This is a genomic window from Mesorhizobium sp. B2-8-3 (assembly GCF_006440815.1).
GTDB lineage: Bacteria > Pseudomonadota > Alphaproteobacteria > Rhizobiales > Rhizobiaceae > Mesorhizobium.
This window is the reverse complement of the sequence record NZ_VFTW01000014.1, coordinates 56895-114565: the sequence shown is the minus strand read 5'-3', so window position 1 is coordinate 114565 and position 57671 is coordinate 56895. Positions and strand designations below refer to the sequence as shown.

Here is a 57671-nt window from a genome sequence, read left to right as displayed (position 1 = left end):
CCCACGGCATCGAGACGATCTACCAGGACTCGGCCCTCGTCACGCAGTTGTCGATCGCGCGCAACCTGTTCCTCGGGCGCGAGCCGATCAGGGCGCCGCGCTTCCTGAACCGCATGGACCAGGACGCAATGAACGCGGTGGCGCGCGACCTGCTCAGGCAGGTCGGCATCACCAAGAATATCCCGCCGACGACACCGATCGGCTCACTGTCGGGCGGCGAGCGGCAGGCCGTGGCGATCGCGCGCGCCATGCATTTCGACAGCGATCTCATCATCCTCGACGAACCGACCAACAATCTCGGCGTCGCCGAGACGCAAGGCGTGCTGAGCTTCGTGCGCAGCGCCCGTGATTCCGGGCACTCCTGCATCTTCATCGCGCACAACATCCATCACGTCTTCCAGGTGGTCGACCGCATCGTGGTGATGCGCCGGGGCAAGGTGGTGGCCGACGACATCGATCCGAAAAAGACTACGGTCGCCGAGGTCGAGCGCGTCATCACCGGCATGTCGGACAAGGAGATCCGGGACGCGATTTCCGACGGCCCGCAGCGGCATGGCTGACGGTCTGGCATCGATTTGGCTCGGCGTCGGTTTGGCCTGACGTTGAATTGTCCTGACAGGGGCTCGCTTCCCATCCTATGACTGGACTCATGAAAGCCACGGTAGCCGACATCGCCAGAAGCTGCGGCCTGTCGACCGCGACCGTCGACAGGGTGCTCAACAACCGGCCAGGGGCAAGCGCTGCCAACCGGCAGCGGGTGATGGAGGCGGCCAAGCAGCTCGGCTATCTGCCGACGCTCGATCAGGTCGTGCTGCCGTCGAAGCCGGCGCACCTGGAATTCTTCCTGCCGATCGGGTCCAATGGCTTCATGGCCGATCTTGCGCATCACATCGAGGATTATGCGGCACGCCTGCCGCTGGTCGCCTCCTGCCGCATCCACAACCTTGCCGGCATTTCGCCTGGCGCGCTGCAAGGCGCGGTGGAGAACCTGTCGCTCAAAGCCAACGGTGTCGGCGTCATCGCCGTCGACCACCCGCGCACGCGCAACATCCTGCGCGAGCTGGTCGATGCCGGGATCAGGCTGGTCACGCTGATCTCGGATGTCCCGGCGGCACCCCGCTCGGCCTATGTCGGCATCGACAATCGGGTGGCGGGCCGCACCGCGGCGCTGCTGATGGGCCGCTTCCTCGGCGGCCGTACAGGACATCTGGCGATGGTGGTCGGCTCGCGCTCCTATCGCGGCCACGAGGAGCGCGAGATGGGTTTTCGTTCGGTGCTGAGCGAAGAGTTTCCCAACCTCACGGTCTCAAGCGCCGCCGAGAGCAATGACGACCCGGACGCCAGCTACCGCGCGACCATCAAGGCGCTGCACAACGAACCGGACCTGCTCGGCATCTATTGCGTCGGCGCCGGACGGTCGGGCGTGGCCAAGGCCTTGCTCGAGGTCAAGCCGCGCAAGAAGCCGGTCTTCATCTGCCACGACCTGACCAAGGAAACGCGCCGCTATCTCGTCGACGATCTCGCCGACGTCGTGATCGACCAGAATGCGCGGCTGATCGCCGAGCAGTCGGTGATCCGCCTGCTCGGATCCATCGCCTCGTCGGCGCCCTATCTGACGAAAAAGTTCATCGAGCCGCGGCTGATCTTCAAGGAAAACGTGCCGGTGCAATAAACCAGCGGGTGGGCGCACGAAGGCGGCCTTAGTGCATGTCGCGCAAAAGTGTGCAGCGGTTTTGCGATAACGACACGCATGAAAACACAGGCTTAAAGCGCGTCGCCTGAATCCGCTTCAGCGCGACGCGCTTTAGCATTTGTCCGACGATTGATCCCGCAATTCTGCACACCAGCTATGCAGGTTTCGCAATTGCCGAATCGTTAGGCAACCCGTATTTACCTGGGTGTCGGCCGTCTCCTCCTCCCAGATGTGATGCCGACGCTGAGTACGGTGCACCTCCTCCCGTGCCGCATTCGAAATCAAGCCCGCTGCCACCTCCTCCCGGCAGCGGGCTTTTTCTTTGCCCGCACGGCGATGATGCGGAGGCGGCGCCAGCCCCGTGGAGCGAGCGTCCATCTGACGTTACGGCGAAGGCGCCGAGCCCAACCGCTCACACTTTTCCTTGAATTGCTCTAGGCTTTGGCTGTCGCTAGGTTGGCGCTGAGTTCGAAAGCGACTCCCGATCCATCGGAGTGGGACTGCAGCACGGCAGCGCTCCCGCTTACGATGTCCTCCACAACGCGCTTGCGTTCCTGATCGGTCATTGCCTTGCAGGCAGCACTCATGCCGACCAGCGCCATCGTATTCAATCGCAGGAGGGGCGCGCCGTCCTCAAAGCGTATGATACGCGATATTGTCCTTGATCGAACGTCGTGGAAGCCGACGTCCCGGAGCAGCGCCTCGAGCGGCGCCGAGTTCCCAAAGCTGTGGCGCAGGTCTGCGATTGGGCCGAGGAGTCGCTCGGCGACGCGGCGGAGTTCTCGAAAGAAGGGGATTTCCTCATCGGACCGCCAAGTAGCAACCGCCAACATGCCGCCCTGCGCCAGCGCTCGCCGCATCTCCGCCGCCGCAGCGGGCTTGTCGGGAACGAACTGCAGCCCCTGCTGACAGACAACCACGTCGAACTGCTCTCCGTCACGGAGCGGCAGCGCACTGGCATTGCCGGCGCGCCAGTCGATGTCCGGCGCCACGGTGCGCGCGACGGCGAGCATATCCGGGCTGATGTCGATGCCGACAACATAGCCGGCGGCACCAAGCCGTTCCTTGGCAACGCGCGCAACTATCCCTGTACCACAAGCGATGTCCAAGACACGATGGCCTGGGGACAGCCTTACCTCTTCGAAGGTCACTTCGGCCCAAGGGCGAAAGAGAGGACCCACGAGCCAGCGCTCATACATCTCCGGAAAACTTGCCTGACCCATTGCATGGCTGGGCGCCTGATTCTGAGACAGGATCACAGAGTCAGGATGAGGCGAAGACATCAGCGCGCGCGGAACGAGGCGATCAGGCTTTCGGCCATGCGCACGAATTGCGCGCTCGGGCCTTCGGCGCCGACGCTCTGCATCGAGACGCGCGCGCCTTCGAGCAGCAGCGACAGTGTGTCGGCGAGCAGCTCGGCCTGGCCGATGCCGGCATCGCGGCAAAGCGCAACCAGCTTCTCGCGCTGGGCCTCCTTCAGTTCCTTGATGACGCGCCTGGCCGGGTGATCGGTCTCGGTGAGCTCGACGGCGGCATTGGCCATATCGCAGCCGCGGCTGTCGGCGCTGAGCAGTTCGGAAGCCTTTTGGACCCAGGCATGCAGCTGGGCGAGCTTGTCGCCGGGATGCTTGGCCTCGAACTCGTCCCAGATCCTTGACGCCTTCGCCGCCGTGGCGCGCAGGCATTCGACGATCAATTCGTCCTTGGATTCGAAGTGACGGTAAAGCGTCATCTTGTTCGTGCCGGCAGCCTCGGTGATGGCGTCGACGCCAACACCCTTGATGCCGTGCTTGTGGAACATGTCCTGCGCCGTCTCCAGGATTCGATCCCGGGGGCGGGAACGCTCCGCGACGCCGTCAGTCATCATGATCTCCTTTCGTCGTTTCCAAAAAAACCGTCGCCACCTCTTGACTAGGGTGTTACCGGTCTGTAACTTCCAGCATGTTACTTACTGGTAACACCTATATCGCTCGCCGTCAAACGACAAGGCCTCCGATAGCCCTGCCAGAGTGAGATAGGACGCAAAACCTGCCTGTCATGCGGCTTCGGCCGGTGAAGAACGAGAAAAAGCGGCCCGTGATCAATCGATGCGGGCCGAGCAAGGAGCCGCTCCTATGCAAAAGCGCAAAGACCTGACGATCGACGAAGCCATCCGGGATCCGATGATCCGGCTGGTGATGAAGGCGGACGGGATCGACCCAAAAGCCTTCGAACGGATGCTGCGCTCGCGCGCTGCGGAACAGGCGCCGGGCGACGATGACCCGCCATCCTTCCTGGCGGATTCCGGCTCCGGCCGGGCCCGGCGCCTGCGCCATTTCGCAAAACCGTTCGGCGAGGCGTCCGCATCATGGTGAACTTCTTCATCCACCGCCCGATCTTCGCGTCGGCGATCGCCATCATCATGGTGCTCGCCGGTGCGATCGCCTATTTCCTGTTGCCGGTCTCGCAGTTCCCCGACATCACGCCCCCGCAAGTCGTGGTCAGCGCCCATTATCCGGGCGCCAGCGCGCAGGTCGTGGCCGATACGGTCACCACGCCGCTCGAGCAGCAGATCAACGGCGTGCAAGGCATGACCTACATGTCGTCGACGAGCTCGAATGACGGCTCCTCGACCATCACCATCACCTTCGACGTCGGCTATCCGCTGAGCACGGCGGCCGTCGACGTGCAGAATCGCGTCTCGCAAGCGGCATCCTCCCTGCCGGCCATCGTCAACCAGGGCGGCGTGACGATCAAGAAGCAAAACCCCAATTTCGTGCTGATCGTCGACCTCACCTCGCCGGACGGCTCGGTCGATCCGGTGGCGCTGAGCAACCTCGCCTATCTGCAGGTGGTCGATCCGCTGAAGCGCCTGCCCGGCGTCGGCGACGTGCAGATCTTCGGCGAGCGCCGCTATTCGATGCGCGTCTGGCTCGACCCGGACAAGCTTGCCAATCTCGGCATCACCGCCGTCGACGTGCAGAACGCGATCGCCGAGCAGAACGTGCAGGTGGCGGCCGGCAAGATCGGCCAGTCGCCGGCGCCCGCCGGCACCGCCTTCGAAATGCAGGTCAACGCCGTCGGCCGGCTCAGCGACCCGAAGGAATTCGGCGACATCGTCGTGCGCGCCAATTCGCAGAACGGCTCGCTGGTGCGCCTTCGCGACGTTGCCCGCATCGAGCTCGGCGCGCTGCAATATTCTTCCTCCGCCTTCTTCGGCAAGGACCCGACGGTGGTTTTGGCCGTCTACCAGATGCCCGGCTCCAACGCCCTCGACCTGCAGCAGCGGGTCAAGGACAAGATGCAGGAGCTGTCGCAGCGCTTCCCGAAGGGCGTCAACTACGCCATGCATTACGACACGACGCGCTTCGTGTCGGCCTCGATGCATGACGTGCTGATCACGCTCGGCGAAGCGCTGGTGCTGGTCGTGGCGGTGGTGTTCGTCTTCCTGCAGAGCTGGCGCACCACGATCATCCCGACCATCGCCATTCCCGTCTCGCTGATCGCGACATTGGCGATCATGTATATGCTGGGCTTCTCGCTCAACATGCTCTCGCTGCTCGGCATGGTGCTGGCGATCGGTCTTGTGGTCGACGACGCTATCGTCGTGGTCGAGAATGTCGAGCGACAACTGGAGGCCGGGCTCAAGCCGCTTGCCGCGACACGCGCGGCGATGGCCGAGGTGACCGGGCCGATCATCGCCACCACGGCGGTGCTGATGGCGGTGTTCGTTCCCGTCGCCTTCATCCCTGGCGTCTCCGGCCGGCTCTACAATCAGTTCGCGTTGACAGTCGCAATCTCTGTCGGCATTTCCGCCTTCAACTCGCTGACGCTGTCGCCTGCGCTGAGCGCCGCCTTCCTGCGCCATCGCGGCGAGACCCAGTTCGTGCTGTTCCGCTGGTTCAACGCTGGCTTCGACTGGCTGTCACATGCCTATGCGCATGGCGTGCGCATCCTGATCAAGCTGCGCTGGGCGATGCTCGGCCTGTTCGCGGCGGGTCTGGTCGCCACCTATTTTGTCTGGCAGAAACTGCCCTCGACCTTCCTGCCGGTCGAAGACCAGGGCTATTTCTTCGTCGTCATCCAGCTGCCGGACGGCGCTTCGCTCGAACGCACGGATGCGGTGGCGCAGAAGGCGCGCGACATCCTGCAGAACACGCCCGGCGTCGACATCGTCGGCTCGATCAGCGGCCTGAACTTCCTGACCAGCGCCGCCCAATCGAACTCGGCGGTGGAGTTCGCGATCCTCAAGCCATGGGACGAACGCGGCCCAGACCAGAGCGCGTCGAAACTGGTCGAGCAGGTGCGCGGCAAGCTCCTGCAGATGCCGGATGCGTTCGCGCTGTCCTTCGACCCACCCTCGATCCCCGGCATAGGCACCACCGGCGGCTTCGAGTTCCAGGTGGAGGATCTCTCCGGACGCGGCAGTGCGGCGCTGAACGATGTCACGCAGGCGCTGATCGCGGAAGCGCGCAAGCAGCCGGAGCTCAACCCGCAACAGCTGTTCTCGTCCTTCTCGACCTCGACGCCGCAGTTCAACTACGACCTCGACCGCAGCAAGGCGAAGCTTCTCGGCCTCAACCTGCCGGACGTGTTCAACACGCTGCAGATCTATCTCGGCTCGCTCTATGTCAATGACTTCAACCTGTTCGGCCGCACCTTCCGCGTGACCATCCAGGCCGACAAGGACGCGCGCGCCGACGCCACCGACATCTCGCGGCTCTATGTGCGCAATGCGTCGGGCGGCATGGTGCCGCTGAGCACGCTGGGCAGGCTGGTGCCGATTGTCGGTCCGGAGACCGTGCCGCACTACAACAACAATGCCTCGGCCCTGATCAATGGCGGCGCTGCCCCCGGCTTCTCGTCCGGGCAGGCGGTGGCGGCCATGGAACGGGCGGCGGCGAACGTGCTGCCGCGCGACTTCGGCTACGAGTGGACCGGCATCACCTATCAGGAGCTCAAGGCCGGATCTATCGCTTCGGTCGTGTTCGGGCTGGCGATCGTCTTCGTCTTCCTGATCCTGGCGGCGCAGTATGAAAGCTGGGCGATGCCCTTCATGGTGCTGCTCGCCGTGCCGCTCGCTTTGTTCGGCGCCTTCGTGGTGCTCCTGCTGCGCGGCATGCAGATCGACGTCTACTCGCAGATCGGCTTTGTCATGCTGATCGGCCTGGCGGCCAAGAACGCGATCCTGATCGTCGAGTTCGCCAGACGCCGGCGCGAGGAAGGGCTCACCATCGTCGAAGCGGCGATGGAAGCCGCGAGGCTTCGCCTGCGGCCGATCCTGATGACGGCCTTCGCCTTCATCCTCGGCGTGCTGCCGCTGATGTTCGCGACCGGCGCCGGTGCGGCCAGCCGTCAGTCGATCGGCACCACCGTCTTCGGCGGCATGGTGGCGGCGACGATCCTGTCGCTGGTCTTCGTGCCGGTCTTCTACGCGGTGATCGAGCAGCTGCGCGAACGCGGCGAAAAGGAATCGGCCAAGGGCCGCCACGACGCCCCTCGGCCAGAAGAAATTGAACCGACAGCCGAGCCGGCGCTTCAGCCGCTGGCCCAGGCGGCTGAATAGCTCGCCAAGCGGCTGAATAAGGATTGGAGATCAAAATGCGTAGATGGAAAATCGCTTTGGGGACGGCCGTCGCGCTGGGCGCGATCTCGGTGGCAAGTGTCCACCTGCTCGACATGGGCAATCTCGGCGGAGGCACGGCGGGCGCCGCGCCCGCGCCGGCAGCCTTCGTCATGCCGGTGCCGGTGGTGAATGTCGTGAAGAGGACGCTGCCGATCTATCTCGACTACGCCGCGCGGGTCGAGTCGATCCGCAGCATCACGCTGCAGGCGCGCGTGCCGGGCTATCTGCAGGAGCAGAACGCAGCCGACGGCAGCGACGTCAAGCAGGGCGATATGCTCTACCGCATCGCGCCCGATGACTATCAGGCCGCGCTGGACCAGGCGAAGGCCCAGGTGCAGCGCGATACCGCGACGCTCGACTATGCAAAATCCAATCTCGGCCGCGGCACCGATCTTGCCAAGGCCGGTTACCTCGACAAGGACAGTTTCGACCAGCGCACCAGCAATCTGCGCACGGCGCAAGCCGCCCTTGCCGTCGACCAGGCGGCGGTGCGGACGGCCGAGCTCAATCTCGGCTATGCCGAGATCAAGGCGCCGTTCCCGGGTCGTATCGGCCGCAACCAGGCCTCGGTCGGCACGCTGGTCAGCGTCGCCGGAACGGTGCTCAACACGCTGGTGCAGCTCGATCCGATCTATGTGACCTTCAATCCGAGCGAGACCGACCTCGTCCAGATCGAGCAGGCGAAGGCCAATGGTCCGATCGCCGTCGACGTGCTCCTGCCTGGCGAGACCCAGCCCAGCCAGAAGGGTGAGCTCACCTTCATCGACAACACGATCGACCACTCGACCGGCACGATCACGGCGCGCGCCACGATCGGCAACGCCAAGTTCACGCTGCTGCCGGGACAGTATGTGCGGGTGCGCCTGCATGTGAAGGAACAGCCCAACACGCTGATGGTGCCGCAGGTGGCGCTGGGTTCCAGCCAGCTCGGCAAGTACCTCTATGTCATCGGCAAGGGCAACACCGTCGACCAGAAGCTGGTGTCGCTTGGGCCCACCGATGGCGACCTGATTTCCGTGACCTCCGGAATCTCCGAGTCCGATCAGGTGATCACGGGCAATCTGCAGAAAATCGGACCCGGAATGCCGGTCTCTCCCTTGCCGCAACCGAAACCGGCCAGCTGATAACCCCCATCAGTTTCCGGTCCGACGGCGCCCTCGACACCCACGTCGAGGGCGCCGTTTTTGCTATGAGGGTTCAGGCGGCTCCCGACGCTGGCTCCGTGCGCGGCTTAGTGGAATTACTTGCCAAGCAGCGCGACCAATCCCGCAACATCCGCGCGTTCCGCCTTCGCCGGCAGCATGAAGGCGCAATAGGGCTGGCCGAGACGAACCGAGACGGACGACAGCGCGATCAATCGGCCGGCTTCGAGATCCGCGGTCGCCATTGCCTTCTGTCCCAAAGCTACCCCCAGCCCCAACCGCGCCGCGCCGATCGCCAGGCTGGACAGGCCGACGCGGCGGCCATGCGAGGGGTCCGGCGCGCGGCTGCCGCCGGCGGCGGCGAACCAGTCCGCCCAGCTCGGGTGCGAGGCATAGTTCGGCCCCCAATTGGTGTGGATGAAATGGCTCTCATGCACATCGGCAAGGCTGTCGGTTCCGTTGCCGTAGCGCTGCCAGAAATCGGGCGCGGCGACCGGCAGCACCTCGTCATGAACGAGCCGCACCATCTTCAGCGCCGGATAGTGGTAGTCGCCATAAGAGATGCGCAGGTCGATATTCTGGCGCACCACGTCGACGGGATCGTCCTCGACCCGGACATCGATCGCCATCCGCGGAAAATTGTCGAGCAGCGCCGCGAGCCTCGGCGCCAGCCACAGCTCGGCCAGCGAGAACGGCACGCTCACCACGAGGCGCGTGCGCAAGCCGCCTTCCAGCATGCGCCGGCCGACCGCCGCGATCTCGCCCAGTGCATGCGCCGTCTGCGGATAGATGGCGTGGCCGGCATCGGTCAGCGCGATGCGATTGCCGTTGCGCATGAAGAGCTGCTTGCCGAACCAGTCTTCCAGGTTGCGGATCTGCTGGCTGACCGCGGCCGACGACACACCGAGCTCGCTTGCGGCGAGCGTGAAGCTGCCGGCGCGCGCAGCGACCTCGAAAGTCCTCATCGCATTCAATGGTGGAAGCTTGTCCACGTTTTCCTCGAAAGTTTTTCTTGGGAGAGCCTAACAATTTTCCGCGTTGCGGCAAAGATTTCCTTGCCGTGTAGTGACCTCAGATTTCGGAGGACGCTATGATCGAAAATATTCTCGACCTGGACCGCTACCCGCTCGACCGCGAGGGCAGTGCCGAATGGCAGCGGCTGGTGGACGAGTCCAAGGCCGCGCTGGCGGCAAACGGCATGTTCAACCTGGAAGGGTTCCTGCGCCCGGGCATTGCCGAAAAGGCGGTCGCCGAGATCCGGCCGGTGATGGATACGCGCTCGCATGTCCACAAGCGCATGCACAACATCTATTTCAAGCCGTCGATCCCGGAGCTTTCGCCGGACCATCCGGCGCTGCGCAAGGTCGAGACGATCAGCCATACGGTCTGCGCCGACCAGATTCCCGGCAGCACCGTGCTTTCAATCTACGAATACGCGCCGCTGGCGCGGTTCCTGGCGGCGACGATGGACAAGCCGCAATTGCATGTCATGCAGGATCCGCTGGCCCGCGCCAATGTCATGGGCTACCGCGCCGGCGAAGCGCTAAACTGGCATTTCGACCGCTCGGAATTCACCACGACGTTGTTGCTGCAAGCCCCGGAGGTCGGCGGCGACTTCGAATACCGCACCGACCTGCGCTCGGACGACAACCCGAACTATGACGGCGTGGCCAAGCTGCTCGAGGGACGCGATCCTGAAGCCAAGATCCTGCGCATCAATGCCGGCACGCTCAACGTCTTCCGCGGCAAGAACACCGCGCACCGCGTGACCACCGTCGAAGGCAACCGCGAGCGCATGATCGCGGTGTTTTCCTACTACGAACGTCCTGGCGTCATGTTCACCGATGAGGAGCGGATCGGCTTCTACGGGCGAGCGGCTTGAGGCTGCCGGTTCAAAATCCGGAATTCACGGAAATCGGCTCTTGTTAGATTGTCGACAATCTGCTTGTCTTGCAGAAATTCCTCTCGGGAGTCGACACATGGCAAAGCTGGATTTCAGTCCGATCGCGGATACGACGCGCAGGGCGGAGATCGTCGCCCTGCTGAGGCGCGCCATCCTGACCGGACAGCTGGAACCGGGGCAAAAGCTCAATGAGCTCAGGATTTCCGAACAGATGCGGGTGAGCCGCGCGCCATTGCGCGAGGCGATGCGCGAGCTGGTGCAGGAAGGCATCCTGACCAGCATCCCCTATGCCGGAACCTTCGTCATCGAGGTCACCGCCAAGGATATCGTCGACGCCTATTCTCTGAACCAGGTGCTGGACGAGTTCGCCATCGAGAAGACCTGGCCGCAGCGCGACCAGCGCTTCTTCGACGAGCTCGACCGCCGCCATGAAGCGGTGAAGCAGGCGACGCGGGCGAAGGACACCACGCGCCAGATCGAGACGGCGCTGCAGCTGCACGGGCTGATCTACGAATGGGCCGACAATTCGGTGCTGCTGGAGACCTGGCAGCGCCTGACCAGCCGGCTGCAGATGTATTTCGCCCTGCACCAGCGCGCCCGCAACGAGCCGGTGCCGGCCGAGGATGTGCACGAAACCTATGCCGCCCTGCTCAAGGGCTCGGACATGCGCGCCGCCCAGCGCCATGCGCGCGAGCATATCGGCCTCGATTTCGAGGAACTTCTTGCCTATGCGCGCGGCCTCGAAAAGCGCGCATCAAAGAACTGACAGACGTACGGACAACGGACACGAACATGAAGATCAAGAGCATCAAGGCCTATCATGTCGTCCAGCCCTTCGTGGACGGGCCTTACCGCATGTCCAAGGGGCGCGTTGCCGACTGCTTCGACGCGGTGATCGTCGCCATCACGTCGGACAGCGGCGTGACCGGATGGGGCGAGATGGCGCCGCTCGGCAATTTCTATTCGGCCGCGTTTCCGGCGGGAACACGCGCGGGCGTGCCGGAGATCGCGCCGCATCTCATCGGCCAGGATCCGCGCGGGCTGGCCGGCATCGGCCGGCTGATGGACACGGTGTTCAAGGGCCATCCCTACATCAAGTCGGCGCTCGACATGGCGTGCTGGGATCTGGCCGCCCGCGCGGCCGACGTGCCTCTGGTGACGATGCTCGGCGGGCGCGAGAGCGACATGGCGGAGACCTACCGGGTCGTCACCCACGGCACGCTCGACCAGATGGCGGCGCTGGCCAAGCGGATCATCGCCGAAGGGTGCCGGCGCCTGCAGGTCAAGGTCGGCGGCAATGTGCATGACGACATCGAGCGGGTCGCGGCGGTGGCCGCCGCCGTGCCGAAGGGCACGGTGATCTTCTGCGACGCCAATGCCGGCTGGACGCCTTACCAGGCGCGGCAGTTCGCCGACGCCACGCGCGGCATCGACTACACGTTCGAGCAGCCCTGCACGACCATCGAGGAGAACATGTCGGTGCGCCGCATGCTCGACAAGCCGATGGTGCTGGACGAATCCGTCACTTCGCTGGGCGAGATGCTGGAGATCCACCGCAGGGGCGCCGCCGACGGTTTGACGCTGAAGATTTCGCGCTTGGGCGGGGTGACGCAGACAAGGCTGATCCGCGACGTTGCCGTCGATCTCGGCTTCATGATCACGGTCGAGGATACGGGCGGCGCCGAGATCGACACCGCGGCCATGGCGCATCTGTCGCTGTCGACACCGCAAGAGCGCCGGCTGCATGCGATCGCCTTTCACGAATGGGTGAAGGTGCGCACGGCCAGGAATGCACCGCCGGTGACCGGCAGCCATATGGGCATTCCCGACGGCCCCGGCCTCGGCATCGACGTAGACCCGGGCCTGCTCGGCGAACCCTTCTTCGAGATCGGCTGAAATGAAGATCAGGCGCGTCAAGGCAACACCGATCAATTACAGGCTGGAGGCCCCTTATGTCTGGGTCTTCGGCGAGCTCGACGGCTTCTCGCCGACCATCGTCGAGGTCGAGACCGAGGACGGACTTGTCGGCATCGGCGAGGCGCCGACGCCAGGCGCGGCCGCCGTCATCAATGACGTGCTGGCGCCGAGGCTTGCCGGGCGCGACGCCTTCGACATCGCCGGAGCGGAGGAAGTCTGCCTGCCCTTCTGGAGCGGCGTGCAATCGACCAACGACCGCACCCGCATCATGGCCTTCGGCGCCATCGAGATGGCGCTGTGGGACCTGCGCGGCAAGGCCTGGAAGCAGCCGCTCTATCAGTTGCTCGGCGGTGCGATGCGCAAGGACATTCCCTTCACCGACTATTTTTCGCTGCGCGGCGATGGAGCCAAGGTGAAAGGCGAGAAGACGCCGGAAGAAGTCGCCGACTACTGCGTCGAACTCAACGAGCGCCACGGCACGACCTTCTTCGAGGGCAAGTTCTCGACGCACGATCCGAAAGTTTCGCTGAAGATGGTCGAGCTCATCCGCAAGAAGCTTGGCGACGATGCGATGATCCGCATCGATTCCAACCAGGCCTATTCGCTGGCGACCGCCAGGCAGTTGACGCGGCCGCTGGAAGAGCTCGGCGTGCGCAACTGGGAGGATCCGGTGGCGACCAACGAGGAGATGCGCGAGCTTCGCCGCCACACCTCGATCCCGTTCTCGACCCATAACATCGACATTGCCCGCGCCATTGAGCTGAAGGTTCCGGACGCCTTCGTCGGCAACCCGACGGCGCATGGCGGCATAAACCGGATGCTGCGCTTCGTCGGCGCCTGCGAGCACGCCGGCATCGATTACTGGTGCTACAGCGGCGACACCGGCATCGGCAGCGCCTGCTACCTGCATCTGTGCGCCGCGCTCGGCTGGATCAGGGAGCCCAACCAGTCGCTGTTTCGCATGCAGCCGATGGACATCATCGAGGAAGGCCCGTTCGCGCCGAAAAACAACGTCGTACGGGTGCCTGAAGGCCACGGCCTCGGGGTCACACTGTCGCGGGAAGGGCTTGCCGCCTGCCATCGCGACTTCGTCGAAAACGGCCCCTGCAACAAATATCACGACCCGGAAAAGCCCGGGACCTACCGCAGATTGCCGCTGAATTAGGAGGATGTCGAAAAGTAAACAGGACTTATCGAAAAAAGGGCGGCCACGGGCCGCCTGGCCGACAGACAATCCATCAAGAAAATCTGACTTTTCCGTCCCAAGGAGCGGATGGACCGGTCGGAACCGCATGCTACTGTATATCAACCGATACCGAGTGCCTGGACCGGAGAACTCCACGGAACTCGTCTACTGGAATGCACCCGCCAACCATAACAACTGGGGAAAGGGCTTAGACCCATGAGCAAGAACTATCGCATTCTCGATCTGATCCGGCGCGGCCGGACGCCACTCGAAAACCACCTCATCGACGGCCTGATCGACGGCCGCATCAGCCGCCGCGAATTCGTGCGCCACGGCAGCCTGCTCGGCCTGTCGCTGCCGCTGCTCGGCCGCATCGGCATGGCCGCCGGCTTCGGCGCGGCACCCTCGCTCGCTCGCGCCGGCGCGCCCGGCGCCACCATCCGCGTCGGCAGCAGCGTGCCGGCAGCGGCGATCGACCCGGTCACCATCGCCGACGCCGGTGGCCTGCTCGTCATGCAACAGGTCGCGGAATTCCTCTGCGTCGACGGTCCGGACCTCGTTCTGAAGCCGGCACTGGCGGAAAGCTGGTCGCCGAACACCGACGGCACGGTGTGGACCTTCAAGCTGCGCAAGGGCGTGAAATTCCACTCGGGCGGCGAGATGAAGGCCGACGACGTGGTGGCCAGCATCGACCGGCTCGCCGATCCGGCAAACTCGTCCAACGCGCTGTCGGTATTCACAGGCATCCTGCAGAAGGGCGCCTCGAAGAAGGTCGATGACTACACCGTCGAATTCCACCTCGATGCGCCGAACGGCAACTTCCCCTACATGCTGTCGTCCGACAACTACAACGCCGTCATCATCCCGGCGAGCTACAAGGGCGGCTACGAGCAGAGCTTCGACGGCACCGGGCCGTTCAAGCTCGAAAAATACACGCCCAAGGTCGGCGCCTCCTTCGTGCGCAACGACGACTACTGGGGCGAAAAGGCTCTGCCGGACCGCACCGAATTCACCTTCTTCACCGACATCCAGCCGCAGATCCTGGCGCTGCAGGGCGGCCAGATCGACATTATCAACCAGATGCCGGTGCTAGCGGGCGTCGCGGTGCTGAACGATCCGAATGTCGACGTCATCAGCCTGAAGTCGTCCGCGCATCAGCAGCTGCATATGCATTGCGACGAGGGCCCGACCAAGGACGCTCGCGTGCGCCGCGCCATCGCGCTCTGCCTCGACCGTGAAAAGCTCGCCGCCGGCCTGATGAAAGGGCGTTCGGCACTCGGCAACGATAGCCCATTCGCCCCTGTCTACCCTTCGACGGACACCAGCGTGCCGCAACGCAAGCAGGACATCGCGCAGGCCAAGCAACTGATGGAAGCGGCGGGCGCCGGCCAGGGCTTCAAGATGACGCTCACCACCGAGCGCTATCTGGAAATCCCGGAATACGCCCAGCTCATCCAGAACTGGGTCAAGGAAATCGGCATCGAGCTTGAGCTCAACATCTTGGACCAGAGCGCCTATTATGGCGATGCCGTGTTCGGCAAGTCGAACTGGCTGGATTCGGCGATGGGCATCACCGATTACGGCCACCGCGGCGTGCCCAACGTCTATCTGGCGGCACCCTTGAAGAGCGACGGCACCTGGAATGCCGCCCACTTCAAGAACAAGGACTACGACCAGATGGCGGCGAGCTATATCGCGGCCCTCGACCTCGAGGCGCAGAAGGCCACGGCCGGCAAGATCCAGAAGCTGCTGCTCGAGGAAACGCCGGCCATCTTCGGCTATTTCTACGACTACCTGACGGCGACGGCGAAAGGCGTGGCGGGCGTGCAGCCCACCGCCATGTCGCAGTTGTTCCTCGAGAAGGCGTCGAAAGGCTGAGCATGAGGCAAGCATAGATCCCGCACCGCCAGTCTCGAAGGGGGCTGGCGGTTCGCGGCCGGTCGGAGCAGGGCGACAAGGCACCCTGCCCCGACCGTCGTGGCTGGATGATGCGTCCCATGGGAACCGCAACCCTGCTCACCACCATGCATTGGGGGACGTACGAGATCCGCGCCGAGAACGGCCGGCTCGTCGGCGTCGAGCCGTGGAGCGGCGATCCCGACCCGTCGCCGATTGGCCGATCGATGCTCGGCACGGTGCAAGGCGAGCTGCGCGTCGCCCGCCCGGCCATCAGGCGCGGCTGGCTGGAGGGAGACAGGTCCAGCCCGGCAAGCCGGCGAAGCGACGAGCCCTTCGTGGAAGTGTCCTGGGAAATCGCGCTGGACATCGTGGCGGCTGAGCTGGAGCGCGTTCGCTCGACGCATGGCAACAGCGCGATCTATGCGGGCTCGTATGGATGGGCGAGCGCCGGGCGCTTCCACCATGCGCAGGGCCAGGTCCACCGCTTCCTCAACACGATCGGCGGCTATACCGGCTCGGTGCTGAGTTATTCCTATGGCGCGGCCGAGATGATCCTGCCGCATGTGCTGGGCAGCACCGACGCGCTGACCGGCAACCACACCACCTGGGACGGAATCGAAGAACATGCCAAGCTGATCGTCGCCTTCGGCGGGCTGCCATGGCGCAACACGCAGGTGCAGGGCGGCGGCTCGGCGCGGCACGAGGCGTCGGCGGCCTTGCGCAACGCCGTCGCCAATGGCGCACGGTTGATCAATGTCTCGCCGGTGCGCGACGACGCGCCGCGCGGCATCGACACCGAATGGCTGCCGCTGCGGCCGAACAGCGACACCGCCGTGATGCTGGCGCTTTGCCATGCGCTGATCGGCAAGGGTCTGCACGACGAGGCGTTCATGGAGCGCTACTGCACCGGCTTCCAGACAGTGCGTGCCTATATACTTGGCGAAAGCGACGGCCAGCCGAAGGATCCGGCATGGGCGGCGAAACTCAGCGGCGTCGACGCGGCAACGATCGATGCACTGGCCCAGGAGATGGCCGCCAAGCGCACCATGCTGATGGTCAGCTGGTCGCTGCAGCGCGCCGATCATGGCGAGCAGCCCTATTGGGCGGCGATCACGCTCGCCGCGCTGCTCGGCCAGATCGGACTGCCGGGCGGCGGCATCGGCTTCGGCTATTCGTCGACCAACGGCGCCGGCAGGCCAGAGATGGGATTCCGCTGGCCTTCGGTGCCGCAGGGCAAGAATGCCGTGGCGCATTTCATCCCTGTCGCGCGCATGGCCGACATGCTGCTCAATCCAGGCGGATCGTTCGACTTCAACGGCGCTGCGCTGACCTATCCCGACATCAGGCTCGTCTACTGGGCCGGCGGCAATCCGTTCCACCACCACCAGGATCTCAACCGACTGGTCGAGGCCTGGCGGCGGCCCGAGACGGTGATCGTCAACGAGCAATTCTGGACGGCGACGGCGCGTCATGCCGACATCGTGCTGCCGGTGACGACAGCGCTGGAGCGCAACGACCTCGCCTTCTCGAACCGTGAAAACCTCATCGTCGCCATGAAGCAGGCGATCGAGCCCTTCGAAGAGGCGCGCGACGATTTTGCCATCTTCGCCGATCTGGCAGTGCGGCTCGGCACGAGCGATGCCTTCACCGAAGGGCGCGGCGCCGACGAATGGATCCGGCATCTCTACGGCCAGGCGGTGGAGAATGCCGGCGCGGCCGGTGTGAAGATGCCGCCCTTCGACCGGTTCTGGCAGGACGGTCACGCCGAGCTTGCGCGCTCGGTGACGTCGCAGACCTTCCTTGGCGCCTTCCGGGCCGATCCGGAGCGGCATCCCTTGGCGACGCCGTCCGGACGCATCGAGCTGTTCTCTGCAACGGTCGAGTCGTTCGGCTATGACGACTGCCCCGGCCACGCCGTATGGCGTGAGCCGCGGGAGTGGCTGGGCAATGCCGGCCTGGCGGAGAAATTTCCGCTGCATCTGTTGTCGCCGCAGCCGGCCGACAAGCTGCACAGCCAGTACGACCATGGGTCAGTCAGCCGGGCGAACAAGGTCGCGGGCCGCGCGCCGCTGCTGATCAATCGCGAGGACGCGACGGCACGCGGCATCGTGGACGGCGCGGTGGTCAAAGTTTTCAACGATCGCGGATCGTGCCTCGCCGGCGCCGTGCTCACCGACAATCTGATCCCCGGCGTCGTGCAGCTGCCGACCGGCGCCTGGTTCGATCCGGCCCGGCCGGGCGAGCCGGAGGGCCTCGAAAAGCACGGCAATCCGAATGTGCTGACGCCCGATCGCGGCACTTCGCGGCTTGCGCAATCGCCGACCTGCAATTCGACGCTGGTTCAGGTGTCGCGGTTTACGGGAGCCGTTCCGCCCGTGACAGCCTTCGATCCGCCTGCCACTATGAGCTTGTCCGATGCATCCGGCTCGGCTGGGCGCAAAGGTCTTTTGTAAGGAGACGCTGCCATTCTAGCTTTCCTCGTCCGGCGCCTGGCACTGTCGCTCGTCACGCTGTTCCTGCTCAGCGTCATGGTGTTCCTTGGCGGCCAGGTGCTGCCTGGCAATGTCGGGCGGGCCATTCTGGGGCCGTTCGCCGACCAGCGCGCGGTGGATGCGCTGAACCATTCGCTCGGCGTCGACCGGCCGCTGCTCGTCCAATATGGCAGCTGGATCTGGAATTTTCTTCACGGCGACATGGGAACCTCCTATGTCTTCCGCGCGCCGGTGGCGCCGTTCGTCGTCGATGCCTTGGGCAATTCGATGAAGCTGGCGCTGGTCGCCTTCGTGCTGGTGGTGCCGATCGGCATCCTGGGCGGGGTGATCGCCGCGCTCAATTTCAACCGGCCGCTCGACCGCATCATCAGCCTCGGCGGCCTGTCGGTCACGGTGCTGCCGGAATTCGTCACCGGCATCATCCTGATCCTGATCTTCGGGGTGTGGCTGCGCTGGCTGCCGATCGCCGCCGCCTGGCCGAAAGGCGCAGGCTTCCTCACCCAGCTCTACTACCTGATCCTGCCCTCGCTGCCGCTGTTTTTGGTGCTGTTCGGCTATATCGCGCGCATGGCGCGCTCCGGCATGATCGAGGCGCTCGATTCCGACTATACGCGCACCGCGGTGCTGAAGGGCCTGCCCTGGCGAACGGTGATCTGGCGCCATGTGCTGCGCAACGCGCTGTTGCCGACGATCACGGTGATCGCCACCCAGACCGGCTATCTCATCGGCGGCCTGGTCGTGATCGAGACGCTGTTCCGCTACCAAGGCATCGGCTCGCTGATCTTCACCGCCGCGCGCGGCAAGGACTTCCCGATGCTCGAAGCCGGCATCCTCACCATCGGCATCGTCTATGCGGTGGCGACCTTGATCGCCGACTTCCTCTATTCCGTGCTCAATCCGCGCATCCGGCTGGGAGCAGAGCAATGAGCGCGACAGATACACCTGTCAGCCTGCCGACGCCCGACACCGCACAGCGCAGCCCCTGGGGCGAAGTGCTGCATTCGCTCTCCAGGTCCGGCACCTTCCTGACCGGGCTTTTCATCCTTTTGTTCTGGGTCGTCTGCGCGCTGTTCGGCCAGCACTTCGTCCCCTACGACCCGCTGGCAAGCGACATCATCAACGCCCTTGCGCCGCCGGCGGCCGATCACTGGTTCGGCACCGACCAGCTCGGCCGCGACGTGTTCTCGCGCGTCATCGTCGGCTCGCGCGACATCCTGACGGTGGCGCCGCTGGCCACCATCCTTGCGACCATCGCCGGCACCGCGCTCGGCCTCGTCATCGGCTATTTCCGCGGCATCGTCGACGACATCGTCAGCCGCGTGCTCGAAGCCTTCATGGCGATCCCGGTGGTCATCATCGCGCTGCTCGCCATCGTCGCGCTCGGCACCTCGAAGATCACCGTCATCGTCGTCATCGGCCTGAGCTTCGCGCCGATCATCGCGCGCACCGTGCGCTCGGCGGTGCTGGCCGAACGCGAGCTCGACTATGTGGCCGCGGCGAAACTGCGCCACGAAGGCGCGCTGCACACCATGTTCGTCGAGATCCTGCCCAACGTCATCCCGCCGATCCTGGTCGAGACGACGGTGCGGCTGGGCTACGCCATCTTCGCGGTGGCCACGCTTTCCTTCATGGGCTTCGGCATCCAGCCGCCCTCGCCCGACTGGGGCCTGTCGATTTCCTCCAATTACGGCATGATCGGCGGCGGCTTCTGGTGGACGGTGCTGTTCGATGCCCTGGCCATCGCCTCGCTGGTGATCGGCGTCAACCTGGTGGCCGACGGCGTGCATGGAGCGTTCAATGACTGAGCCTAGCCAAGCCGCCAATGCGCTCGAGCTGAAGGACCTCTCGGTCGCCTATCGCGTCGGCCGCCGCAACCGGGCGGTGCTGCGCAACGTCAACCTGACCATCGGGGCGGGCGAAGCCTACGGGCTGGTCGGTGAATCCGGCTGCGGCAAATCCACCGTGGCACTTTCGGTGGTGCGCTATCTGCCGCGCAACGGCTCCATCACCGGCGGCTCGATCGCGCTCGACGGCAAGGATGTGATGAGGCTCGACGCGGAAGCGCTCAGGCGCGCCCGCGCCGACAGCGTGTCGATGGTCTACCAGGATCCCGGCAAGGCGCTGAACCCGTCGCTGCGCATCGGCCGCCAGCTGACCGAGATTTTCGAGCTTACCGGCGTCACCGGTCAGGCGGCGCAAGACAAGGCGCTCGCCATGCTGAACCGGGTGCGCATCTCCGATCCGGCCAGCGTCATGCAGCGCTATCCGCATCAGCTTTCCGGCGGCATGCAGCAGCGCGTGGCGATCGCCATGGCCTTGGCCAACGACCCCTCGATGCTGATCCTCGACGAGCCGACGACCGGCCTCGACGCCACGGTCGAAGCGGAAGTGCTCGACCTGATCGGGCAGTTGCGGCGCGAGCTGTCGGCCTCGATCCTGTTCATCAGCCACAACCTCGCCGTCGTCTCCAACATGTGCGACCGCGTCGGCGTGCTCTATGCCGGCATGCTGGTCGAGGAAGGCTCGACCAAGGACGTCTTCAACGATCCGCGCCATCCTTACACGGTGGCGCTGCTGCGCTGCCTGCCGCGCGGCGGCCAGCGCAAGGACCAGGGCCGGCTCGACACCATTCCGGGCTTCCTGCCCGGCATCGGCGCCACCATCACCGGCTGCGCCTTCGCCGACCGCTGCGCCTTGGCCACCGAACGCTGCCGCGCCGAGCCGCCGCCACTCTACGAGCTCGGCGATGGCCGCCTGTCGCGCTGCCACTATCACGACAAGGCGCAATCGCTGCCGCGCGCCACGCCCGCCGAGATCGCTGCCGTCCCGCCGAAGCAGGCGCCGCCGGTGCTGCAGGTCGAGGGGCTGAACAAGACCTATGCCAGCCACGGCCGCCCGCTGCGGGCGGTGAAGGACGTCTCGGTCAGCTTGAGGCCCGGCGAGACTCTTGGCCTGGTCGGCGAATCCGGCAGCGGCAAGACCACCTTCGCCAGGCTCCTGCTCGGCCTCGTCGCACCAGACGGCGGCGGCTCGATCGAGCTCGAGGGCAAGCAGTTGGCGCCGCGGCTTGCCAGCCGCTCGGAAGACCAGGTCAAGGCAGTGCAGATCGTCTTCCAAAATCCGGACTCGGCGCTCAACCGCTCGCATTCGATCCGGCATATATTGAGCCGAGCCCTGAAGCGGCTGGGCGGGCTCAGCGGCAAGACGCTGGATACACGCCTGGAAGAGCTCGTCCGCTCGGTGCGGCTCACCGACCGGCATCTCGCGGTCAAGCCGCGCCAGCTGTCGGGCGGGCTGAAGCAGCGCGTGGCGATCGCGCGCGCCTTCGCCGGCGATCCGCGCATCGTCGTGTGCGACGAACCGACCTCGGCGCTCGACGTCTCGGTGCAGGCGGCGATCCTCAACCTTCTGGCCGACCTGCAGTCGAGGCAGGATGTCAGCTATATCTTCATCTCGCACGACCTTGGCGTGGTGCGCTATCTCTCCGACAAGATCGCCGTGCTCTATCTTGGCCGCATCATGGAGTTCGGGCCGTCGGAGGCGGTCTTTTCCGGCCCGCACCATCCCTACACCGAAGCGCTGCTGTCGGCGGTTCCAAAACTCGACCGCACCGAGAGCTCGCGCATCCGTCTCGACGGCGAGATCCCGAGTGCGGCCAACCCGCCGACGGGCTGCGTCTTCCACACGCGCTGCCCACGCAAGATCGGCGCCATCTGCGAGACGCAGGAACCTGACCTCACCGAGGCCCAGCCAGGCCACACGATCCGCTGCCATATCCCCTTCGCGGAATTGGCACGGCTGCAGAGGTCAAAGACCGTGGAGACGGCCTGACGACAATCAGGGCACCGGCGCATCCGCCATGCTGAGGGCGCGGTCGCCCTCGGCGAAGCCGCTTGCGTCCGACCAGTCCCTTACCAGCATGCGGAGGCCTTTCAGCGCAATGTCGAGAGCATCGGACGATGCCGGATTGGCGGGATAGGCAAGATAGATCGGGCGCTGGAACACCGGCGTGCCCTCCACGCGCTTCAACTCGCCGCGCTCGATATGCGAGCTCACCGCGCTGAGCGGCAAGTAAGCGGCCGCCTTCTGCGACAAGACGTGCTGCAGGCCGATGAACACCAGCCCGGCCGAGATCGCCGGCTTCACCATGCCGGCAAAAGCACGGTCGTGCTCGATACGGAACTCCAGCCCCCAATCCATCAGGATGTAGTTGTCGGTCCACGATCCTGGCTGCTCGGCGTGCTGGACCAGCACCACCTGATCGACAGCAAAGGTCTCATAGACGATGCCGGGATGCGGCTTCGGCAGATAGAGGATGCAGATGTCGAGCAAGCCCTCGGCGATCTGGTCGACCGCCAGATCCGGGAAACTGCCTTCCAGCCTGAGCGCCACATTCGGCCGCTTCGCCCGCATCCATTCGATCCAGGGCGAAGTGATGCTGTCCCAGAGATAGGCGGGCGCGGTCAGTCTCAGCAGCGTTTCGTAACCATCGGGAACGGCGATGTCCTGGCGCGATTGCTCCCAGGTGCGGGTGATCGTCGAGGCATGCGGCAGGAACTGCCGGCCGGCCGGCGACAGCGTGATGCCGTCACTATCGCGAACGAACAGCTTGCGGCCCAACTGTTCCTCGAGGCCGCGAATGCGCGCGCTGACGGTGGACTGGGCGAGGTTCAGCCGATGAGCGGCGACGGTGAAGCTGCCATGCGCCGCGACCTCCAGGAAACTGCGCAGATTCTCGGTGTCCATGGTTCCTCGCCTTCAGTGTGCCGCCATCGAAAATTCCGATGGCTCCAATCAAAAAATATCGCTTTCCGGTCGCGGTCAACAGTGGCCTAAATGCCAAAGCCCCCCGCGACAAAAACAGGGAATGCCGCCATGCCGAAGCATTTCAGGACGATCGACGCCGCTCGCAAAACCCTCGGCGCAATCGAAAATTCCGCTATCGACGAATTGCTCGCCGGCAGGATCGGCCGGCGCGAATTCCTGCGCCATGGCAGCGTGCTCGGCCTGTCGCTGCCTTTCCTCGGCGGCATCGCTTCGGCGATCGGCCTCGGCGCTCCGCAAGCGCGCGCCGAAGGCAAGCCAGGCGGCACGGTGCGCGCCGGCGTCGCGGTGCCGGGCGGCGCCATCGATCCCGTCACCTACTATGACAGCGGCAGCTATCAGCTGGTTTTCCAGACGGCCGAGTTCCTGTGCGTGACGCAGCCCGACCTGACGCTGAAGCCGGTGCTGGCCGAAAGCTGGTCGCCCAACGCCGATGGCAGCGTGTGGACCTTCAAGCTGCGCAAGGGCGTGAAATTCCACAATGGCGAGGCTTTTAAAGCCGACGACGTCGTGGCGACCTTCGATCGCCTTGCCGACCCGAACGGCACGTCCAACGCGCTGTCGGTGTTCAAGGGCCTGCTGTCGAAGGGCGGCACGCGCAAGGTCGACGACCACACGGTCGAATTCCATCTCGACGCGCCGAACGGCAGCTTCCCCTATTCGGTGTCGATCGACAATTACAACGCCGTCATCCTGCCGGCGAGCTACAAGGGCGACTACGAGAAGACCTTCGAAGGCACCGGTCCGTTCCGGCTCGAAAGCTACACGCCGAAGGTCGGCGCCAGCTTCGTGCGCAATCCCGATTATTGGGGCGAGAAAGCGCTGCCCGACCGGCTCGAGTTCAAGTTCTATGCCGACGTGCAGCCGCGCATCCTGGCGCTGCAGGCGGGCGAGGTCGACGTTCTCGACGCGATCCCGCTCGACGTCAGCCAGGTGGTGCTGGGCAATCCCGACATCACCGTGCTGCGCGTCGCCTCGACCGCGCATCGCCAGCTCCATATGCGCTGCGACATGGCGCCATTCACCGACAAGCGCGTGCGCCAGGCGCTGGCCTTGTGCATCGACCGCTCCCAACTGGTCGACGGACTCTGCCGCGGCATGGCCGCGACCGGCAATGACAGCCCGTTCGCGCCGGCCTTCCCGGTCACCGACAAGTCGGTGCCGCAGCGTACGCAGGACATCGCCAAGGCCAAGCAACTGATGGAAGCGGCGGGGCTCGCCAACGGCTTCGACATGACGCTGACGACGCTGCGCTATTCCGACATTCCCGGCTACGCGCAACTGTTCCAGAACTTCGCCAAGGAGATCGGCGCCCGCATCTCGCTCAACATCGAGGACCAGGACAAATATTACGGCAAGGCGGTGTTCGGCCAGTCGGACTGGCTGGACAGCCCGCTCGGCATCACCGACTACGCGCACCGCAGCGTGCCGAACGTCTTCCTGAAGAGCCCGTTGGTCAGCGATGGTCCGTGGAACGCGGCGCATTTCAAGAACGCGACCTATGACGGCATGGTCGCCGGCTATTTGAAGGCGCTCGACCTCGACTCCCAGCGCAAGGCCGCTTCCGACATCCAGAAGCTGCTGCTGGACGAGACGCCTGTGATCTTCAGCTATTTCCCGGACCTTCTGGTGCCGGTGCGCAAGAATGTCAGCGGCCTGCCGCCGATCGCGGCCGGGCTGCTGCTCGATCGCGTATCGGTGGCGTCATGACCATGGTTGCGCGAAAGAACCCGGCGGCAAACGACGAGAAGAGGACGACGACCATTCGCAAGCCCCATCTGCGCGGCCGCGGGCCGCATTTCCCGGTGCTCGACACGATCGTGCAGTACGAGTTCGAACCGGGCTATGTCGCCTTCACCATGCCCTCGCCCAAACGGATCAGGGTGCAGATCGGGCCGATGATCGTCGCCGATACCACCAAGGCGCTGGTGTTCCAGGAGAGCGACCATCTGCCCGTATACTACTTCCCGATGAGCGACGTACGGGAAGAGTTCCTGCTGCCGAGCCGGACGACGACCGAAGATCCGTTCAAGGGTGTCGCCACGCATTACTCGCTGAACACCGGCATCACGCTGGTCGAGGACGGCGCCTGGCGCTACCTCGACCCCGTCAAGGGCTGTCCGCCGATCGGCGACCACATCTCTTTCTACTGGCCGAAGATGACCCACTGGTATGAAGAGGACGAAGAGATCTTCGTGCACGCCCGCGATCCGTTCCGCCGCGTCGACTGCCTGCCTTCATCGCGGCGCGTACAGGTGATCCTCGACGGCGAGCAGGTGGCCGATTCGCGGCGCGGCGTGTTCCTGTTCGAGACCGGCCATCCGGTGCGGCATTATCTGCCGATCTCGGACACGCGGCTCGATATGTTTTCGCCCAGCCGCTACATCTCGCGCTGCCCCTACAAGGGCATCTCCAACTATTACCATGTGACGACCCCGAAGAAGCGACACGAGAACCTGGTCTGGTACTATCCAGAGCCAGTGCACGAGGCCGAGCGGATCAAGGGGCTGGTCTGCTTCCACCATGAGCTGGTCGACAAGATCCTGGTCGACGGGGTGGAAATCCCGAAGGAAGCGACGGCGGCGTCGGACGGCTATTTCTGAGCTTCGAGGCGCGCCGGCGCAGCCATCTCAGGCCGCTTGATCGAGACCCAGTTCAGCGCATACCTTCCCGGCAGTCAGGGAGGGCGAGCAATGGATCTTTTCAAGCTGAATGGCGACGTGGCGCTGGTCACCGGGGCCGGCAGCGGCATCGGCCAGGCCATCGCGATCGGGCTGGCGGAAGCAGGCGCCGACGTCGCCTGTTTCGGCCATGCGTCCAAGGGCGGGCTTGAGGAGACTGCTCACCGGATCACGGCCCTTGGCCGCAAAGCGTTGGTGCTGACCGGCACGGTTACCTCCGAGAGCGACCTCGCCTCGGCGATCGACCGCGTCGAGGCAGAGCTTGGCGCGCTGACCGTCGCCGTCAACAATGCCGGCATCGCCGGCTCCGACCCTGCCGAGACATTGTCGCTGGAGACGTGGCGCAAGATTCACGATGTCAACGTGGCGGGCGTGTTCTTGTCCTGCCAAGCTGAAGCGCGCAAGATGCTGACGCGGCAAAGAGGCTCCATCATCAACATCGCCTCGATGTCGGGCACCATCGTCAACCGGGGGCTGACGCAGGCGCATTACAATTCCTCCAAGGCCGCCGTCATCCACATGTCGAAGAGCCTCGCCATGGAGTGGGCCGATCGCGGCCTGCGCGTCAATGTCATCAGCCCCGGCTACACGTTGACGCCGATGAACAAACGGCCCGAGGTGGCGGAAGAAGTGAAGGTTTTCAAACGCGACACGCCCATGGGTCGCATGGCGGCGCCGGAGGAAATGGTCGGACCGACCGTGTTCCTGGCCAGCCGCGCGTCCAGCTTCGTGACCGGCCTCGACCTGATCGTCGATGGCGGCTACGTCTGCTGGTAGATCGTGCGGGGTGTCCCGCGAGACACCCCGCACATTTTGATTTCACATCGGGAGCGTTGGCGTGAGCGCGCCGTCCTACTCGGCCGCGACCCCTTTCACCTCGAGATAGCTCTCCATGGAATCGTCCAGCGCCTGCAGCCAGGGCGTATGATGGACCGGCGCCATGGTGCCGGTCATCAGCGAGCGGTAGGCGTTGTCGCGGAAGGTCATGATGTTTTCCATCTTGTGGTGCTCCCACTCCATGAAGGTGCGGTTGACCGCCTCGACGTCGAAGCCCGGATAGTCGGTCTGGTCCATTAGTTCCTTGGTGTAGTCGCCCTGGAACCAGATCATCTGCTCGGCATCCTCGAGCGTCTCCTCGCGCGCGCGCCACCTGGCGCCGTGCTCGGCCATCGCCTGGGCCGACGGCAGCTTGATGCGGCCCATGATGACGTCGCGCGCGTACCAGGCCTGCGCGTCGAACATGTTGAAGGTGTAGAACTGGTCCTGCATGCCGATGTAGAAAAGCTTCGGGTTCTTCTCCCAGACGACGCCTTCGTAGAGATCGAGCGGCCACATGCGGTTGGCGGTCTTGAGCTTGAGGTCGTCGGTCAGGAACGGGAAGGAATGCAGGTAGCCGGTGCACAGGATGATGGCGTCGACATCCTTGGTGGTGCCGTCCTTGAAGTGCGCCGTCTTGCCGACGACCTTCTGCAGCAGCGGCACTTCCTTCCAGTTCTCCGGCCATTTGAAGCCCATCGGCTTGGAGCGGTAGCTGGAGGTGATCGATTTGGCGCCGTATTTGTAGCATTGCGAACCGATATCCTCGGCCGAGTAGGAACGCCCGATGATGAGGATGTCCTTGCCCTTGAACTCCATGGCGTCGCGGAAGTCGTGGCTGTGCAGGATGCGGCCGTTGAAGGTCAGGAAGCCTTCGAAGAACGGCACGTTGGGCACCGAGAAATGGCCTGAGGCGACGACGACGTTGTCGAACTCTTCAGAGTAGGTCACATCGTTGCTGCGGTCATGCGCGGTGACGGTGAATTTCTTGGTGTCGTCGGAATAAGTCACCATGCGCACCGGGCTGTTGAAGCGCACCCAGTCGCGCAGGCCCGATTTCTCGACGCGGCCCTTGATGTAATCCCACAGCACGGCGCGCGGCGGATAGGAGGCGATCGGCCGGCCGAAGTGCTCCTCGAACGTATAGTCGGCGAATTCGAGGCATTCCTTCGGGCCGTTCGACCACAGATAGCGATACATCGAGCCATGCACCGGATCGCCATGCTCGTCGAGGCCGGTGCGCCAGGTGTAGTTCCACAGGCCGCCCCAGTCGCTCTGCTTTTCGAAACAGACGATTTCCGGGATCTCGGCACCCTTGTCGGCAGCCGACTTGAAGGCCCTTAGTTGCGCCAGACCGGACGGTCCGGCGCCGATGACGGCAACACGAGATTTCATTGCGGGCCTCCTCTTTTTTGATTTCCCCAGCGAAACAAATTTCACTCACAGTGACAGTAATTGGGTCTTCGGTGCTGTCAACAAACATCTGCGGCAACGACGTTTGCGTGAAACGGTTTTTGTGCGCAAAAGCCGTGGCGTTCGCGTTCCAGCCATCGGTCCCCTGCGACACTCGTCGGCTTGCAGTCGCGGTTGCGCTCTTGTATCGCCACCGCATATGTTCACCTTGAGTGAAATAAATCCGCGAGAGTCGGGGGCGACATGGCGAACAAGAATTCCGGCACCAGGTCCACCGATGCGGCAGCGAAGGGCAAGGCGCCGTCGAAGCGCGTTTCGGCGGACGGGCGCACGATCCGCACGCCGCTGACGCAGAATCCGCACGCCATCCGCGACACGCGCGAAAAAGTGCTGGAAGTGGCGATCGGCCATGAGGTTCGCGCGTTCCGCAAGAAGCTCGGCATCACCGTCGCCGATCTCGCCACGGCAACAGACATTTCGCTCGGCATGCTGTCGAAGATCGAGAACGGCATCACTTCGCCATCGCTGACGACATTGCAGGCGCTGTCGCGGGCACTGGGCGTTCCGGTGACCGCGTTCTTCCGCCGTTTCGAGGAAGAGCACAGCGCCGTCTTCGTCAAGGCCGGCGAAGGCGTCGACGTCGAGCGGCGCGGCACGCGCGCCGGCCACCAGTATAATCTGCTCGGCCACATCGGCGCCAACACCAGCGGTGTCGTCGTCGAGCCCTATCTCATCACGCTCACCGAGAATTCGGACGTGTTCCCGACCTTCCAGCATGCAGGCATGGAGTTCCTCTACATGCTCGAGGGCGAAGTCGTTTACCGGCACGGCAATAATCTCTATCCGATGAAGCCGGGCGACAGCCTTTTCTTCGACGCCGACGCGCCGCACGGACCGGAAGAGCTGACGCAGCTTCCGATGCGATATCTGTCGATCATCTGCTATCCGCAGAACAGGGCCGGGTGATTGGCTGATCTCGCCCTTACCGCGCTCGTCATTCTAGGGCGAAGCAGGGAGCGAAGCGACGCGCGCAGACCCTAGAATCCATGCCGCGACGCTAAAGCGTTGCAACGGTTACGGAATTCCGCGCACTTGCGCCCTACACCCGAGGTCACGGCATGGATACTCGGGTCAAGCCCGAGTATGACGACATCATGGGGGTTTCGGCCAATCTCCGACGTCGGCGCCGGGGCGCCCAAGGCGGAGATCAGCGGTTCAATCCGGCCCGAATCCCGGTGACGTCGGGCTGCCGTCGTCGAGCTTCGAGAGCCACTCGACCAGCGTCGACCTGTACCGCGTCAGGCCCTTGTAGGTGGCGAGCTCTTCCGGCAGGTCGCGGATGACGCGGTGCAGGCGGCGCGCCCATTTCGGCTGCGTCACCAGCTCGTCCATCTTGATCAGGTAGCAGCGGATCGGGAAGACGATGCCGTTGGAGCGCGGCAGACGCCAGAAGCTCTGCAATTCGACGCGCAGATGCACCTTGTCGCCGACATTTTCGGGCGTGACGGTGGCGCGGTCCGGACCCCATTTGTGATAATTCTCAGGGCTGGTGTCGAGGCGCGGATTGATGGTCATCGTCCAGTTGAGGCGCCTGGCCGGCTTGCCCTGCTGGATGTTGGTGAGGAATTTCAGCGCGCGGGTGAAGATGCCCTTCTCATGCGCCAACGGCACGGGCGCGTGCCATTCGAAGAAATTCATGCCGATGTCGAAGTCGAGCGACCAGTCGGCCTGGGTGGTGACCATGCCGGCATCCATCCACAGATTGCCGTCGCGCTGGTCGAGGATGCAGAAATCGCCCTGGCTCTGGCGGGTGATATACTCCATCGGCCCGTAGGGCAGCGTCGAGGTGTCGCCGAAGGTGAAGGTGTCGTCGATGCCGAGGGGACGGTTGATCCAGCGCCAGCGGTCGCCGTTTCGCTCCAGTGTGAAATGCTCGGGATATCCCAGCGCCTGCTGCTCCATCAGAAGCTCGAGCAGGTCCCAGCCGGCCAGCGTCATGTGCGGCAGCGACTGGCAGCGCAGCGGATCCTCGGCCAGCACCAGCGCGCGGTCCTGCATCTCGGCGACATAGTGCTCGTCGACGTCGATCAGGTTTTCGAGCACGCTGCCCTTCGGCCCGACGACATGCGGCTCGATGTTGACCGCATACATGTAGGCATCTTCGTTGAACGGGAACGGAAAGCGCCTGATGTGCTCCGGGCTGTTCTTGAAGGTGAAGTCGTCGCGAAAAGTTTCCTTGCGAAAGGTGATGCCCATTGACGCCTCCTATCTTTCCAGGACCAGCGACTTGCCCTCGAAGCGCGAGACGCAAGGCATGATCTTGCAGCCTGAACGGTGATCTTCCTCGCTCAGCCAGTGATCGTTGTGGATGAACTTGCCGTCGGACGAGATCACATTGGTCTCGCATTGGCCGCAGACGCCGCCGCGGCACAGATAAGGCGGATCGACGCCGGCTGCCTCTATGGCTTCGAGCAGGCTCTGCTGCTCGCCGACACGGATCGTCTTGCCGCTGACGGCCAAGGTCACGTCGAACGGCGCACCGGGCTGCGGGGCCGCGAAATGCTCGAAATGCACGGTCTCCGGCGGCCAGCCGAGGCTTGCCGCGCGATCGCGCACCCAGTTGATCATGCCGGCTGGGCCGCAGATATAGAGATGCGTGCCGAGCGGCTGCGAGGACAAGAGCCGCTCGAGGTCGATGCGCTCCTCGCGGTCGTCGTGATAGAGCCTGACCCGGTTGCCGTAGCGCTCTCGGAGCACATCGGCATAGGTGCCGAGCGAAGCGGTGCGGCAGGTGTAGTGCAATTCGAAATTGCCGCCGTCCCCTGCCAGTTGCGCGGTCTGCGCCATGAAGGGCGTGATGCCGATGCCGCCAGCCAGCATCAGGTGTTTTTTTGCTCTCAGATCGAGCGAGAACAGGTTCACGGGATAGCTTATCACCATCTCCAGGCCAGGCTTGACGGACCTATGCATGAACAGCGAGCCGCCGCGGCCGACATCGTCGCGCCGGATGGAAATGGTGTATTCGCGCGTGTCGAGCGGCGAGCCCATCAGCGAATAGGGATTGAGCCTGGTGCGGTCGCCGTCGCGCATCTCGACCACGACATGGGCGCCGCCGGAAAAGGTCGGCAGCAGCTCGCCGTCGCGGCGGCGGAAATGGAAGCGGGTGACGAGATCGTTGACGGGAACGACGTCGCTGACGACGACGTCGAGCTTGGTGGTGCCGGTGCTCATGGGAAGGCCTCCTCCATCGGAGGAATCTCGGAGCGATCCTCGGCGTTGATGCACACGCCCTGGAAGGCGGCGAGGCGCCGCGAATAGTGATCGCGCACCAGAAGCAGCAGGCCGCAATGCGAACAAGTGGCCGGCTGCGTGGTCACATTCTCGGTGATGCCCTTGCAGTGCACGCACTGCATGCGCCGCGCCAGCGAGCCGCGATGCTCGGTCTCAATCGAGGTGTGGTCGATGCCGGCTTCGAGGGCGGCCTGCATGGCCTGGCCGATCAGGCCCTCGGTGCCGGCAAGATAGAGGCGCAACCCCATATGGGCGTTGGTCAGCGTCTGCCTGAGCCGCGGCAGGAGGCTGGCGAAGGACGGCGGCAGATGGAGCTGGGCCGGCCTCAGCGCCTCAAGCGCTGAGATGTGCTTGCCCTCGGAGTCGGGAATAAAGACGATCTCGGCTCCGTCGAAGAAGCCGGGCGGAGCCTTGCCGGCCATGTTCGTTATCGCGAGCGCGCCTTCTGCGTCGGCGATGAAAAGATGATGCTTGCCGGGCTGCGGAGAGAGCGTTCCGTAAATGGGCCGGCTGATGATCGTCTTGGCTGCCATTCTTTCCTTCGTGCCCCGAAATCCCTCCCCCTTGATGATGCCTCAGCCCTTGGCGGTCCGCTTGGTCTTTTTCGGATCGTCGAACGGCAAGGGCTGCGCCGTCGCCTTGATGGAGCCGCTCTTGTTGCGGATCTCGAGCTTGGTGTCCTTGACGGCGCAGTCGACATCGAGGCGCGCGATGCCCATCGATTTCTCGACCAGCGGCGAATACATGGCGCAAGTGACCACGCCGACCTTTTTGCCGTCGCGGTAGACAGGCGCGCCTTCGTCGGCCGGCTCCTTGCCGTCGAGCAGGACACCATAGATCTTGAAGCGCTCCTTGCCCTTCAGCCGATAGTGTTCCTCGGCACCGCGGAAGCCGGTCTTGCCGGGGCTGACGGTGAAGTCGAGGCCGAGTTCCCACAGCGTGTCGCCGGGGCCTTCGTTCTCGAACGGATACCTTTGGGAATTATCGTAGGGGTAGAAGAGCAGGTAGCTCTCGACGCGCAGCATGTCGAGCGTGGTGAAGCGGCACGGAATGATGCCGGCGCTCTTGCCCTCCTCGAGGATCCTGTCCCAGATCGTGCCGGCATCCTGGCCGCGGCAGAAGATCTCGTAGCCGCGCTCGCCGGTGTAGCCGGTGCGCGAGATCATCACCGGGAAACCGAAGAGCTGCGTGTGCATATGATGGAAGTAGTTGAGATCGCGGATGCCGGGCACGTGCTTGGCAAGGTAGTCGACGGCGGTCGGTCCCTGCAGCGACAGGTCATGCAGATTGTCGTCGAAGCGCAGCGAAACATCGCGGCCCATCGCCGCCCGCTGCAGTTCCTCGTGGCCGGTGCCGGAGCCGTGCACGACCATCCAGGAGTTCGGGCTGATGCGATAGAGGATGCAGTCGTCCGTGAATTTTCCGGCTTCGTTCAGCATGCAGGCATAGGCCGACTTGCCGGGATAGATCTTTTCGACGTCGCGCGTCGTGGCGAGGTCGATGAGATGCGAAGCGTGCGGCCCGGTGATGTGGACCTTCTTAAGGCCGGAGACGTCCATGAGCCCGGCCTTGGTGCGGATCGCGACATATTCCGCGTCGGCATCCTTGTCGTAAGTCCAGGCGGTGCCCATGCCGCTCCAGTCCTCGAGTTTCGAGCCGAGCGCGCGATGGCGATCCGCCAGGGTCGAGAATCTCCAGGATGCCGTCATCCGATCGTCCTCCGTGCGATTTAAGTCGTTGCCGTTCCCTGCTCCTGCTTGGTGGCGGAGCTTGGTCGAATATTGACCGCAAACGGCGAAGCCCTGCAATCCCCTTGAAGCAAATAATTTCATTGTCAGGCAAATTTCTTGACCTGAACAAACGGTTTACGATGCGTAAATCCGGCTTGACAATTTCGGGAATCGAGCGGAATTTATGAAAAAAATTTCACTCTGTTGAAAGAGTGGACGCCCGGTCGGTTGCGTGGCCGGACGTCGCCAGAAGGGGAAAACCGATGTCCGACATGCAGCAGCGCATCGAAGCGCTGTACCGTTCCGACGTGCGTGGGTCCGTGCTCCTGATCGTCTGCCTGTGGGCAACGATCCTCTTCGTCCTCCTGATGACATGGCCATACATTCCGCACAGCGGCATCAAGCTCGTGGTGGCGGTTGCAGCCGCCGCGGTGCTGATTTTCAACACCGCCGCGATCCTCGCCATGCTCAACCACTACAAGGAAGACAAGGACTTCATCTACGGGCTCGACATCAAGAACGCCGACGCCGCCCGCAACCGTCAATCCTGAAGGGAGAAACCATGGCCCGCTATACCCCGCCGGAGCAAAGCAAGGCCGGACAGGTCTTCGACATCGCGGTCGTGGTGGTCGCAATCTTCGTGGCGCTCTGGCTGCCGCTGAAACTCGGCTTTGCCGGGGCGGCGAAGTCGATCGACGCGCTTGACGCCAAGACCTGGGACGCGCTCGGCCAGAACGCGACCATGGCCTCGATCTGGGAGAAGCTGGGCTACACGCCGGAGACGGCGCACGACATCATCCAGAACCGCTTCCACTACATCATCGACTGGCCGACGCTGATCATCATGGCGATCGTGCTGATCGCCTATTTCGTCTTCCTGTTCCGCGCCTCCGATAAGGAATATCGCGAGGTCATCAACGAGAAGTTCGACGACAAGTAAACTTCGACGACAAAGAGACTTTCGACGACAAAGAGACTTCGACGACAAAGAGTCCGGGGAAAACATCATGTGGATGGGACTGTCTTACGTTTGCTGGGCCATCTCGGCCGTGCTTGCGCTGTGGATGCTCTACGACTGGTTCAAGGTCGATACGACCTATTCCGAGGAGACTCTGACGTCTTCCCGTGAAGGTGAACTTGAAGCCGTTTCCGAAAAACACCGGATCTGAGTGGGGACTGACATGACGGCTGCGGTTGAAACGGCACAAACGACGACAATCCACGGCGACAGGGTCTCGCTGCTTCGGGTGCTCGGCCCGGCGCATGTGTGGGCGCTGGGCGTCGGCATCGTGCTGGTCGGCGAGTTCACCGGCTGGAATTTCTCCGCCGACAAGGGCGGCGCGCTCGCCGCGCTGATCGTCTGCTGGGTGGTCGGACTGCTCTACACCTCGGTCGCCATGATCGATTCGGAGGTGACGTCCACCGTCGCAGCCGCCGGCGGCCAGTATGCGCAAGCCAAGCATATCGTCGGGCCGCTGATGGCCTTCAACGTCGCGCTGTTCCTGGTGTTCGCCTACACCATGCTGGAAGTGTCGGACGCGATCCTGCTCGGCGACACGATCGTCGCCAAGGCCGGCGTCGAGGGGCTGACGCACAACTCCTTCATCGCCGCCACCATCGTCGTGCTCGCCTGGCTCAACTATCGCGGCGTGCTGATGACGCTCAACGTCAATTTCGTCATCACCGCGATCGCCTATGTCTCGATCGTGATCCTGTTCTTCTCCGTCAGCCCGTGGACGCAAGGCGCGGTGCTGAAGCTCAACGAGCTGGTCACGCCCGGCAACGCCCTGCCCTATGGCTGGATCGGCGTCATTGCCGCCTTCCAGTTCGGCATCTGGTATTATCTCGGCATCGAGGGCACGACGCAGGCGGCCGAGGAAGTGCGCTCGCCGGCGCGCTCGCTGCCTTACGGCACTATGGCCGGCATGATCACGCTTCTGATCGCCGCCGCGATGACCTGGTATGTCTGCGCCTCGCTGATGCCCTGGGAATATCTCGGCATCACCTATTATCCGCTATGGGACGCCGGCAAACTGACGGGCAGCCCGCTGCTCGAAAACCTGCTCTTCATCGCGACGCTGCTGGCCGCGCTCGCGTCGGCCAATGGCTGCATCAACGACGCGGCGCGCGCCTGGTTCTCGCTCGGCCGCGACCGCTATCTGCCGAGCTGGTTCTCGGCGGTGCATCCGAAATACCGCACGCCCTATCGCTCGATCCTGTTCCTGCTGCCGATCGCGCTGGCCTTCGCCTTCATCGCCGATCTCAACCAGGCGATCACCTTCTCGATCCTGTCGGGCGTGCTGCAATACACCTTCATGAGCATCAACATCATGATGTTCCGCAAGAAGTGGCCGCTGGGTTCGATCCGCCGCGGCTACACGCACCCCTTCCACCCGCTGCCCGCGATCGTGCTGTTCTGCCTGTGCATGGTGACGTTCTTCGCCATCTTCCTCGGCTTCGGCTCGCAGTTGATCGCGATGACGGTGTTCTATTTCCTGATTTCGCTGTGGTTCCACTTCTACCGCTACAAGTTCGTGCGGCGCGGCGACCAGTTCTCCATGCCGTGGCCGAAGCCGCAGGGTTATTGAGTGGAGTGAAGGCCCGCCTTTCGATGGCGGGCCGTGGCGTGTCGCGATGTCCGAGCTGACGTCAGTATTGCTTACCGGGGCGATCGCACTGGGCGTCGTCGTCCATATCGCCTGGCTGGCGCGTGCCGGCCGCGACAGGGCGAAGGCTGCCTTGGCCGCCGATACGGCCAGCGTTCGCAGCGTCATTGCGGACGCCGCCGACATTTCCGACGGCACGGCCGGCGTCGTCACCTGGGCCGGTTCCTGGAACGGCCAGCGCGTCCAGCTGCGCACCATCGTCGACACGCTGGCGACACGAAAGCTGCCGACACGCTGGCTCAGCGTTTCGATCACCGAGCCGGTCGCGGTGCCGGGTACGTTCGACATGATGATGCGGCCGAATTCGGCGACGACGTTTTCCAATTTCGATCATCTTGCGCACACGCTGCCGAAGGTGCTCGGCTTTCCCGCCGACGCAGTGCTCAGGACGGACCGCAAGGGCGTCGCTTTCCCGCAGGACCTGATCGCCGCGCATACCGGCATTTTTGCCGAAAGTCGCGCCAAGGAATTGCTGGTCACGCCGAACGGCGTGCGCATCGTCTGGCTGCTGGCGGAGGCCGAACGCGCCCGCTACGGCGTGTTCCGGCAGGCGGCGTTCGGCGATACCAGGATCGATCCTGCCTCGATCGAACGCCTGCTCGCGGTGGCCTCGGGCCTGCGCGAAGCCATCAACCGGCGCGAAAGGCAGGCAGCATGACCGACGAGACCGCTTCCTCCGCCCCGGCCAATCCGTATCTCGTGCTCGGCGCGGCGATCGTTTTGCCGGCAAGCGGCCATGTCATGCTCGGCGTGCCGGCGCGCGGCCTGCAGTTCCTGTTCTTCATGGTGATCCTTGGTTGGATAACGACCAAGCTGGCGCCGGCCGAAGCCGGCTTCATCGGCCGCCATGCCGGCGGTTTCCTGATCTATGCCCTCTCGATCCTCGACGCCTACAGGATGGCGCGCATCCGCCACGCGATCTGGGTTCACAAGGCGCGTCCGGACGGCGATAGTGCCGAAGGTGATGTGCCGTCGAATATATAACGACAGGAAAATTTCTTTCATACCAATTGAATTTGGCCAACTCATTGGGTACATCATCTGAGAGCCAAAAAACGCCGGAGGCTGGCATGTGCGGAATCGTCGGACTTTTCTTGAAGGACAAGGCGCTGGAGCCGAAGCTCGGCGCGATGCTGTCGGAGATGCTGGTGTCGCTCAGCGACCGCGGCCCGGACAGTGCCGGCATCGCCATCTATGGCGCCCCTTCCAAGAATGAAGCCAAGATCACCATCCAGTCGGCCAAGCCGGAGCGCGATTTCCGCGGCCTCGATGTCGAGCTCGCCAAGGCGATCGGCGCTCCCGTCAGTCTTGCCACGAAATCCACCCACGCCGTCATCCGTACCGCGCCTGACAAGGTCGACGCCGCGCGCGAGGCGCTGCAGACGCTGCGGCCCGACATCCGCATCATGGGCGCCGGCGAAGCAGTCGAGATTTACAAGGAAGTCGGCCTGCCGGAAGCCGTCGTCGATCGCTTCGACGTGCGCTCCATGACCGGCACCCACGGCATCGGCCACACCCGCATGGCGACGGAATCGGCGGTGACGACGATGGGGGCGCATCCGTTCTCGACCGGCGCCGACCAGTGCCTGGTGCACAATGGCTCGCTCTCCAACCACAACAATGTGCGCCGAGAGCTGATCCGCGACGGCATGACCTTCGAGACGGAGAACGACACCGAAGTGGCGGCCGCCTATCTGTCCAACCGCATGGCGCACGGCAAGAATCTCGGCGAGGCGCTGGAAGGCACGCTCTCCGACCTCGACGGCTTCTTCACCTTCGTCGTCGGCACCAAGAACGGCTTCGGCGTGGTGCGCGATCCGATCGCCTGCAAGCCCGCCGTCATGGCCGAGACCGACCAGTATGTCGCCTTCGGCTCCGAATATCGCGCGCTGACCAAGCTTCCCGGCATCGACAATGCGCGGGTCTGGGAACCCGAGCCCGCAACCGTTTATTTCTGGGAGCACTGAGCCGATGCCGGCAACCATAATGTCGAAAGCCGAGCGGGATCAGAGCCATGCGAGGGTCTTCGACCTCTCGCAACAGTCGCTGCGCGAACTGAACCAGGCGCTGCACAAGCTCACGCCCGGCTCCAACGAGACCGCCTGGGAAGTGCTCAACCCCAAGGGCAGCCACTCTGTGGCGGTCGGCGTCGACCAGCCGGTCAGCATCGATGTGCGCGGCAGCGTCGGCTATTACTGCGCCGGCATGAATGACGGCGCCGCGATCACCGTGCACGGCTCTGCCGGTCCCGGCGTCGGCGAGAACATGATGTCAGGCTCGATCGTCATCAAGGGCGACGCCAGCCAGTATGCCGGCGCCACCGGCCGCGGCGGCCTGCTGGTCATCGAAGGCAACGCCTCGTCGCGTTGCGGCATTTCGATGAAGGGTATCGACATCGTCGTGCACGGCAATATCGGCCACATGTCGGCCTTCATGGCACAGTCCGGCAATCTGGTCGTGCTGGGCGATGCCGGCGATGCGCTGGGCGATTCCATCTACGAGGCGCGGCTCTTCGTGCGCGGCAAGGTCGAAAGCCTCGGCGCCGACTGCATCGCCAAGGAGATGCGGCCCGAGCATATCGAATTGCTGCAGGCCCTGCTCGACAAGGCCGGCGTGACCGGCGTCAAGGCCTCGGAGTTCAAGCGCTACGGCTCGGCCCGCAAACTCTACAATTTCAACATCGATAACGCCGACGCGTATTGAGGCAAGATGACCTACCGCAACCCGCCGACGACGCCGCGCAAATCTGCGACCTTCGACGACTACACGCTTTCCGAAATCCGCCGCGCGGCAGCAACCGGCATTTATGACATCCGCGGCGCCGGCGCCAAACGCAAGCTGCCGCATTTCGACGATCTGCTTTTCCTCGGCGCCTCGATCTCGCGCTATCCGCTCGAAGGCTATCGCGAGCGCTGCGACACCTCGGTGGTGCTCGGCTCGCGCCATGCCAGGAAGCCGATCGAGCTGAAGATCCCGATCACCATCGCCGGCATGAGTTTCGGATCGCTTTCCGGCCCGGCCAAGGAGGCGCTCGGACGCGGCGCCACGCTTTCCGGCACCTCGACCACGACCGGTGACGGCGGCATGACCGAGGAGGAACGCGGGCATTCGAAGCAACTGGTCTATCAGTATCTGCCGTCTCGCTACGGCATGAACCCGCGCGACCTGCGCCGCGCCGACGCCATCGAAGTGGTCGTCGGCCAGGGCGCGAAGCCGGGCGGCGGCGGCATGCTGCTCGGACAGAAGATCTCCGATCGCGTCGCCGAGATGCGCACCCTGCCCAAGGGCATCGACCAGCGCTCGGCCTCGCGCCATCCCGACTGGACCGGGCCGGACGATCTCGAAATCAAGATCCTCGAGCTGCGCGAGATCACCGACTGGGAAAAGCCGATCTACGTCAAGGTCGGCGGCGCCCGCCCCTACTATGACACCGCGCTCGCGGTGAAGGCCGGCGCCGATGTCGTGGTGGTCGACGGCATGCAGGGCGGCACGGCTGCCACCCAGGAAGTGTTCATCGAGAATGTCGGCCAGCCGACGCTTGCCTGCATCAGGCCGGCGGTGCAGGCGCTGCAAGACCTCGGCATGCACCGCAAGGTGCAACTGATCGTCTCGGGCGGCATCCGCAACGGCGCCGACGTCGCCAAGGCGCTGGCGCTCGGCGTCGACGCTGTGTCGATCGGAACGGCGGCGCTGGTCGCGCTCGGCGACAATGATCCCCGCTGGGAGGCGGATTACAGTGCGCTCGGCACCACGGCCGGCGCCTATGACGACTGGCACGAGGGTCGCGATCCGGCCGGCATCACCACGCAGGATCCCGAGCTGATGAAGCGGGTCGACCCGATCGCGGCCGGACGGCGGCTGGCGAACTACCTCAAGGTGATGACGCTCGAAGCGCAGACGATTGCCCGCGCCTGCGGCAAGAATAGTCTGCACAATCTCGAGCCAGAGGATCTCGTCGCGCTCTCGATCGAAGCCGCCGCCATGGCCGGCGTGCCTTTAGCCGGTACCAACTGGATACCGGGGAAGAACGGCTTCTAGGACAAACTTCCAAGACACATAAGCGAGGAACTACATAATGGGGAACGATCTCGCCGCATTCGCCAAGGAGAACGGCGTCAAATATTTCATGATCTCCTACACCGACCTGTTCAGCGGGCAGCGTGCCAAGCTGGTGCCGGCGCAGGCGATCGCCGACATGCAGAAGGACGGTGCAGGATTTGCCGGCTTCGCCACATGGCTCGACCTGACGCCAGCGCATCCGGACATGCTGGCGGTGCCGGATCCGGCTTCGGTCATCCAACTACCGTGGAAGAAGGACGTCGCCTGGGTAGCCGCCAACTGCATCATGGACGACAAAGAGGTGAACCAGGCGCCGCGCAACACGCTGAAGCGGCTGATCGACGAAGCCGCCCGCGACGGCATGCATGTCAAGACCGGCGTCGAGGCCGAGTTCTTCCTGATCTCGCCCGACGGCAAGGCGATCTCCGACGAATACGATACAGCCTCGAAACCCTGCTACGACCAGCAGGCGGTGATGCGGCGCTACGACGTCATCGCCGAGATCTGCGACCATATGCTGGCGCTGGGCTGGGGCCCGTACCAGAACGACCATGAGGACGCCAACGGCCAGTTCGAGATGAACTGGACGTTCGATCACGCGCTGGCGACCGCCGACAAGCACTCCTTCTTCAAGTTCATGGTCAAGTCGATCGCCGAAAAGCACGGCTTGCGCGCGACGTTCATGCCCAAGCCCTTCCAGGGCCTGACCGGCAATGGCTGCCATGCGCACATCTCGGTGTGGGACGAGACCGGCAAGACCAATGTCTTTGCCGACAATTCGGAAGAGCTCGGCCTGTCCGCCAAGGGCAGGAACTTCCTCGGCGGCATCATGAAGCACGCTTCGGCGCTTGCCGCGATCACCAACCCGACAGTGAATTCCTACAAGCGCATCAACGCGCCGCGCACCATTTCGGGCGCGACCTGGGCGCCGAACACGGTGACCTGGACCGGCAACAACCGCACGCACATGGTGCGCGTGCCCGGGCCTGGCCGTTTCGAATTGCGCCTGCCGGACGGCGCCGCCAATCCGTATTTGCTGCAGGCCGTCATCATCGCTGCCGGCCTCGACGGCATCCGCTCGAAGGCCGACCCCGGCAAGCGCTACGACATCGACATGTATCAGCTCGGCCATACCGTTACGGACGCGCCGAGACTGCCACTCAACCTGCTCGATGCGCTGCGCGAATTCGACAAGGACAAATCGCTCAAGGCGGCGCTGGGTGAGGAATTCTCGTCGGCATATCTAAAGCTGAAGCAGCAGGAATGGAATTCCTATGCTTCGCACTTCACGCAGTGGGAACGCGATCACACGCTGGATATCTGATATCTCGGCGGTGCGAGCGACCTCGGAATGAACTGATGAAATATTCGATCTTCTCGCTCGCCCGCGCCGCTCTCTCCGGCCACAAGAATTGGAAGCCGACCTGGCGCGACGCAGCGCCCAAGGATCGCTATGACGTGGTGATCATTGGCGGCGGCGGCCATGGCCTCGCCACCGCCTGGTTCCTCGCCAGCGAGTTCGGCATCCGCAATGTCGCGGTGCTGGAAAAAGGGTGGATCGGCTCCGGCAATGCCGGCCGCAACACCACCATCATCCGCTCCAATTACGGCCTGCCCGGCAACACCGGCTTCTACGAATTGTCGATGAAGCTGTGGGAGCGGATGGAGCAGGACCTCAACTACAACGCGATGGTCAGCCAGCGCGGCGTGCTCAACCTCTATCACTCCGACGCGCAGCGCGACGCTTTCGCCCGACGCGGCAACACCATGCGCATCAACGGCATCGATGCGGAGCTGCTCGACCAGGCGGCGCTCAGGAAAATGCTGCCGTTCCTGAATTTCGACAATGCGCGTTTCCCCGTGCAAGGCGGGCTGCTGCAGCGGCGCGGCGGCACGGCGCGGCATGACGCCGTGGTGTGGGGCTACGCGCATGCGGCGAGCGAACTCGGCGTCGACATCATCCAGAATTGCGAGGTTACCGGCTTCACGCGCGACGCCAATGGCAAGGTGACCGGCGTCGAGACCTCACGCGGCAAGATCGGCGCCGGCAAGGTCGGCATGGCGGTGGCGGGTTCTTCCTCGCGCGTCGCGGCCATGGCTGGCCTGCGTCTGCCGATCGAAAGCCATGTGTTGCAGGCCTTCGTCTCCGAAGCGATCAAGCCGCTCATCCCCGGCGTCATGACCTTCGGCGCCGGACACTTCTATGTCAGCCAGTCGGACAAGGGCGGGCTGGTCTTCGGCGGCGACATCGACGGCTACAATTCCTATGCCCAGCGCGGCAATCTGCCGGTCATGGAAGATGTCTGCGAAGGCGGCATGGCGCTGATCCCGATGATCGGCCGCGTGCGGCTTCTGCGCCAGTGGGGCGGCATCATGGACATGTCGATGGACGGCACGCCGATCATCGACAAGAGCCCGGTGGACGGCCTCTACATCAATGCAGGCTGGTGCTATGGCGGCTTCAAGGCGACGCCCGGCTCGGGCTTGGTCTTCGCCCACCTCATCGCCCGCGATCAATCGCACAAGGAAGCCGCGCTTTTCCGCCTCGACCGCTTCCAGCGCGGCGCCATGATCGACGAGAAGGGCCAGGGCGCCCAACCGAACCTGCATTAGAGATAGAGCACGATGTTATCCAAAAACCGCTCCACACTTTTTGGCATCATGCTCTGAGGACAGCCGGAAACCGATGCGCATTACCTGTCCCTTCTGCGGCGAACGCGAACTCGGCGAGTTCACCTATCTCGGCGACGCCAAGCCGCAACGTCCCGCGGCCGATGCCGGCGAGGACGCCGTCTACGATTATGTCTACCTGCGCGACAACATCGCCGGCATGATGAGCGAGCACTGGTACCATGGCGGCGGCTGCCGGGCCTGGCTGAAGGTCACCCGCAACACGCTGACGCATGAGATTTCGGCCGTCGAGCCGGCGGCGGGCGCCGGTGCCTCCAAGGTTGGTGCGTGATGCGCGGCAATCAGGCAAACCGGCTGAACAATGGCGGTCTCATCGATCGCTCGGCCCCGCTCAATTTCCGCTTCGACGGCAAGACGTTCTCGGGCTTCAAGGGTGACACGCTGGCGTCCGCGCTGGTCGCCAACGGCGTCAAGCTCGTCGGCCGCTCGTTCAAGTATCACGGCCCGCGCGGCATCCTGACTGCTGGGTCGGAAGAGCCGAACGCGCTGGTCGAATTGCGCAGCGGCGCGAGGCGCGAGGCTAACACAAAGGCGACGACGGCCGAACTCTATGAGGGCCTCGAGGCAGCCAGCCAGAACCGCTGGCCGTCGCTCAATTTCGACGTGATGTCGGTCAACCAGCTGTTCGCGCCGATCTTCGTCGCCGGCTTCTACTACAAGACCTTCATGTGGCCGGCGAAGTTCTGGGAGGCGATCTACGAGCCGGCTATCCGGCGCGCCGCCGGTCTCGGCCGCGCAGCGCAGGTTTCCGACCCCGACCACTATGACAAGGCCTGGGCGCATTGCGACGTGGTGATCGCCGGTTCCGGCCCGGCGGGCCTGGCGGCAGCGCTTGCCGCCGCGCGCTGCGGCGCGCGCGTCATCCTGTGCGAGGAGGATTTCGTCCTCGGCGGCCGCCTGCTCGCCGATGGCGGTATGATCGACGGATTGCCGGCCGCCGAATGGGTCGCGCGCGCGGTTGCCGAACTGGCGGCGATGCCGGATGTGCGCGTCATGACGCGCACGACACTGTTCGGCGTCTATGACGGTGGCACCTATGGTGCGATCGAGCGCGTCAACGACCATCTGCCGGTGCCGCCGGAACATCAGGTGCGCCAGCGGCTGTGGCGCGTCGTGGCCAAGCGCTGCGTGGTCGCGGCCGGATCGATCGAACGTCCGATCGTCTTTGCCGGCAACGACACGCCCGGCGTGATGATGGCGTCGGCCATGCGCAGCTACATCAACCGCTACGCCGCCACGCCGTCCCGGCGGATCGCGCTGTTCACCAACAACGAGGATGGCTGGCGCACGGCCGAAACGGCGATCGCCGCCGGACTGCAGGTCGCGGCGGTGATCGATGCGCGGCCGGACGTTTCGCCGGCGCGTCGCTCGCTGGCCAGCAAGGGCGGCTTCCCCGTGCTGCACGGCGCCGTCAGCAGCGTCGATGGCGGCAAGGGCGGCGTGCGCAAGATCTCCGTGTCGCTGACCGGCGGCGCGCGCGCCGAGGTCGAGGCCGACGGGCTCGCCGTGTCCGGCGGCTGGAATCCGGCGGTCGGGCTCACCTCCTATCATCGCGGCCGGCCGAAATGGCGCGACGACATAGCCGCCTTCGTGCCGGACGGCGCGCCGCCCGGCATGGTCGCGGCGGGCGCGGCCAACGGCGCTTTCGGACTTGGCGCCTGCCTGCGCGAAGGGTTTGAAGCCGGCGCTGCCGCGGCACGCGATGCCGGACGCAGCGGCAATATCGGATCGATGCCGGTCGCCGACGACGAAGCCTTTTCGATCACCCCGCTCTGGCATGTCGCCGGCAAGGGCAAGGCCTTCGTCGACCAGCAGCACGACGTCACCGCTTCCGATGTCGAGCTGGCGCAGCGCGAGGGTTTTCAATCGGTCGAGCACCTGAAGCGCTACACGACGCTCGGCATGGCGACCGACCAGGGCAAGACCTCGAATGTCGCCGGCCTCGCCATCATGGCCGCGGTCAGCGGCAAATCCATTCCCGAGACCGGCACGACGATCTACCGGCCGCCTTACGTGCCGGTCGCCATCGGAGCCTTCGCCGGCCATCACCGCGACGAGAATTTCCATGCGACGCGGCTGACGCCGTCGCATCACTGGGCGGCCGAACAGGGCGCAGTGTTTGTCGACACCGGCCTTTGGAAGCGCGCGCAGTGGTACCCCCGCGCGGGCGAGAAGGACTGGCTGGAATCGGTCACCCGCGAGGTCAAGGCGGTGCGCAGCGGCGTCGGTTTCTGCGATGTCTCGACGCTGGGCAAGATCGATGTGCATGGGCCAGACGCCGGCACCTTCCTCGACCGCGTCTATATCAACGCCTTCTCCAGCCTTGCCGTCGGCAAGGCGCGCTACGGGCTGATGCTGCGCGAGGACGGCATCGTCTATGACGACGGCACGACCTCGCGGCTGGCCGAGGACCATTACTTTCTCACCACCACGACGGCGAAGGCCGGACTGGTGATGCAGCACCTGGAATTCTGCCGGCAGGTGCTGTTCCCCGAGCTCGACGTGCAGCTGACCTCGGTCTCCGACCAATGGGCGCAGTTCTCGATCGCCGGACCGAAGACGCGTGACCTGCTCAAGGAGATCGTCGATCCGGCCGAGGACCTGTCGAATGAAGGTTTCCCGTTCATGGGCGCGCGTGAGGTCAAGCTGCGCGGCGGCCAGAAGGCAAGGCTGTTCCGCATTTCCTTCTCCGGCGAGATGGCGTTCGAGATTTCGGTGCCGGCGCGTTACGGCGAGGCCATGGCGCGCAATCTGATGATCGCGGGAAAACCGTTTGGCGTGACGCCCTACGGCACCGAGGCGCTCGGCGTGATGCGCATCGAAAAGGGCCATGTCGCCGGACCGGAACTCAACGGCACCACCACGGCGGGCGATCTCGGCCTGGGCAAGATGATGTCGACCAAGAAGGATTTCATCGGCCGCGTCATGGCCGGCCGCGAGGCGCTGGTCGCGCCGAACCGGCAGGTGGTCGTCGGCATCAAGCCGACCGACAAGGCACGCCGCCTGCGCTCCGGCGCGCATATCATCCCGAAGGGCGAAACACCCGGCCCCGGCAGCGACCAGGGCTATGTCACCTCGGTCTGCTTCTCGCCGGTGCTCGACCAGTGGATCGGGCTCGGCCTTGTCGAGCGCGGGCGCGAGCGCATCGGCGAGATCGTGCGGGCGCATGATCCGCTGCGCGGCGAGGACTATGATGTCGAGCTCTGCAATTCCGTCTTCTACGATCCGGATGGAGGGCGCCAGCGTGGCTGATTTTTCCTGGGATGTCCGCAGCCCGCTCGACCGCGCGCTGGTCGCCGGCGCTTACGGCGCGCAAGGCGAAGCCGGCGTTTCGCTGACCGAGATCCGCAATTTCGACCTCGTGCAGGTCATGGCGCGGCGCGGCAAGGCTGCCAAGATGGCGAAGGCCGCAAAGACGCGCTTCGGCGTTGCCGCGCCGGAAACGCCCAGGGCGGTCGACGCGGCCGACGCGACACTGATCTGGTCGGGACCCGGCCAGTTCCTCGTGCTGTCCAAAGGCGGCAAGTACACGATGGATGGGCTTGCGCCTGTCTTTGCCGGCTCGGCCTCGCTGTCCGACCAGTCGCATGCGCGGGCGCTGATCAGCGTCTCTGGCGAGAAGGCGCGCGCGATGCTTGCGAAGCAGTCGTCGATCGATCTGCATCCGGATGTGTTCGGCGTCGGCGCGGCGGCTGCCACATCGATGGATCATACCAGCGTCACGCTGTGGCGCGGTGACGACCTGGCGGACGGACGCGCCGTGTTCAATCTCCTGGTGTTCGCGACCTTCGCGGAGAGCCTGTGGCACACGATTCTGGACTCGGCTGCCGAGTATGGCGTCACGATCAGCCATTCCGAAGAGTTGGCATAGCGACGCGCCTTTCCCTTCTCGCCTTGCCAAACGCCATCGCCCTGCTATTCTCTCAGCGAAAATAATTTTACACACAGGCAAACTTGTTTCTCGCTCGGAGGAGGGTTTGAGATGAGCCGGTCGCCCTACCCCGCCGTCCTGTCCGGACCGCCCCGTCCAAGCCTGATCCTGAGGCCCGGCCAGATCGCGCTGCCGCCGGGGATGGAACGCTATACCGTGCAGGGCAACGGCGCGGTGCTGATCGACGTCGAGGCCGGCGACAGCGTCAGCGTGACCAATGTCGAGGGTGGGCAGCCCTGCGAGCTTCTGGCCTGGGATACATCCGGCACGACCGATCCCGGCATTTTCGGAGAACGGTCGAACAGCAATGCAGCCGGCATCAAGGCGCTGCTCGCCGAGGGCGACGACAGCCTTTCGGCGCTGCGCCTCAGCCTCGAGCGTCGCAAGGTAGAGCTCGACCAGCCAAAGGCCGTGCGCGTGTTCGGCGGCGCCACGCCAGCCGGCACCGAGCAGAGCTTTTCCGTCCAGCGCGACGGCGCGCTGCTGATCGCGGCGCCTGGCGGGCCGATGCTGGTCGACGGCCACAACACGGCGACGCCGCTCACCGTCCTGGTGCGCCGCGCCACGATCCGGCTGAAGACCAGGTCGCAGCTTCCCGATCCGCTCGCCGATCCGGTGCTCGATCTCAGAGTGCATTCGGCGACCGCCGAATCCTATTTCGTCAAGGCCGGCGACTATCTGCAGATCATCGATGTCGATGGCCGGCAATGCACCGACTTCCAGTGTTTTTCGGCGCGCAAGCTGGACAAGGACCGCGACCTGCCGCTCGACGTGACGACGACCCGCACGCTGATGGGCTCGGCCTATCCGATGCCCGGCCTGCATTCGAAATATTACGACCAGGACATGGAGCCGCTGGTGGAGGTGGTGCAGGACACATGCGGCCGGCACGACGCCTTCGCGCTCGCCTGCGCCGCTAAATATTACGACGACATCGGCTATCCCGGTCACACCAACTGCTCGGAGAATTTCAACAAGGCGCTGGCAGACAAGGGTGTCACGCCCCGCGCCGGCTGGATGGCGATCAACTTCTTCTTCAACACGGCGATCGACGCGCATGGCGTGATGGTGTCGGACGAACCGTGGTCGCGGCCGGGCGACTACGTGCTCTTGAGGGCGCTCACCGACATCGTCTGCGTGTCCTCGGCCTGCCCGGACGACACGACGCCCGCCAATGGCTGGGACCTCACCGACATCCATGTGCGGACCTATTCCGGCCAGCACAAATTCTCGCGAGCGATCGCCAGACGCATGAAGCCCGACTCGGAACCGAAAATGACCCGCGAGACAGCCTTTCATTCGAGCTTTGCCAAGCACACGCGCGACTTCGTCGAATACAGGGGTTATTGGCTGGCCAATTCCTTCGCCAAGGAAGGGCCTATCGCCGAATACTGGGCCTGCCGGCAGGATGCCGTGATCATGGACCTGTCGCCGCTGCGCAAATTCGAGGTCACCGGCCCGGACTCCGAAGCGCTGCTGCAATACACGCTGACCCGCGACGTCAAGAAGCTTGGGGTCGGCCAGGTCGTCTATACCGCGATGTGCTACGAGCATGGCGGCATGATCGACGACGGGACGTTGCTCAGGCTCGGCAAGGATAATTTCCGCTGGGTCGGCGGCGACGATCTTTCCGGCGAATGGCTGCGCGAGACGGCGAAAAAACTCGGCCTCAACGTGCTGGTCCGCTCCTCCACCGACCAGATGCACAACATCGCCGTGCAGGGACCGAAGAGCCGCGACATATTGAAGGAAGTGGTCTGGACCTCGCCCGTGCAGCCATCGATCGGCGAGCTCGAATGGTTCCGCTTCGCCGTCGCGCGCATTGGCGGCGGCAACGGCATTCCGGTCGTGGTCTCGCGTACCGGCTATACGGGGGAGCTCGGTTACGAGATCTGGTGCCATCCGCGCGACGCCGAAAAAGTGTTCGACGCCGTCTGGGAGGCCGGCCAGCCGCACGGGCTGAAGCCGATGGGCCTGCAGGCGCTCGATATGGTGCGCATCGAGGCGGGACTGATCTTCGCCGGTTACGAATTCTCCGACCAGACCGATCCGTTCGAGGCCGGCATTGGCTTCACCGTGCCACTCAAGACCAAGGCCGACGACTTCATCGGCCGCGACGCGCTGATCCGGCGCAAGGAGCATCCGCAGCACAAGCTCGTCGGTCTCGACATCGATGCCAATGTCGCCGTCGGCCACGGCGACTGCGTCCATGTCGGCCGCGCCCAGATCGGCGTCGTCACCTCCGGCATGCGTTCGCCGGTGCTCGGCAAGACCATCGCGCTGGCATGGCTAGACGTCACTCACGCCGAGATCGGCACGGAGGTCGAGATCGGCAAGCTCGACGGCCATGCCAAGCGGCTGCCGGCGCGTGTCGTCGCCTTCGCCCATTACGATCCGCAGAAGACCAAACCGCGTTCCTAAAGCTGGGTTTCTGAAAGCCTCCCGAGGCGGATCCGACCCTCGCCGGCCGCCACCGGCGGCGGTCGGGTCAATGTTTCGCAAGCGTAATGTGCATGACATTCACAAAACGCTTGACGCGAAAGCGCGCCGGATCAATCTTCACTCTTAAGAAAAAAATACGACTGAGTGGAAACACGACGGGTCGACGCTGATTTGCCGGGGAGCAAGCTTCGCGAGAGCCGAAGCGTCGCTGGCGGGGAACAACAAAAAGGGGAAGACACAAGATATGAGCACGATAAGCACGGCCCTCGAGCAGCCTGCCGAAAGCAAGCTGCTCAGGCATATCGACTGGCGTGGCGCCTTCTGGGTGGCAAGCGGCGTTCCAGCGCTGGTCCTGTTCTCGATCGGCGGCATTGCCGGGACGACCGGAAAGCTCGCCTTCCTGATCTGGACGGTGTCCATGATCATGGGTTTCCTGCAATCCTTCACCTACGCCGAGATCGCCGGCCTGTTTCCGAACAAGTCGGGCGGAGCCTCGATCTACGGCGCGACGGCCTGGTTGCGCTACTCGAAATTCATCGCGCCGCTGTCGGTGTGGTGCAACTGGTTCGCCTGGACGCCGGTGCTGTCGCTCGGCTGCTCGATCGCGGCCGCCTATATCCTCAATGCGCTGGCACCGGTGCCGATCTTCACCGACACCTCGCCGGAAGTGATCGCCTATATCGCCGCGCATGCCGGAACCGCACCCGCCGACGCGATCGCCGCGGTCACGGCCGCCGCGACGCCGGCGATCCGCACATGGTCGCTGTGGGGCCACACGCTCGGCCCGGTGTCGTTCACCTTCAACGCCACCTTCTTCATCGGCGCGGTGCTGATGCTGATCATCTTCTCGATCCAGCATCGCGGCATCCTCGGCACGGCCAGTGTGCAGAAATACATCGGCCTTCTGGTCATCATCCCGATGCTGATCGTCGGCGTCGTGCCGATCTTCACCGGCCAGATCGACTGGGCGAACTTCTCGCCGCTGGTGCCGTTGGCGGCCGCCTACGCGCCCGACCCGGGTTCGTGGAACATCGCCGGCTGGACGCTGGCGCTGGGCGGCATGTTCATCGCGGCATGGTCGACCTACGGCTTCGAGACGGCCGTCTGCTACACATCGGAGTTCAAGAACCCCGGCACCGACACGTTCAAGGCGATCTTCTATTCCGGCCTGCTCTGCATGCTGCTGTTCATCCTGGTGCCCTTCACCTTCCAGGGCGTGCTCGGCCTGAACGGCATGCTGGCGACGCCGATCGTCGACGGCTCGGGCGTCGCCGACGCGCTGGCCGGCATGGTCGGCGGCGGCAAGATCATCCACAGCCTGCTGGTCATGCTGATGATCCTGGCCCTGGTGCTCTGCATCATGACGGCGATGGCCGGCTCCTCGCGCACGCTCTACCAGGGTTCGGTCGACGGCTGGCTGCCGCGCTATCTCAGCCACGTCAACGAGCATGGCGCGCCAACGCGGGCGATGTGGACCGACCTCTGCTTCAACCTGATCGTGCTGGCCATCGCCTCGGCCGACGCGACGAGCTTCTTCTTCATCCTCGCGGTGTCGAATTGCGGCTACATCATCTTCAACTTCCTCAACCTCAACGCCGGCTGGATCCATCGCATCGACAACGGCCACATCAACCGCCCCTGGAAGGCGCCGACCTGGCTGCTCGGCATCGGCGCGATCTTCGCCTATGTCAACGCCATCTTCATGGGCGCCGGCGCCAAGGTGTGGAACCCGATGGCGCTGTGGGCCGGCCTGATCACCGCTGCCTTGATCATCCCGGTGTTCTGCTTCCGCCACTACATCCAGGACAAGGGCAAGTTCCCCGATCACATGCTGGCCGACCTCGGCATGGCGGGCGCCGACCTCTCGGTCAAGAAAGCGGGCATGCTGCCTTACCTGACGCTGATCGCCGGCGTGGCGGTGATGCTGATCGCCAACTGGGTGTTCGTCATCTGACATGGCAACCTGAAAGAGACGGGCGCGCCTCGGCGCGCCCGTTTCATTTCATTTGGCGCCAGTAAGCGAAGACTGACCGGCGCATGGCGTCGTCGAGACGTGGTTGCCCGTACATGCAGATCATCCGTCACCGTCCGATGACGATGGCAGATGATTCCAGGTTGCCACCTTATTCCGCGGCCAGGGCCAGCTGCGGCCGTTCGATGCCTTCGATCTTCTCCGGCTCAGGCGCCTGCTCGTCGGTCTTGGCCTTTTTCGGCGCGCGGCCGAAGAACAGGGCGTAGCCGGCAGGCAGCACCAGGATGGTGAGCACGGTGGCGACCAGGATGCCGCCCATCATGGCGTAGGCGAGCGGCCCCCAGAAGACGGCGCGCGAGATCGGGATCAGCGCCAGCACGGCGGTCAGCGCCGTCAGCATGATCGGCCGGAAGCGGCGCACGGCAGCACCCACGATCGCTTCCGATCGCTCCATGCCGGCCGCGATATCCTGGTCGATCTGGTCGACCAGGATGATCGAGTTGCGCATGATGATGCCGAGCAGCGCGATGACGCCGAGGATGGCGACGAAGCCGAACGGCGCGCCGCTGATCAGCAGCGCCGCGGCGGCGCCGATGATGCCCAGCGGGCCAGTGGCCAGCACCAGCATCGACTTGCCGAAATGCTGCAGCTGGACCATCAGGAGCACGACGATGATGGCGAGCATGATCGGCGCCTTGGCGGCGATCGAGGCCTGGCTCTCGGCCGAATCCTCGGCGCCGCCCTGGATTTCGACCTTGTAGCCAGGCGCCAGGCCGGCGCGCAGGTCCTTCATGTCGTTGTACATCTTGGTGACGACGTCGTTCGACTGCACGCCGTCCGGCAGCGTGGCGCGCACGCTGATCGTCGGCAGGCGGTCGCGCCGCCATTCGATGCCCTGCTCCATGACGGGCACGACCTTGGCCACTTGCGACAACGGCACCGAGCCGCCGAAGTCGGTCGGGATATAGACGGAGTCGACCGAGGACAGCAGCTTGCGGGTGGCGTCCGGCTCGCGGGCGACGATCGAGACCGTCTCCTCGCCGTCGCGGAAGTCGTCGAGCGGCGCGCCGGACATGGTGGCCTGCAGCATCTGGCGGATGCGCTGCGAGGTGACGCCAAGGGCGCGAGCGCGATCCTGGTCGATCACCAGCTTCATCGCCGGCACCGGTTCCAGCCAGTCGTCATGGATGGCGCCGAGCAGCGGATTGGCCTGGAACTTCGCCTTCACCTCATCGGCGATGCGGCGCACTTCCTTGCGGTCCGGGCCCATGACGCGCATCTGCACCGGCCAGCCCGTCGGCGGACCGAGGAAGAGACGGTCGACCTTGCCGCGGATCGAGGGGAAGTCCTGCGCCAGGATCTTGCGCATCTTGACGATCAGCCGCTCGCGCGCGGGCTCGTCCTTGGCCATCACCAGGAGCTGGGCGAAGTTCGGATTGCGGAGCTGCTGGTCGAGCGGCAGGAAGAAGCGGGGCGCCCCTTCGCCGATATAGGTGGCGATGAAGCGCTTGTCCGGATCGTCCGCCATCTTGCCTTCAAACGACTTGGCCTGGTTTTCGACTTCCTTGATCGAGGTGCCTTCCGGCAGCCACAGGTCTACCAGGATTTCCGGGCGCGAGGATTGCGGGAAGAAGTTCTGCGGGATGAATTGGAAGGCCCAGAGGCTGGTGGCGAAGGTGACCAGCGTCATCACCAGCACGATGATGCGGTGGCGCACCGCCCAGGCGACGGTCGCGCGCAGGCGGCGGTAGAAGCCGGTATCGAAGACATCATGATGGGTGCCGGCATGCTTGCGCTGCTTAAGGATCATGTAGCCCAGCCACGGCGTGAAATAGACCGCGACGAACCACGACACGACGAGCGCGATGCCGACGACATAGAACAGCGTGCGCACATATTCGCCGGCGGTCGAGGCGGCGAAGCCGACCGGGATGAAGCCAGCCGTGGTGATCAGCGTGCCGGTCAGCATCGGGAAAGCGGTCGAGGTGTAGGCGAAGCTTGCCGCCTCGATCTTTACCAGCCCTTCCTCGAGCTTTCGCTCCATCATCTCGACGACGATCATGGCGTCGTCGACCAACAGGCCGAGCGCGATGATGAGGGCGCCGAGCGAGATGCGCTGCAGGTCGATGCCGATCTCGTACATGATGGCGAAGGTGGCGGCCAAGACCAGCGGGATGGCGATGGCTATCACCAGGCCCGAGCGCCAACCGATCGACAGCAGCGAGACTGCAAGGACGATGAGCAGCGCCTCGCCGAGCGCCTCCATGAACTCGCTCACCGCGTCCTTGACGACCTGGGGCTGGTCGGAGATCTGGTCGACCGACACGCCGTAAGGCAGCCCCACCTCGAAGCGCTGATAGGTTGCCTCGACATCCTTGCCGACGTCCCTGACGTTAAAACCCTTGGCCATGACGACGCCGAGCTGGACGCTCTCATGGCCGTTGAAGAGGTATTTGTTGTCGTAAGGATCCTGAAGGCCGGAAGAGACCGTGGCGATGTCGCCGAGGCGCGTCACCTGACTGCCGGAGCGCAGCCTCAGCTCGCGGATGTCGGCAGCCTTGGTGACGTCGCCCTCGACCGAGATGCGCACCGAACGCAGGCCGGTGTCGACGGAGCCCGCCGGATCGACGGCGTTCTGCCCCTTCACGGCGTTCTGCAGGTCGACAATGGTCAGGCCGCGCTCGGCCAGCGCCTTGGACGAGACGTCGATATAGATCTTCTCCGGCTGGTCGCCGATGATGACGGCCTTTTCGACGCCAGGCGTCGTCAACAGCATGTCGCGCGCCTGGATGGCGAATTTCTTCAGCTCCGGATAGGTGAAGCCGTCGCCGCTGATCGAATGCAGCGTGATGAAAGTGTCGCCGAACTCGTCGTTGAAATAGGGGCCGAGCAGGCCCTGCGGCAATTCATTGGTGATGTCGCCGACCTTCTTGCGCACCTGGTAGAAGGCGTCCTTCACCTCCTCGGCATTGGTGTCTCCCTTGACCTGCAAGGTGATGATGGCGCTGCCGGCGCGGGTGTAGGAGCGGACGAAATCGAGATGCGGCGTTTCCTGCAGCTTGCGCTCGATCTTGTTGACGACCTGGTCCTCCATGTCCTGGATCGAGGCTCCGGGCCAGACCGCCTGCACCACCATGACGCGGAAGGTGAAATCCGGGTCTTCCTTCTGGCCCATGCGCATCAGGCCGAGGGCGCCGGCAAGGATGATCAGGCCGAACAGGAAGCGGGCGATGCTCGGATGTCCGATCGCCCAGCGCGAAAGGTTGAAGGGCCGCTTTTCAGTGCTGCTGTCGGTGGTGGTCATGGCACACGTCCAGTCCAATTGATCGGCAAGGCACGCTCGCTTGGCATGCCGCTTCTAAGTTCGGTGGGCTTCCGGGCGGCGGGACCCCTCAAGCGGAGAGAGACTCGCAAATCGCGCTGGACGCGGCACTGCTGCGGGGGAGCCAACATGCCGGCATCTCACGATCGGGCGTTCGCCGCCCGGAACCCATGCCTTCCCCGGCCCGCGGCTTGACGCAGCGAGAGCGGGAAAGGCGTCTGTTGCGCCTGACTTCAGGTCTTAGTTCGATGCATGTCGTTGTCCCAAAACCGCTTCGCACTTTTGGGCGACAAGCATCAGTGCAGGCTGCTGGTGGTCGCGACGTCATCCGCCGAGGCGGATTGCTGGGCGTCGCCGGAAAGCTTGACCTTCAGGTTTTCGGTCATGAACTGGGTGCCAGCCGCGACCACCACGTCGCCCTGTTTCAGGCCGTCGGCCACGGCGACGCCGTCGGCGGTGAAGTTGGCGACCTTGATCGGACGGGGATGCACCGTGTCGGAGGCGCGATCGACCGTCCAGACGATCTGCTTGCCGTCCTTCTCGGTCATCGCGGTCAGCGGGATCGATACCAGTTGCGCCTTGCTGCCGACGGTCGCCTGGACATTGGCGGTCATGCCGAGCAGCACGCGCGGATCGTTGGGGAGCGAAACCCGGACGGCGAAGGTGCGCGACTGCGGATCGGCGCTGCCGGCGACTTCACGGACCTTGCCGTCAAGGGTGAGCCCTTCGTCCGACCAGAAGTTCGCCTTGACCTCCTTGCCGGGCTTGAAGCCTGCGATATCCATCTCCGGCACCGCGATCGACACTTCCTTCTCGCCATCGACCGCGACGGTCATCACCGGCGTGCCGGCGGCGACCACCTGGCCGACATCGGCGGAGATGGCGGTGACGATGCCGTTCTTGCTGGCCTTGAGATCGGCATACTGGACCTGATTCTGCGCCTGGGCCAGCGTCGAGCGCGCGGCATCGCGCGTCGCCACCGCCTGGTCGTAGGTCAGCCGCGCCTGATCGAGCTGCGATTTCGGCGCGAAGTTCTTGGCATAGAGCTGTTCGGCGCGCTTCCTGGCGAGGTCGACGGTCTCGACCTGGCGCTCGGCGGCGTCGAGGCTGGCAGCAGCGCTCTTCACCGACAATTCGTAATCGGCTGGATCGACGCGAGCGAGCACGTCGCCCTCATTCACGTGCTGGCCGATATCGACCAGACGCTCGGTGACCTTGCCGGCGATGCGGAAGCCGAGATTCATCTCGGTGCGGGCGCGCACCGAACCGGAATAATCAAGCTGACGGGTGGTCTGCGCCTCGCCGATCTCGACCACCTTCACCGGCCGGACGACTTCCTGGACGACCTCGGCCTTCTCCTGGCTGCAGCCGGCGAGGCTGAGCACTGCTGCGACGATGGCGGCGGTTGGGAGGCCGGCGGACGGCAGCATTCGGAGGATAGAACTGGACAATGACACCTTAGCACTCCCGAACTGGAGATGATCGTCTGCCGGCACCCGGCGGACAGTTTCTATTTCAAGGCCCTGATGGCGTAGTCGATAAGTTCGTCGGGCATCGCCCGATTGGTCTTGGCAAGGCACTGCGCCACCATCTGCGGATGGCAGAGAATGACTGTGGCGGCGCCGAAACAGCGCGAAGCCGTCTCGGGATCCTGCTGTCTGAATTCACCAGCCTCGATGCCCTCGCGGATCACCTCGGCGTAGAGGTCGTGGATGCTGTTGACATGCTTGTCGATGACGCCCCAATCGCGCTCCAGCGCGACGATCACCATCTCATGCACCTTCTCCTGGTCGAGCATGACCTCCAGCGTCATCTTGTACTGGGCATGGATGTAGCGGCGCAGGCGCTCCTCGGCGCTGATCGGCAGGTGCATGATCTCGTAGGCCATCTTGTAGCTGGCGCCGAGCATGCGGCCGCAGACGGCCTGGTGGATTTCGACCTTGGAGGCAAAGAAGCGGTAGATGTTAGCCGGCGACATGCCGAGTTCGCGGGCGATGTCGGCGACGTTGGTCTTGCCGTAGCCGTAGTGGCGGAACAGGCGCTCGGCGCAGTCGAGAATGCGCGTCACGTTCTCCTGTCTGGCGGGGTCTGCCACGATGTTGGCGGCTTCTGACATGGCGCTTTCGTTTTACGAGTGACGAATTTCAATTTTCGTCAGTCGTAAAGGGAAAGCGACCGGGAGTCAACGCGAAATCGACGTACACGTATAATTGGTGACAGATGGTGACAGTTACGAGGGTCTGCGGTGTGATGAGAAAGAGATTATTCTTAAGCGCAGCGATCCTTCGCACCCCCCTCTGTCCTGCCGGACATCTCCCCCGCAAGGGGGGAGATGGGCAGCTTCAGCGACGGCGCTTCACCTTGCGACTTTGGCGGTTGGCGAAAGCGGTGACGAGATTGATCTCCCTCCTTGCGGGGGAGATGGCCGGCAGGCCAGAGGGGGGTGGGCGGGAACTCGGCATCGCCCATTTGAGGCTCATGCCCTCTTGGCCAGCTCCCGCAACCGGAACTTCTGGATCTTGCCCGTCGAGGTCTTCGGGATTTCGGCAAACACCACTGTCTTCGGCACCTTGAAGCGCGCCAGCAGACCTCGGCAATGTTCGATGATCTCGGCCTCGGTCGCGGCCTTGCCCGGCTTCAGCTCGACATAGGCGACCGGCACCTCGCCCCATTTCTCGTCGGCGCGGGCAACGACACCGCAGGAAGCTACCGACGGGTGCCTATAGAGCGCGTCCTCGACTTCGATGGAAGAGATGTTCTCGCCGCCCGAGATGATGATGTCCTTGGAACGGTCCTTGAGCTGGATGTAGCCATCGGGGTGCATGACGCCGAGATCGCCGGAGTGGAACCAGCCACCGGCGAAGGCCTCGTCGGTCGCCTTCCTGTTCTTCAGGTAGCCCTTCATGACGATGTTGCCGCGGAACATGACCTCGCCGATGGTCTCGCCATCGGCCGGCGTCTCCACCATGGTCTGCGGGTTCATCACCGTGAGGCCCTCGAGCGAGGCGTAGCGGACGCCCTGGCGCGCTTTCTTCGCCGTCCTCGGTCCCTTTTCCAGCGCGTCCCACTCATTGTGCCATTCGTTGACGACGGCAGGACCGTAGGTCTCGGTCAGGCCGTAGAGATGGGTGACGGCGAAGCCCGCGTCGGCCATGCCGGAGAGCACGGCCTCCGGCGGCGGCGCCGCGGCCGTGTTGAAGGTGACGGTCTGCGCGAACTGTCGCTTGTCCTCGTCCTTCGCGTTGATCAGCACCGACATGACGATCGGCGCGCCGCACAGATGCGCGACGCCATGGTCGGCGATGGCGTCATACATCGGCTTTGCCCGCACCCAGCGCAGGCAGACATGGGTGCCGGCCTGCACGGCTAAAGTCCAGGGGAAGCACCAGCCGTTGCAGTGGAACATCGGCAGCGTCCACAGATAGACCGCGTGCTTGGCCATGCCGGCATGGATGGTGTTGGTGTAGGCCATCAGCGCCGCGCCGCGATGATGATAGACGACGCCCTTCGGGTTGCCCGTCGTGCCGGAGGTGTAGTTGAGCGAGATGGCGTCCCACTCGTCATCGGGCATCGACCAGGCGAAAGCCTCGTCGCCGCCGGCGACGAACTCTTCATAATCGGCCGAGCCGATGCGCTCTCCTTTCGGATAGGGCGCGTCGGCCGCATAGTCAGGATCGTCATAGTCGATGACCAACGGCTTCACCTTGGCCAAGGCCAGCGCTTCCCTGACGACGCCCGAGAACTCGCGGTCGACGATCAGCACCTTCGAGTCGGCATGGTCGAGCTGGAAAGCGATGACGGCGGCGTCGAGGCGGGTGTTCAGCGAATGCAGCACCGCCTTGGTCATCGGCACGCCGAAATGCGCTTCCAGCATCGGCGGCGTGTTGGACAGCATCACCGTCACCGTATCGCCCTTGCCGATGCCGTGCTTCGACAGCGCCGAAGCAAGCTTCAGCGAGCGGCGCCAGAAATCGCGATAGGTGATGCGCTGGTTGC

47 protein-coding genes (2 of these 47 cut by a window edge) are annotated in these 57671 nt (G+C 64.3%); 34 read left to right on the top strand and 13 right to left on the bottom strand.

Annotated features, from left to right (window positions below; all coding sequences use genetic code 11):
- Both FJ418_RS20310 and FJ418_RS20305 read left to right on the top strand, forming a co-directional pair.
- Positions 1 to 560, top strand: partial view of an ATP-binding cassette domain-containing protein gene (locus FJ418_RS20310; RefSeq protein WP_140645098.1) — the 3' portion only. Its footprint begins 235 nt before the window's first position; 560 of the gene's 795 nt are visible here — the last part of the coding sequence; its start codon lies beyond the left edge, outside the window; the stop codon is at positions 558 to 560.
- Between the two features lie 89 nt (positions 561 to 649).
- On the top strand, positions 650 to 1672 hold the full coding sequence (locus FJ418_RS20305; RefSeq protein ID WP_140645099.1) for a LacI family DNA-binding transcriptional regulator: 1023 nt from the start codon (positions 650 to 652) through the stop codon (positions 1670 to 1672).
- 455 nt (positions 1673 to 2127) lie between these two features.
- On the opposite strand, the gene FJ418_RS20300 is transcribed toward FJ418_RS20305, so the two are convergent.
- Positions 2128 to 2892, bottom strand: a complete 765-nt coding sequence (locus FJ418_RS20300) for a methyltransferase domain-containing protein (protein ID WP_226892263.1) — start codon at positions 2890 to 2892, stop codon at positions 2128 to 2130.
- Between the two features lie 83 nt (positions 2893 to 2975).
- The gene (locus tag FJ418_RS20295) at positions 2976 to 3557 is read right to left on the bottom strand and encodes a TetR/AcrR family transcriptional regulator (RefSeq protein ID WP_140544202.1); all 582 of its coding nucleotides are present in this window, start codon (positions 3555 to 3557) and stop codon (positions 2976 to 2978) included.
- A gap of 250 nt (positions 3558 to 3807) precedes the next feature.
- Here FJ418_RS20295 and FJ418_RS20290 point away from each other — a divergent pair, with 250 nt between their 5' ends.
- Genes FJ418_RS20290 through FJ418_RS20280 form a run of 3 tightly spaced genes read left to right on the top strand, consistent with a single transcriptional unit; the run spans position 3808 to position 8422 of the window.
- Positions 3808 to 4047, top strand: a complete 240-nt coding sequence (locus tag FJ418_RS20290) for a hypothetical protein (RefSeq protein WP_140705518.1) — start codon at positions 3808 to 3810, stop codon at positions 4045 to 4047.
- Positions 4041 to 7238, top strand: coding sequence for a multidrug efflux RND transporter permease subunit (locus FJ418_RS20285; protein ID WP_140868651.1), 3198 nt, complete (start codon positions 4041 to 4043; stop codon positions 7236 to 7238). The genes FJ418_RS20290 and FJ418_RS20285 overlap by 7 nt, the downstream gene beginning before the upstream one ends.
- A gap of 35 nt (positions 7239 to 7273) precedes the next feature.
- Positions 7274 to 8422, top strand: coding sequence for an efflux RND transporter periplasmic adaptor subunit (locus FJ418_RS20280; RefSeq protein WP_140868649.1), 1149 nt, complete (start codon positions 7274 to 7276; stop codon positions 8420 to 8422).
- A gap of 116 nt (positions 8423 to 8538) precedes the next feature.
- Here the strand turns inward: FJ418_RS20280 and FJ418_RS20275 are convergent, their stop codons facing one another.
- Positions 8539 to 9432 (bottom strand): LysR substrate-binding domain-containing protein, encoded by an 894-nt coding sequence (locus FJ418_RS20275; protein ID WP_140868646.1) that lies wholly within the window; start codon positions 9430 to 9432, stop codon positions 8539 to 8541.
- Between the two features lie 98 nt (positions 9433 to 9530).
- Here FJ418_RS20275 and FJ418_RS20270 point away from each other — a divergent pair, with 98 nt between their 5' ends.
- The 9 genes from FJ418_RS20270 to FJ418_RS20230 all read left to right on the top strand — a co-directional run bounded on the left by FJ418_RS20270 (position 9531) and on the right by FJ418_RS20230 (position 21668).
- Complete coding sequence (locus tag FJ418_RS20270; RefSeq protein ID WP_246683128.1) at positions 9531 to 10322, top strand: 2OG-Fe(II) oxygenase; 792 nt, start codon at positions 9531 to 9533, stop codon at positions 10320 to 10322.
- Between the two features lie 97 nt (positions 10323 to 10419).
- Positions 10420 to 11109 carry a GntR family transcriptional regulator gene (locus FJ418_RS20265; RefSeq protein WP_140868644.1) on the top strand — a complete coding sequence of 230 codons (690 nt, stop codon included), beginning with the start codon at positions 10420 to 10422 and terminating at the stop codon, positions 11107 to 11109.
- 26 nt (positions 11110 to 11135) lie between these two features.
- Positions 11136 to 12239 (top strand): mandelate racemase/muconate lactonizing enzyme family protein, encoded by a 1104-nt coding sequence (locus tag FJ418_RS20260; protein ID WP_140868641.1) that lies wholly within the window; start codon positions 11136 to 11138, stop codon positions 12237 to 12239.
- Position 12240: 1 nt separating this feature from the next.
- Positions 12241 to 13425 (top strand): mandelate racemase/muconate lactonizing enzyme family protein, encoded by a 1185-nt coding sequence (locus tag FJ418_RS20255; RefSeq protein WP_140868638.1) that lies wholly within the window; start codon positions 12241 to 12243, stop codon positions 13423 to 13425.
- A 237-nt stretch (positions 13426 to 13662) separates the two neighbouring features.
- Entirely contained in the window at positions 13663 to 15324 is a 1662-nt protein-coding gene (locus FJ418_RS20250; RefSeq protein WP_140868635.1) for an ABC transporter substrate-binding protein, read from the top strand.
- Positions 15325 to 15443: 119 nt separating this feature from the next.
- Entirely contained in the window at positions 15444 to 17798 is a 2355-nt protein-coding gene (locus FJ418_RS20245; protein WP_140868632.1) for a molybdopterin guanine dinucleotide-containing S/N-oxide reductase, read from the top strand.
- Between the two features lie 12 nt (positions 17799 to 17810).
- The gene (locus FJ418_RS20240; RefSeq protein WP_140868629.1) at positions 17811 to 18764 is read left to right on the top strand and encodes an ABC transporter permease; all 954 of its coding nucleotides are present in this window, start codon (positions 17811 to 17813) and stop codon (positions 18762 to 18764) included.
- Positions 18761 to 19642, top strand: a complete 882-nt coding sequence (locus FJ418_RS20235; protein ID WP_140868626.1) for an ABC transporter permease — start codon at positions 18761 to 18763, stop codon at positions 19640 to 19642. The genes FJ418_RS20240 and FJ418_RS20235 overlap by 4 nt, the downstream gene beginning before the upstream one ends.
- Positions 19635 to 21668 (top strand): ABC transporter ATP-binding protein, encoded by a 2034-nt coding sequence (locus tag FJ418_RS20230; RefSeq protein ID WP_140868622.1) that lies wholly within the window; start codon positions 19635 to 19637, stop codon positions 21666 to 21668. The genes FJ418_RS20235 and FJ418_RS20230 overlap by 8 nt, the downstream gene beginning before the upstream one ends.
- Before the next feature lie 6 nt (positions 21669 to 21674).
- Here the strand turns inward: FJ418_RS20230 and FJ418_RS20225 are convergent, their stop codons facing one another.
- A complete protein-coding gene (locus tag FJ418_RS20225; RefSeq protein ID WP_140868619.1) occupies positions 21675 to 22583 on the bottom strand; it encodes a LysR family transcriptional regulator in 909 nt (302 codons plus the stop codon).
- A 129-nt stretch (positions 22584 to 22712) separates the two neighbouring features.
- Here FJ418_RS20225 and FJ418_RS20220 point away from each other — a divergent pair, with 129 nt between their 5' ends.
- The 3 genes from FJ418_RS20220 (at position 22713) to FJ418_RS20210 (ending at position 26119) form a co-directional block, all read left to right on the top strand.
- A complete protein-coding gene (locus tag FJ418_RS20220; protein ID WP_140868615.1) occupies positions 22713 to 24371 on the top strand; it encodes an ABC transporter substrate-binding protein in 1659 nt (552 codons plus the stop codon).
- Positions 24372 to 24373: 2 nt separating this feature from the next.
- A complete protein-coding gene (locus FJ418_RS20215) occupies positions 24374 to 25264 on the top strand; it encodes a DUF427 domain-containing protein (protein ID WP_140868717.1) in 891 nt (296 codons plus the stop codon).
- Between the two features lie 90 nt (positions 25265 to 25354).
- Positions 25355 to 26119, top strand: coding sequence for an SDR family oxidoreductase (locus FJ418_RS20210; RefSeq protein WP_140857464.1), 765 nt, complete (start codon positions 25355 to 25357; stop codon positions 26117 to 26119).
- A gap of 75 nt (positions 26120 to 26194) precedes the next feature.
- Here FJ418_RS20210 and FJ418_RS20205 read toward each other — a convergent pair whose 3' ends face one another.
- Positions 26195 to 27553 (bottom strand): NAD(P)/FAD-dependent oxidoreductase, encoded by a 1359-nt coding sequence (locus tag FJ418_RS20205; protein ID WP_140868612.1) that lies wholly within the window; start codon positions 27551 to 27553, stop codon positions 26195 to 26197.
- Positions 27554 to 27814: 261 nt separating this feature from the next.
- On the opposite strand from FJ418_RS20205, the gene FJ418_RS20200 reads away from it, so the two are divergent.
- Positions 27815 to 28537 (top strand): XRE family transcriptional regulator, encoded by a 723-nt coding sequence (locus tag FJ418_RS20200; RefSeq protein WP_140657734.1) that lies wholly within the window; start codon positions 27815 to 27817, stop codon positions 28535 to 28537.
- Between the two features lie 249 nt (positions 28538 to 28786).
- On the opposite strand, the gene FJ418_RS20195 is transcribed toward FJ418_RS20200, so the two are convergent.
- From FJ418_RS20195 to FJ418_RS20180, 4 genes are read right to left on the bottom strand one after another with little or no spacing between them, the layout of a single operon-like run.
- Positions 28787 to 29827: a DUF3445 domain-containing protein gene (locus FJ418_RS20195; RefSeq protein WP_140857467.1), complete on the bottom strand. Its 1041-nt coding sequence runs from the start codon at positions 29825 to 29827 to the stop codon at positions 28787 to 28789.
- Positions 29828 to 29836: 9 nt separating this feature from the next.
- On the bottom strand, positions 29837 to 30802 hold the full coding sequence (locus tag FJ418_RS20190) for a PDR/VanB family oxidoreductase (protein ID WP_140868609.1): 966 nt from the start codon (positions 30800 to 30802) through the stop codon (positions 29837 to 29839).
- The gene (locus FJ418_RS20185) at positions 30799 to 31395 is read right to left on the bottom strand and encodes a dimethylamine monooxygenase subunit DmmA family protein (protein ID WP_140645119.1); all 597 of its coding nucleotides are present in this window, start codon (positions 31393 to 31395) and stop codon (positions 30799 to 30801) included. Before FJ418_RS20185 ends, FJ418_RS20190 begins: the two co-directional genes overlap by 4 nt.
- A gap of 42 nt (positions 31396 to 31437) precedes the next feature.
- Positions 31438 to 32571 (bottom strand): aminomethyltransferase family protein, encoded by a 1134-nt coding sequence (locus FJ418_RS20180; RefSeq protein ID WP_140857469.1) that lies wholly within the window; start codon positions 32569 to 32571, stop codon positions 31438 to 31440.
- Positions 32572 to 32855: 284 nt separating this feature from the next.
- On the opposite strand from FJ418_RS20180, the gene FJ418_RS20175 reads away from it, so the two are divergent.
- From FJ418_RS20175 to FJ418_RS20100, 16 genes are all read left to right on the top strand, one after another.
- Positions 32856 to 33143, top strand: coding sequence for a hypothetical protein (locus FJ418_RS20175; protein WP_095768768.1), 288 nt, complete (start codon positions 32856 to 32858; stop codon positions 33141 to 33143).
- Between the two features lie 11 nt (positions 33144 to 33154).
- On the top strand, positions 33155 to 33532 hold the full coding sequence (locus FJ418_RS20170) for a hypothetical protein (protein WP_140645121.1): 378 nt from the start codon (positions 33155 to 33157) through the stop codon (positions 33530 to 33532).
- 67 nt (positions 33533 to 33599) lie between these two features.
- Positions 33600 to 33761 carry a hypothetical protein gene (locus tag FJ418_RS20165; RefSeq protein ID WP_140657747.1) on the top strand — a complete coding sequence of 54 codons (162 nt, stop codon included), beginning with the start codon at positions 33600 to 33602 and terminating at the stop codon, positions 33759 to 33761.
- Between the two features lie 12 nt (positions 33762 to 33773).
- Entirely contained in the window at positions 33774 to 35180 is a 1407-nt protein-coding gene (locus FJ418_RS20160; protein ID WP_095768771.1) for an APC family permease, read from the top strand.
- Between the two features lie 46 nt (positions 35181 to 35226).
- Entirely contained in the window at positions 35227 to 35916 is a 690-nt protein-coding gene (locus FJ418_RS20155) for a hypothetical protein (protein ID WP_181167004.1), read from the top strand.
- Entirely contained in the window at positions 35913 to 36242 is a 330-nt protein-coding gene (locus FJ418_RS20150) for a hypothetical protein (protein WP_140868606.1), read from the top strand. The genes FJ418_RS20155 and FJ418_RS20150 overlap by 4 nt, the downstream gene beginning before the upstream one ends.
- Positions 36243 to 36328: 86 nt before the next feature.
- A complete protein-coding gene (locus FJ418_RS20145; protein ID WP_140645125.1) occupies positions 36329 to 37225 on the top strand; it encodes a glutamine amidotransferase family protein in 897 nt (298 codons plus the stop codon).
- Between the two features lie 4 nt (positions 37226 to 37229).
- On the top strand, positions 37230 to 37961 hold the full coding sequence (locus tag FJ418_RS20140) for a GXGXG domain-containing protein (protein WP_140868603.1): 732 nt from the start codon (positions 37230 to 37232) through the stop codon (positions 37959 to 37961).
- 6 nt (positions 37962 to 37967) lie between these two features.
- Entirely contained in the window at positions 37968 to 39296 is a 1329-nt protein-coding gene (locus FJ418_RS20135) for an FMN-binding glutamate synthase family protein (RefSeq protein WP_140785352.1), read from the top strand.
- Positions 39297 to 39333: 37 nt separating this feature from the next.
- Positions 39334 to 40641, top strand: coding sequence for a type III glutamate--ammonia ligase (gene glnT, locus FJ418_RS20130; protein ID WP_140785353.1), 1308 nt, complete (start codon positions 39334 to 39336; stop codon positions 40639 to 40641).
- 35 nt (positions 40642 to 40676) lie between these two features.
- Positions 40677 to 41930, top strand: a complete 1254-nt coding sequence (locus FJ418_RS20125) for a sarcosine oxidase subunit beta family protein (protein ID WP_140785354.1) — start codon at positions 40677 to 40679, stop codon at positions 41928 to 41930.
- Between the two features lie 73 nt (positions 41931 to 42003).
- On the top strand, positions 42004 to 42279 hold the full coding sequence (locus FJ418_RS20120; RefSeq protein ID WP_140868599.1) for a sarcosine oxidase subunit delta: 276 nt from the start codon (positions 42004 to 42006) through the stop codon (positions 42277 to 42279).
- On the top strand, positions 42279 to 45260 hold the full coding sequence (locus tag FJ418_RS20115; RefSeq protein WP_140868596.1) for a sarcosine oxidase subunit alpha: 2982 nt from the start codon (positions 42279 to 42281) through the stop codon (positions 45258 to 45260). The genes FJ418_RS20120 and FJ418_RS20115 overlap by 1 nt, the downstream gene beginning before the upstream one ends.
- Complete coding sequence (locus FJ418_RS20110) at positions 45253 to 45879, top strand: sarcosine oxidase subunit gamma family protein (RefSeq protein ID WP_140868593.1); 627 nt, start codon at positions 45253 to 45255, stop codon at positions 45877 to 45879. The genes FJ418_RS20115 and FJ418_RS20110 overlap by 8 nt, the downstream gene beginning before the upstream one ends.
- A gap of 111 nt (positions 45880 to 45990) precedes the next feature.
- Positions 45991 to 48360 (top strand): aminomethyltransferase family protein, encoded by a 2370-nt coding sequence (locus FJ418_RS20105; RefSeq protein WP_140868590.1) that lies wholly within the window; start codon positions 45991 to 45993, stop codon positions 48358 to 48360.
- A 265-nt stretch (positions 48361 to 48625) separates the two neighbouring features.
- The gene (locus FJ418_RS20100; RefSeq protein WP_140868587.1) at positions 48626 to 50335 is read left to right on the top strand and encodes an APC family permease; all 1710 of its coding nucleotides are present in this window, start codon (positions 48626 to 48628) and stop codon (positions 50333 to 50335) included.
- Between the two features lie 169 nt (positions 50336 to 50504).
- Here the strand turns inward: FJ418_RS20100 and FJ418_RS20095 are convergent, their stop codons facing one another.
- From FJ418_RS20095 to FJ418_RS20075, 4 genes are all read right to left on the bottom strand, one after another.
- On the bottom strand, positions 50505 to 53657 hold the full coding sequence (locus FJ418_RS20095) for an efflux RND transporter permease subunit (RefSeq protein ID WP_140868584.1): 3153 nt from the start codon (positions 53655 to 53657) through the stop codon (positions 50505 to 50507).
- Positions 53658 to 53971: 314 nt separating this feature from the next.
- Positions 53972 to 55105 (bottom strand): efflux RND transporter periplasmic adaptor subunit, encoded by a 1134-nt coding sequence (locus FJ418_RS20090; RefSeq protein ID WP_181167009.1) that lies wholly within the window; start codon positions 55103 to 55105, stop codon positions 53972 to 53974.
- A gap of 80 nt (positions 55106 to 55185) precedes the next feature.
- Positions 55186 to 55791, bottom strand: coding sequence for a TetR family transcriptional regulator (locus FJ418_RS20085; RefSeq protein ID WP_140837213.1), 606 nt, complete (start codon positions 55789 to 55791; stop codon positions 55186 to 55188).
- A 360-nt stretch (positions 55792 to 56151) separates the two neighbouring features.
- Positions 56152 to 57671, bottom strand: the 3' portion of a protein-coding gene (locus FJ418_RS20075) for an acyl-CoA synthetase (RefSeq protein ID WP_140868581.1). 121 nt of this gene lie beyond the right edge of the window; only the last 1520 of its 1641 coding nucleotides appear in the window; the start codon falls outside the window, past its right edge; it ends in the stop codon at positions 56152 to 56154.

Coding starts and splice junctions, on each gene's coding strand:
- FJ418_RS20285 (WP_140868651.1), top strand. CDS start 4,041: ATGGTGAACTTCTTCATCCACCGCCCGATCTTCGCGTCGGCGATCGCC.
- FJ418_RS20225 (WP_140868619.1), bottom strand. CDS start 22,583: ATGGACACCGAGAATCTGCGCAGTTTCCTGGAGGTCGCGGCGCATGGC.
- FJ418_RS20150 (WP_140868606.1), top strand. CDS start 35,913: ATGACCGACGAGACCGCTTCCTCCGCCCCGGCCAATCCGTATCTCGTG.
- FJ418_RS20265 (WP_140868644.1), top strand. CDS start 10,420: ATGGCAAAGCTGGATTTCAGTCCGATCGCGGATACGACGCGCAGGGCG.
- FJ418_RS20115 (WP_140868596.1), top strand. CDS start 42,279: ATGCGCGGCAATCAGGCAAACCGGCTGAACAATGGCGGTCTCATCGAT.
- FJ418_RS20170 (WP_140645121.1), top strand. CDS start 33,155: ATGGCCCGCTATACCCCGCCGGAGCAAAGCAAGGCCGGACAGGTCTTC.
- FJ418_RS20215 (WP_140868717.1), top strand. CDS start 24,374: ATGGTTGCGCGAAAGAACCCGGCGGCAAACGACGAGAAGAGGACGACG.
- FJ418_RS20300 (WP_226892263.1), bottom strand. CDS start 2,892: ATGTATGAGCGCTGGCTCGTGGGTCCTCTCTTTCGCCCTTGGGCCGAA.
- FJ418_RS20290 (WP_140705518.1), top strand. CDS start 3,808: ATGCAAAAGCGCAAAGACCTGACGATCGACGAAGCCATCCGGGATCCG.
- FJ418_RS20185 (WP_140645119.1), bottom strand. CDS start 31,395: ATGGCAGCCAAGACGATCATCAGCCGGCCCATTTACGGAACGCTCTCT.
- FJ418_RS20100 (WP_140868587.1), top strand. CDS start 48,626: ATGAGCACGATAAGCACGGCCCTCGAGCAGCCTGCCGAAAGCAAGCTG.
- FJ418_RS20180 (WP_140857469.1), bottom strand. CDS start 32,571: ATGACGGCATCCTGGAGATTCTCGACCCTGGCGGATCGCCATCGCGCG.
- FJ418_RS20245 (WP_140868632.1), top strand. CDS start 15,444: ATGGGAACCGCAACCCTGCTCACCACCATGCATTGGGGGACGTACGAG.
- FJ418_RS20280 (WP_140868649.1), top strand. CDS start 7,274: ATGCGTAGATGGAAAATCGCTTTGGGGACGGCCGTCGCGCTGGGCGCG.
- FJ418_RS20125 (WP_140785354.1), top strand. CDS start 40,677: ATGAAATATTCGATCTTCTCGCTCGCCCGCGCCGCTCTCTCCGGCCAC.
- FJ418_RS20260 (WP_140868641.1), top strand. CDS start 11,136: ATGAAGATCAAGAGCATCAAGGCCTATCATGTCGTCCAGCCCTTCGTG.
- FJ418_RS20155 (WP_181167004.1), top strand. CDS start 35,227: ATGTCCGAGCTGACGTCAGTATTGCTTACCGGGGCGATCGCACTGGGC.
- FJ418_RS20220 (WP_140868615.1), top strand. CDS start 22,713: ATGCCGAAGCATTTCAGGACGATCGACGCCGCTCGCAAAACCCTCGGC.
- FJ418_RS20230 (WP_140868622.1), top strand. CDS start 19,635: ATGACTGAGCCTAGCCAAGCCGCCAATGCGCTCGAGCTGAAGGACCTC.
- FJ418_RS20105 (WP_140868590.1), top strand. CDS start 45,991: ATGAGCCGGTCGCCCTACCCCGCCGTCCTGTCCGGACCGCCCCGTCCA.
- FJ418_RS20095 (WP_140868584.1), bottom strand. CDS start 53,657: ATGACCACCACCGACAGCAGCACTGAAAAGCGGCCCTTCAACCTTTCG.
- FJ418_RS20270 (WP_246683128.1), top strand. CDS start 9,531: ATGATCGAAAATATTCTCGACCTGGACCGCTACCCGCTCGACCGCGAG.
- FJ418_RS20085 (WP_140837213.1), bottom strand. CDS start 55,791: ATGTCAGAAGCCGCCAACATCGTGGCAGACCCCGCCAGACAGGAGAAC.
- FJ418_RS20210 (WP_140857464.1), top strand. CDS start 25,355: ATGGATCTTTTCAAGCTGAATGGCGACGTGGCGCTGGTCACCGGGGCC.
- FJ418_RS20250 (WP_140868635.1), top strand. CDS start 13,663: ATGAGCAAGAACTATCGCATTCTCGATCTGATCCGGCGCGGCCGGACG.
- FJ418_RS20195 (WP_140857467.1), bottom strand. CDS start 29,827: ATGGGCATCACCTTTCGCAAGGAAACTTTTCGCGACGACTTCACCTTC.
- FJ418_RS20205 (WP_140868612.1), bottom strand. CDS start 27,553: ATGAAATCTCGTGTTGCCGTCATCGGCGCCGGACCGTCCGGTCTGGCG.
- FJ418_RS20160 (WP_095768771.1), top strand. CDS start 33,774: ATGACGGCTGCGGTTGAAACGGCACAAACGACGACAATCCACGGCGAC.
- FJ418_RS20295 (WP_140544202.1), bottom strand. CDS start 3,557: ATGACTGACGGCGTCGCGGAGCGTTCCCGCCCCCGGGATCGAATCCTG.
- FJ418_RS20145 (WP_140645125.1), top strand. CDS start 36,329: ATGTGCGGAATCGTCGGACTTTTCTTGAAGGACAAGGCGCTGGAGCCG.
- FJ418_RS20235 (WP_140868626.1), top strand. CDS start 18,761: ATGAGCGCGACAGATACACCTGTCAGCCTGCCGACGCCCGACACCGCA.
- FJ418_RS20135 (WP_140785352.1), top strand. CDS start 37,968: ATGACCTACCGCAACCCGCCGACGACGCCGCGCAAATCTGCGACCTTC.
- FJ418_RS20090 (WP_181167009.1), bottom strand. CDS start 55,105: ATGCTGCCGTCCGCCGGCCTCCCAACCGCCGCCATCGTCGCAGCAGTG.
- FJ418_RS20200 (WP_140657734.1), top strand. CDS start 27,815: ATGGCGAACAAGAATTCCGGCACCAGGTCCACCGATGCGGCAGCGAAG.
- FJ418_RS20165 (WP_140657747.1), top strand. CDS start 33,600: ATGTGGATGGGACTGTCTTACGTTTGCTGGGCCATCTCGGCCGTGCTT.
- FJ418_RS20255 (WP_140868638.1), top strand. CDS start 12,241: ATGAAGATCAGGCGCGTCAAGGCAACACCGATCAATTACAGGCTGGAG.
- FJ418_RS20305 (WP_140645099.1), top strand. CDS start 650: ATGAAAGCCACGGTAGCCGACATCGCCAGAAGCTGCGGCCTGTCGACC.
- FJ418_RS20175 (WP_095768768.1), top strand. CDS start 32,856: ATGTCCGACATGCAGCAGCGCATCGAAGCGCTGTACCGTTCCGACGTG.
- glnT (WP_140785353.1), top strand. CDS start 39,334: ATGGGGAACGATCTCGCCGCATTCGCCAAGGAGAACGGCGTCAAATAT.
- FJ418_RS20190 (WP_140868609.1), bottom strand. CDS start 30,802: ATGAGCACCGGCACCACCAAGCTCGACGTCGTCGTCAGCGACGTCGTT.
- FJ418_RS20120 (WP_140868599.1), top strand. CDS start 42,004: ATGCGCATTACCTGTCCCTTCTGCGGCGAACGCGAACTCGGCGAGTTC.
- FJ418_RS20140 (WP_140868603.1), top strand. CDS start 37,230: ATGCCGGCAACCATAATGTCGAAAGCCGAGCGGGATCAGAGCCATGCG.